This window comes from Streptomyces blastmyceticus (genome assembly GCF_039521185.1).
Lineage (GTDB): Bacteria > Actinomycetota > Actinomycetes > Streptomycetales > Streptomycetaceae > Streptomyces > Streptomyces blastmyceticus.
Genome location: NZ_BAAABW010000026.1, coordinates 42,668 through 100,338 on the forward strand (window position 1 = coordinate 42,668; position 57,671 = coordinate 100,338).

The 57,671-nt window shown below is 72.3% G+C and carries 19 protein-coding genes and 1 pseudogene (1 of these 20 cut by a window edge); 9 read left to right on the plus strand and 11 right to left on the minus strand.

Features of this window, described 5'->3' with window-relative positions:
• Positions 1-17: 17 nt before the first annotated feature.
• On the minus strand, positions 18-3,296 hold the full coding sequence (locus ABD269_RS23060; protein WP_344120581.1) for a tetratricopeptide repeat protein: 3,279 nt from the start codon (positions 3,294-3,296) through the stop codon (positions 18-20).
• A gap of 121 nt (positions 3,297-3,417) precedes the next feature.
• Positions 3,418-3,756 carry an ArsR/SmtB family transcription factor gene (locus ABD269_RS23065; protein ID WP_344120584.1) on the minus strand — a complete coding sequence of 113 codons (339 nt, stop codon included), beginning with the start codon at positions 3,754-3,756 and terminating at the stop codon, positions 3,418-3,420.
• Positions 3,757-3,864: 108 nt separating this feature from the next.
• Between ABD269_RS23065 and ABD269_RS23070 the strand changes: the two genes are divergently transcribed.
• A complete protein-coding gene (locus ABD269_RS23070) occupies positions 3,865-4,386 on the plus strand; it encodes a DUF6542 domain-containing protein (RefSeq protein ID WP_344120586.1) in 522 nt (173 codons plus the stop codon).
• Positions 4,379-5,968 carry an LCP family protein gene (locus ABD269_RS23075; RefSeq protein ID WP_344120588.1) on the plus strand — a complete coding sequence of 530 codons (1,590 nt, stop codon included), beginning with the start codon at positions 4,379-4,381 and terminating at the stop codon, positions 5,966-5,968. The genes ABD269_RS23070 and ABD269_RS23075 overlap by 8 nt, the downstream gene beginning before the upstream one ends.
• Positions 5,969-6,016: 48 nt before the next feature.
• Here the strand turns inward: ABD269_RS23075 and ABD269_RS23080 are convergent, their stop codons facing one another.
• From ABD269_RS23080 to ABD269_RS23105, 6 genes are all read right to left on the minus strand, one after another.
• Complete coding sequence (locus tag ABD269_RS23080; RefSeq protein ID WP_344120590.1) at positions 6,017-8,230, minus strand: MGH1-like glycoside hydrolase domain-containing protein; 2,214 nt, start codon at positions 8,228-8,230, stop codon at positions 6,017-6,019.
• Between the two features lie 91 nt (positions 8,231-8,321).
• Positions 8,322-9,929 carry a GMC oxidoreductase gene (locus tag ABD269_RS23085; protein WP_344122011.1) on the minus strand — a complete coding sequence of 536 codons (1,608 nt, stop codon included), beginning with the start codon at positions 9,927-9,929 and terminating at the stop codon, positions 8,322-8,324.
• A 279-nt stretch (positions 9,930-10,208) separates the two neighbouring features.
• On the minus strand, positions 10,209-12,950 hold the full coding sequence (locus ABD269_RS23090; RefSeq protein WP_344120592.1) for a helix-turn-helix transcriptional regulator: 2,742 nt from the start codon (positions 12,948-12,950) through the stop codon (positions 10,209-10,211).
• Complete coding sequence (locus tag ABD269_RS23095) at positions 12,947-15,547, minus strand: AAA family ATPase (protein WP_344120594.1); 2,601 nt, start codon at positions 15,545-15,547, stop codon at positions 12,947-12,949. The genes ABD269_RS23090 and ABD269_RS23095 overlap by 4 nt, the downstream gene beginning before the upstream one ends.
• On the minus strand, positions 15,544-18,357 hold the full coding sequence (locus tag ABD269_RS23100) for a helix-turn-helix transcriptional regulator (protein WP_344120596.1): 2,814 nt from the start codon (positions 18,355-18,357) through the stop codon (positions 15,544-15,546). The genes ABD269_RS23095 and ABD269_RS23100 overlap by 4 nt, the downstream gene beginning before the upstream one ends.
• 217 nt (positions 18,358-18,574) lie before the next feature.
• Positions 18,575-19,285 carry a LuxR C-terminal-related transcriptional regulator gene (locus ABD269_RS23105; protein ID WP_425572982.1) on the minus strand — a complete coding sequence of 237 codons (711 nt, stop codon included), beginning with the start codon at positions 19,283-19,285 and terminating at the stop codon, positions 18,575-18,577.
• A gap of 615 nt (positions 19,286-19,900) precedes the next feature.
• Here ABD269_RS23105 and ABD269_RS23110 point away from each other — a divergent pair.
• From ABD269_RS23110 to ABD269_RS23140, 7 genes and pseudogenes are all read left to right on the plus strand, one after another.
• Positions 19,901-21,277 (plus strand): glycosyltransferase, encoded by a 1,377-nt coding sequence (locus ABD269_RS23110; protein ID WP_344120598.1) that lies wholly within the window; start codon positions 19,901-19,903, stop codon positions 21,275-21,277.
• 44 nt (positions 21,278-21,321) lie between these two features.
• A complete protein-coding gene (locus ABD269_RS23115) occupies positions 21,322-22,380 on the plus strand; it encodes a DegT/DnrJ/EryC1/StrS family aminotransferase (RefSeq protein ID WP_301890880.1) in 1,059 nt (352 codons plus the stop codon).
• Positions 22,381-22,409: 29 nt separating this feature from the next.
• Positions 22,410-23,588 (plus strand): cytochrome P450, encoded by a 1,179-nt coding sequence (locus tag ABD269_RS23120; protein WP_301890881.1) that lies wholly within the window; start codon positions 22,410-22,412, stop codon positions 23,586-23,588.
• Between the two features lie 77 nt (positions 23,589-23,665).
• Positions 23,666-23,860 (plus strand): ferredoxin, encoded by a 195-nt coding sequence (locus ABD269_RS23125; RefSeq protein ID WP_301890882.1) that lies wholly within the window; start codon positions 23,666-23,668, stop codon positions 23,858-23,860.
• A gap of 126 nt (positions 23,861-23,986) precedes the next feature.
• A pseudogene (locus ABD269_RS23130) lies at positions 23,987-27,220 on the plus strand (type I polyketide synthase); the annotation flags it as partial.
• 123 nt (positions 27,221-27,343) lie between these two features.
• Positions 27,344-28,324, plus strand: coding sequence for an ATP-binding cassette domain-containing protein (locus ABD269_RS23135; RefSeq protein WP_344120604.1), 981 nt, complete (start codon positions 27,344-27,346; stop codon positions 28,322-28,324).
• Between the two features lie 43 nt (positions 28,325-28,367).
• On the plus strand, positions 28,368-29,225 hold the full coding sequence (locus tag ABD269_RS23140) for an ABC transporter permease (RefSeq protein WP_344120606.1): 858 nt from the start codon (positions 28,368-28,370) through the stop codon (positions 29,223-29,225).
• A 106-nt stretch (positions 29,226-29,331) separates the two neighbouring features.
• Here the strand turns inward: ABD269_RS23140 and ABD269_RS23145 are convergent, their stop codons facing one another.
• From ABD269_RS23145 to ABD269_RS35410, 3 genes are all read right to left on the minus strand, one after another.
• The gene (locus ABD269_RS23145; protein ID WP_344120608.1) at positions 29,332-55,722 is read right to left on the minus strand and encodes a type I polyketide synthase; all 26,391 of its coding nucleotides are present in this window, start codon (positions 55,720-55,722) and stop codon (positions 29,332-29,334) included.
• Between the two features lie 224 nt (positions 55,723-55,946).
• On the minus strand, positions 55,947-57,137 hold the full coding sequence (locus ABD269_RS23150) for a cytochrome P450 (RefSeq protein ID WP_344120610.1): 1,191 nt from the start codon (positions 57,135-57,137) through the stop codon (positions 55,947-55,949).
• 79 nt (positions 57,138-57,216) lie between these two features.
• Positions 57,217-57,671: the 3' portion of a thioesterase domain-containing protein gene (locus ABD269_RS35410; protein ID WP_425572983.1), read on the minus strand. The gene runs 394 nt beyond the window's last position; only the last 455 of its 849 coding nucleotides appear in the window; its start codon lies beyond the right edge, outside the window; it ends in the stop codon at positions 57,217-57,219.

The window sequence follows — 57,671 nt, forward strand, 5'->3', positions numbered from 1 at the left end:
CCACCCGGCGCCGTGTTTCACGCACCGTCGGGCAGTACGGCCATGACCTCACGGGACCGGCGGCCTGGCACCATGCCGAGCTGCCAGGACCGCCAGCCGCTCTCCGGCTCGATCCCCTGTTGCAGGAGCAGGGCGTACGCCCCTGTCGCCTCGTCCAGCGCCGGGTCGGCCGGCCAGTCGGTATCGCGGAGTTCCTGCTGTAGTTGCGTGAGTTCTCCCTCGGCCACTGCCGATCCGATCACCGATCCGCCCGGCGAGGTGAACGGCAGCAAGGTGCAGCGCAGGAAGCGGGCCCAGGCCTCGCCTCGCCGGTCCCCGTAGCGGGTGAAGAGCCGGATCGCTTCCTCCACCAGGTCCATTGCCGGTCCGGTGCGGTCGTTGCCCGCGTCGACGACGGCGAGTTCCACGCAGGACCATGCCTCGCCGTGCGGGGCACCCGCACGCTGGAAGTCCGTCCGGGCCTCCTGCATCAGCTGCCGGGCGTAGCCGCTGTTGCGCAGTGACCGTGTCTGGGCAGCCCGTTGATCGCGGGTGACGCGGCCCGAGTGGTGGCGGGCGCAGGCCAGTCCGTAGGTGTCGTGCATGCGGCTGAACATGGTGCGGGCCTTTTCCAGTTCGCGTACTGCCGCCGGCAGGTCGCCGAGGTCTTCCAGTGCCTGTCCCAGGTGGTACAGCGTCCACGCCTCGCCGCGGGCGTCCTCGTGCTCGCGGTGCCGGGCGGCCGCCCGCCGCAGCTGGTCGGCCGCTGCCGTCGCGTTGCCGTTCATCAAGGCGGTGCGGGCGAGCTGGGTCAGTGCCCAGGCCTGGCCGCGGGTGTCCTGGGTGCGCCGGTGCAGTTCCAGGGCCTGGCCGAGCTCCTTTTCCGCGAGCTCCGTCTGTGCCGCGCACAGCCGCACCTGGCCCCGTTGGAGGTGTGTCCAGGCCTGGCCGTGCAGGCTCTCGCTCTCGTGGTGCAGTTCCAGGGCGTCGTCGAGCAGGGCGAGGGCCTGGGTGAGCTCTCCGCGGTCCCGCTCGACGGCCGCGAGTGCGTGCAGCGTCCAGGCCCTGTCGCCATCGAGTTCGGGAGTGGCCTGGAGGTCCAGTGCCTCACGCAGCTTCGCTGTCGCTTCGGTGAGCTGTCCCTGGTGGTGAAGGGTGATGCCCAGGTCCCGCAGGGCCCGCGCCGCCCCCGTCTGGTTCTGGGCGTCGAAATACAGGTCGACGACCGAGGTCAGGGTCGCGCGGGACTTGTCCAGTTCGCCCAGCTGACGCGCCGCGACCCCGGTGCGCCACTGCACCGAACGCACCAGCAGCCCTTGGCCCATGGCCTGCGTCAGCTCGTTCAGCTCTCCCAGCCGGTGGAGGTCACCGCGCAGCAGGCAGTAGTCGCACAGGGCACCGAGCAGGTGGAGCACGGCGGCCTGGTCCGAGCCCTCGGTATGGCGCAGGGCCGCCGTGATGAAGCCCGACTCCTCGTCCAGCCAGCTCAGCGCCGCGTCGAGTGAGGCGAAACCGTGGACTCCGGCGGCGCCCTTGCTGAACATGTCGGCCCGTGTGGAGGTCTTCCCGTCCACCATCCTGATCACGATGTCCGCCAGTTCCGCGTAGCTGAGGATCAGCCGGTCCTGCGCCGCGGTGCGCTCGGCGGGCCCGTCCTCGTCGTACAGCCGCGCCTGCGCGAAGGAGCGCACCAGATCGTGCATGCGGTAGCGGTTGGCGCGAACGGGCTCGATCAGACCGGCCCGCGCCAGCGTCGCCAGCCCCTCGGCGGCCTCGTTCTTGTCCTCGTCCAGCAGCGCGGCCGCGGCCGCGGTGCCCAGTGAGGCCCGTCCGACCAGCGCCAGGCGGCGCAGGAGCCGACGGGCGCTGTCGTTCTGATCGAGGTAGCGGAGCCACAGCGCCCGGTCGGCCGGGGTGCTCTGCCCCGAGGCCGCCAGCTCGGCGCCGAGCCCCCGCATGGTGCGCGGCCCCAGCGCCGAACCGGCGACCCGGAGCGCCAGCGGCAGGCCGCCGCACAGTTCCTGCACCCGCGCCAGTGCGGGCGCGTCGTAGGAGCCCGGTCCGGGCTCCCCGGCCACGGCCCGCAGGAGTTCTTCCGCGCCGGCCGTGTCCAGAGGTCCGACGGGCAGATCGTGCACCCAGGCCACCAGGTCGGGCGGCAAGGTCAGCGGGGTACGGGTGGTGACCAGGACCAGGCTGTCGGAGCCCTGCGGGATCAGCGCGCGGACCTGCTCGGCGTCGGAGGCGTCGTTCAGCACGATGATGACCGGCAGACCGGTGACGTTCTGCTCGTAGAGCTCGGACAGCCGGCTCACGTGCTGTTCCTGCGAGGACCGTTCCCTGAAGAGCAGCTGTTCGCGCGGTGCGCCCAGCTGGTTCAGCAGGTGCATCAGCGCGTCCCTGGCGGGCATCGGCTGCTCGTCCGGGCTCTCCCCGCGCAGGTCCACCGCACCGGCGCCCCGGAACTGGTCGCGCAGATGGCGCGCGGCCCGCAGCGCGAGCGTGGACCGGCCGGACCCGGGCGGCCCGTGCAGCACCACGACCGTCGGTTTGGTCTCCGTGTTCGCCCGCGCCTGGTGCACCCACTGGGCGATGCGGTTCAGCTGTGCGTGGCGTCCGGCGAAGGGGCCCACGGCTTCGGGCAGCCGGTCGAAGGACCGCTCCAGGGCGTTGCGCCGCTGGGCCGCCGCGCTGCGGTCCACCCCGCGGATCGCCGGTCCCCGTCCCGTGGTGGCCGCCGGCTTGTCCGGCCTCGGGGTACGGACGCGGGTGGTGCCCGAGACCATCCGCTGGTGGTCCAGATACGGCCGGACGCCCCGCACGTCCACCGCCGTCAGCCACTGCAGCCGCAACTGCTCCGCTCCACCGGGCTGCCCGCGCTTGCCCGCACGCCGGTGCACGGCCGGCCAGTGACCGGCCGTCAACTTCACGACGGCCGCGGCCGATCCGGCGACCGCCACCATCGCTCCCGCCCCCACGGCCGTGGCCGCGGAGGTCCCGTATCCCAGATCCGCTCCGCAGGCCGTGACCGCCGCCACGGCGGTCACCACCATGGGAGTGCCGAGCGAGGCCCGCGAGAGGCGGGTGGCCAGGGGCCGTACCGAGGCCGCGTCCGCGTCCAGGGCCCGCACATACGCCGCGTACTCCTCCGCGGCGGCGGCCGCCAGGGCGTCCACTTCGCCGAGTGCCCGCCGCATCAGCGCCTCACCGTCCGTACGCCCTCCCGAACGGCGCGCTTCGTCCTCCACGGCCCGCCGCACCAGGTTCTCGACTTCCGTACGGTGGTCCTTCCGCAGTACGCCCGGCGAACTCTGCATACGGTTCCCTTCCCCCGAATCCCTACAATGCGCTCCAAGTGTCCCGTCTCGGAAGGCATTTGGGGAGTCGGCCTGCCCTGCCGGGGCGGGCCGGCAGCGGCACGGTTGGCGAAAGCGCCGTTCAGGCGGACAACCCGTCGGCGTCCACATCCGGAGCGGCCAGCGCCAGCATCGCCCGCGCGGACGCGCTCAGGCGGGGGTCCGTCATCTCGTAGATCTGGTGGCGGCCCTCGCTTCGGGCGCGGACCGCTCCGGCGAGCTTGAGGCGGGCGAGGTGCTGACTGACGGCCTGGGCGCGGGCGCCCACGCGGAGTGCCAGTTGCGTCACGTCGCTCTCGCCCTGGGCGAGCACCCACACGATGTGCAGGCGGAGCGGGGAGGCCAGGAGCCCGAACATCAGGGCTGCCGCGTCCAGCGCCTGCGTCGGGGCATCCGCGTCCGCACCCCCTGATGCCGCCATCGGCCCGGCACCTCCCCTTCCTCTTCCACGTTTCCGGGAATCCTGTCGAACGCCCGTGCAGCACCTTAGCCCGAATGCTTGCTACATTGCGCAACTATGCAACCCGGAATGCCTGCGACAGGCCGGCGGGCCACGGCTCCGAGCGAGGGCGTGGGCCCCTCGCGCGACCCGGCCGCGCCCCGACGCCGACTGCCCACACAGCGAGGTAGAGCGACGGGCGCGCGCGGCCGGCGGAGTACCAGGGCGCGGGCGGGCGGCCGCCGGGCGGCCGTGTCCGCCCTGGTGCTGCCGGTGCTCGGCGCCGTCGTGGACGAGCTGGCCGGCTCGTCGCTGGGCTGGGCCTTCGTGGTCACGGCCGTCATCGGATCGGCACTGGCGGCCCTGACGTGCTCGCGGGCGGGCGCGTGGTGGGTGGCGTACGCGCCGCCGCCCGTGGTGATGTCGATCACAGTCGTCTCGGAGCAGTTGGCGGGCAGGACGGGCGCCCACGGCAAGGGGCTCACGACCGGGGCGGTGCACTGGGCCGTCGACGCCTTCCCCGCCATGGCGGCGGCGGAGGCCGCCGTGCTCGCCGTGCTGGCGGTGCGATGGTTCCGGTCCAGGCGAAGCGTGAGGAAGAGCGGTGCGTGAAGAACCCGGCGCCAAAGGGCGCAGCAGTGGCGGCGGGCGCGGTGACCATGCCGCGTCCGGAGGCAGGGCGGCCCGGCGCCGCGGCGGCAGGCGGACGCCCCGGACGGTGATCGCCGGACGGGCCGTGGCCGGTCTGACCTCCGCCGCCGTGCTGGCGACCAGCGGCGTCTCCTGGGCGGCCTACCACTGGATCACGGGCGGTCTCAACACATCCGACGCCCTCGACAAGGTGAGGCGGAACGCGCCGAAGCACCTCGACAACTCGGTCAACCTCCTGCTGATAGGCCTTGACTCGCGCAAGGACATGAACGGCAACGACCTCCCGAAGGAGTTCGTGCAGGACCAGCTGCACGCGGGGTCGAGCGACATCGGGTACTACAACACCAACACCTTGATCCTGATGCACATACCCGCCGACGGCGGGAAGGTGCAGGCGCTGTCCATACCGCGGGACGACTACGTCCAGACGTACAAGGGCGACGGCTCCCCGCAGGGCCACTACAAGATCAAGGAGGCGTACTCGTACGCCTACACCGCGGCGCACGACAAGCTCTACGCGGACGGCGTCCGGGGCAACGACCTGGAGGCGCAGAGCCGGGAGGCGGGCCGGGAGGCGACGCTGGCGACCGTCCAGAACTTCCTCGGGGTGCCGATCGACCACTTCGCCGAGGTCAACCTGCTCGGCTTCTACGACATCGCCAAGGTGCTCCAGCCGATCCAGGTCTGCCTGAAGCACCCGGTGCACGACCGGTACTCCGGTGCCGACTTCCCCGCCGGCCTCCAGGAGGTGAACCCCAAGCAGGCGCTGGCCTTCGTCCGCCAGCGGCACGGGCTGGACGGCGGCGACCTGGACCGGACCCACCGTCAGCAGGCGTTCCTCTCCTCGGTCACCCACAAGCTGAAGTCCCAGGGCACCTTCGACAGCCTCGGCAAGCTGCAGGGCCTGTTCGGCGTGGTGAAGAAGGACCTGGTCATCGACAGCAAGCTGAACGTCATCGACTTCGCCCAGCAGGCCACCAACCTCACCGGCGGGAAGGTCGAGTTCAACACCCTGCCGACCGAGGGGTCCGCCATGCGCAACGGCGAGGACGTGGAGCTCGTCGACCCGGAGAAGATCCGGGCCATCGTGCGCAAGACGATGGGCGGGCAGGACGCCTCCGCGACGCCCGGCCCGGACGGCAAGAAGTCGTCCGCACCGGCGAAGCCCGCACCGGCGACCGTGGACGTCCTCAACGGCTCGGAGAAGACGGGCGCCGCCGAGGACGAACTCAAGGCCCTTGCGGCCATGGGCTATACGGCGGGCCAGGCGTCCAACACCGCGCCGCAGGAGGCGACGACCGTCGTGTACGGCGAGGGCGCGCAGACCGCCGCCCAGCAGATCGCGGCCAAGCTGGGCGTGACCGTCGCGCCGTCCGCGAGTTCCTCGGTGCCGGCCGGACACGTCCAGGTCACCCTGGGCCAGGCCTTCACCGCCCCCGCCGCGGGCCCCTCCCCCAGCCCGTCGGGCTCTTCCTCGTCGGCGCCGTCGGGCGACTTCGCGGGCGAGTCGGTGAAGGAGGGCGGCATCCCCTGCGTCAACTGAGCGGGCGTTCGGGGAACCGGCCTCCGCGCCCTGCCGGTTCCGCCCCGGTCATCGCCCGGCGATCAGCGGCAGCAGCAGCGCCGCGGACCAGCTGAAGTTGGGCGAGTTGAGGGCGGCTCCGCTCAGCGGGTCGTAGTTCTCCATGATCGGTCCGTCGCCGAGCAGACCGGCCGCCCTCCCGGTCAGCCTCGCGGACAGTGTGTCCGCGTCGCGGCCGAATCCGTAACGACGCATCCCGGCGATCGCGAAGTACGCCTGGTCGAGCCAGACGGGACCGCGCCAGTACTGCCGGGCGGCGAAGTACGGCGAGCTCCTGGAGACCGTCGGCAGGGGCATCTCGGTGGCGAACTCGGAGGGATCCAGGAGTCGTTCGCGTACGGCGGCTGCCTGGTCCCGGGTCGCGACACCGCTCCACAGGGGGACCACGCCCTCGATGCCCCTGCCGCGGTCCGTCAGCCGGGTGCCGGAGCCGAGCGCGGTGTCGTGGAACCAGCCGGTCGCCGGGTCGTACATCCTCTCCCGTACGGCCCTGCCGGTGGCGGCCGCCCTGGCCCGCCAGCCGTCGGCGGCCGTCCGCTTGCCCAACTCCGCGGCGATCCGGGCCAGATGCTCCTGGTCGAGGGCGAGATAGGAATTGAGGTCCACGGACTCCTGGGTCAGCGAGTAGCCGACCACCTGCCCCGATCCGTCCCGGTTCGGCACGACCGAGGTGCCCGACGCGGCGTCGAACCGGGGCGCGTTGTCCATGCCGCTCTCCCAGGCTGCGGCCAGCCGCTGCTCCCCGGGTGAGCCGTTGGCGGGGTCCACGGTCGCGCCGTACTCCGCGAGCCCGTTGTGGTCGTGGTCCCGGTTGCGGTACCACCACTCCTCGTACGCGGCCAGCTTCGGGTACACCTCCCGCAGGAAGTCCTTGTCCCCGCTCCGCTCGTAGACCTGCCACACCGACCAGGCGCCCAGCGGCGGCTTGCTGTTCCGCTCGTTCCAGTTGGTCCCGCCCCGCCGCGGGTCGTTGTAGAAGACGGCGTCCGGGATCATCCCCGCGTCCTGCGGGCGGGTCGTGGAGCCGGGGCGTATCTGGTGGTCGAGCACCGAGCGGATCTGCGCCTCGGCGAGCCCCGTGTCGAAGCGTGCCGTGCCGACCGCCTGCTTCCAGGTGTCCCAGGCCCAGAAGCCGCCCGCGAACCACTTGTACGAGAGGGACGGCGTGATCCCGTCGTGTGCGAGACTCCCGGCGGCGCCGCGCCAGTTGGTCACCAGCGTCTCCAGCGCCTTGACGGCGAGCCGCCGCCGGCCGGCCGGCACCCCGGCGGTCACGCCGTCGACGTACCCTCGCCAGCGGGCGTCGGCCGCCCAGACGGTCCGCGCCGGGTCGGCGAGCACCCGCCGTACCTCACCGGCCTCCCCGGTGCGCTCGGCCTGCGTGAAGGTGTAGCTCTCGGTCCAGTCCAGGAAGTGCGCCGCGCCGGGCGCGAGGGTGAAGGGCGCGGCCAGTTCCGTACGGTAGGAGTCCCCGTCCCCCGACACGGACGTACGCACCGGGTCCCGGTGGCGGACCTCGAACCGTTCGGTGCCGTCGGTGAGGAAGTCGTCCGCCGCGCGCACCTTGGCGAAGTCGACGGCGACGCCCCGGGGCGCGACGGCCAGCGAGGGCGCCTGCCTCATGGGCGCCTCGGCGGGCCGCAGCAGACTTCCGGTCCAGTCGGCGCCGAGGGTGCGCGGGACGTGGCCGGTGTTGCGCACCACGGCCCCCACCAGCGCGGTGCGGTGCGTGGCGTACCGGAGCTCAAGGGTGAGCCGGAGGCCGCCGCCGAGGTCGTAGGCCTGGGCCAGGGATCCGGGCCGGGAGGTGAAGCGCGGCGGGCCACCGCCGGCGAGGTCGAGCGCGCGGCCGTCCTCGCTCAGCCGGATGCGGCTGAAGGAGGTGCTCAGCCACCAGGGGTACTCCTGCGCGATGTAGAGGGGCCCGGTGAATCCGCCGTAGCCGCCCGGGGCGTCCGCCGCCGGCAGGGCGTAGGCGTGCCAAGCGCCCCGGTCGGCGAAGACGTTGATCGGGTTGTTGTCCTTCTCGCGTCCGGGAAGCGCCGCTGTCGGGGCGCCCCGCAGATCGAGCACGTCGTCGTAGCCGTTGCCGGTGCGGTCACGGTCGTGGTTCAGGGAGGCCGCCGTCCACCGGGGCGGGGCGGCGGCCGTCGGCCGGCCGCAGGCGGCGGCCACGGCCACGAGGAGAGCGAGGGCGAACAGGACGCACGAGCGCGGGCGCATCGGCGAATCCCCCTTCTTCCAAGGGCCGGGGCCGAGATCCGGCAAGGGTGTCCGGCAGCCTGGGACAGGCGCCGCACCCGCGGACCGTGGTTCAGGACGCGGTGACGTCCTGCTTGATGACGCGCTCGATGTTCCGCTCCGCCAGCGCGGTGATGGTCACGAAGGGGTTGACGCCGATGCTGCCGGGGATGAGCGAACCGTCCGTCACATAGAGGTTCTTGTAGCCGGAGACGCGGCCGTAGTTGTCGGTCGCCTTGCCCAGGACGCAGCCGCCGAGCGGGTGGTAGCAGAAGTCGTCGGCGAAGTTCTTGGCCTGGCCGCCGAAGAGGTCGTACCGGTAGATGGTCGTGCACGCCTTGTTGATGCGGTCGAACAGCGACTTGGCGGCGTTGACCGCGGGGGTGTTCTGGTCGCGGGTCCAGCGGAGGTTCATCGCGTCGCGGGCGGCGTCGTAGACGAAGGTGCCGCGCTCGGGGTTCTTGGTGATGGCCAGGTAGAGGCTGACCCAGGTCTCCAGGCCGGCGGGCATGGGGGCGATCTCCGCGAAGACGGGGGCGTCGCGGTTGTCCCAGTCGTCGATGCCCATGGCGGGGATCGAGGACTGGTGGGCGCCGGTGGGGTTCCAGATGTGATTGGCCCGGGCGGTCATGATGTTGCCGTTGGGGCCCCAGCCCGCGCCGACCGCGGAGCTGAGGTCGGGGAGGGCGCCGGTCTCCCGTGCGCGGAGCAGCAGTTCCGTGGTGCCGAGGCTGCCGGCGCCGAGGAAGAGATGACGGCAGCCGATCTCCTTGGTGGCCAGCAGGCGGCCGTTCACGTCCTTCTGCTCCACCGTCAGGACATAGCCGCCGCCCTTCTGCTGGCGGATGCTCTTGACCTGGTGCATCGTCTCGATGGTGACCTTGCCGGTGCCGAGGGCGGCCGCCAGGTAGGTCTTGTCGAGGCTCTGCTTCCCGTGGTTGTTGCCGTAGATGACCTCGGTGGCCAGCGCGGACTTCGGCACCTCACCGGCGGCCTCGCGCCGCATGTAGTCCCAGTCGTAGACGTTGGGGACGAAGACGGTGCCCAGACCGGCCTTGCCTGCCTGTTCCCGGGAGACGCGGGCGAACTTGTACCACTCGCTCTCCTCGAACCAGCCGTGGTCGATGTGGTTGACCCGCAGTGCGGTGTTGGCGCGCGGGAAGTAGCGGTCGTACATCTCCGCCGCGTCGACCTGCGGCAGGACCTCCTCGAAGTACGAGCGCTTCGGCGTCACGGCCATGCCGCCGTTGACGAGGGAGCCGCCACCGACGCCGCGTCCCACGTAGACGGACATCTGGTCGAAGTTCACGCGGTCCAGCACGCCCGCGTAGGGGTCGATGTTCTTGTTGATCACATCGAGCCAGAGGAAGCTGCCGAGCGGGGCCTCGGTGCGGTTCTTGAACCAGCTGGAGCGCTTGTCGGGGCTGAGCATCCCGCTGAAGACGTTGCCGTCCGGGCCGGGCTGGTTCCACAGTTGGCCCATTTCCAGCATCAGCGTGGGGATCCCCGCCTCGCCGAGGCGCAGCGCGGAGACGGCCGCGCCGTAGCCGGTGCCGACCACGACGGCGGGGACGAACGTCCCGCCGTCGCCGCCGGTGCCGGCGGCGGCCGCCCGGGGGGCGGCGGTGATCGTGCTCTGGCCGGCGAGCGCCGCGGCGCCCAGGGCCGCCAGGCCGAGCATGCGGCGACGCGACAGATGCTGGTGTGCTGACACGCTGTGTCTCCTGAACTTTCGGGGGAGAAAGGCGGATCCGAGAGGCGGTGGGACAACACGGCCGGGGAGGTGTCTCGCCATGATTCGGTCCGCAACGGACGCTATGGACACCGCGTGAAGGCTGTCAACGCGATGCGGACCGGGCCGGACTAACCCTGTGGTCACCGGGCCCGGGGGTTCGGTCGCCCGCGGTTCGCGGGGCTTCGGTTCGGTACGGTACGGAGGGAGCGGCCCGTACCGTACGGCTCAGTCGCCCTCCGGTCCGGGCAACAGCGGTGCCAGCACGGCCAGCTCGGACCGTCCGGCGACGTGGAGCTTGCGGTAGGCGCTGGTGAGGTGCTTCTCCACGGCCCGGGAGCTCACTTCGAGCCGTTCGGCGATCTCCTTGTTGGGCGTGCCGTGGGCGGCGAGCCCGGCGACCCTGCGTTCGGCCCGGGTGAGCGCCGCCACCGCCACCGGGTTCCGGGAGCCGGCCGGGTCGGCGAGGTCCCGGCACGCCTGGTCGGCGATCCACGGCACGCCGCAGGACAGGGCCCGGTCGCGGGCCCTGCGCAGCCGGACCTCGCCCTCGGCGAACCGGCCCGCGGCCAGCAGCCGCCGGCCGAGGAGCAGGTCGGTCCGCGCCGATTCCATGGTGTTCACGGACCGTTCCAGGGTGTCGGCGGATTCGCGGAGCAGCTCGATGCCCCGTTCCCCCGCCGTGATCGCGCCCCGGACCCGCTGGGCGCGGCCGATGGCGGTGGGGGTGCCCCAGGCCACGGACCGTTCGTACTCCTCGTCGGCGAGGTCGTGGGCCGCCTGGAGGCGGCCCAGCCGGTGCTGGAGCCCGGCCGCCCAGGCGCGCCAGGGGGCGAGGGCGGGGTTGCGCCAGTCGGCGCGTTCGGCCGAGCGGCCCCAGTCGAGTACGTACTCCAGGGCCGTGGCCGAGTCTCCCTTGACCGCCGCGACGGAGCCCCTGAGGAGTTGGAGGGGGGAGGGCCGGAAGTCGTGGTCGGCGGTCTCGTGCCGGTGGGCGAGCAGGCGCCGGGTCAGTCCGGCGTCCCGGCTGTGGAGGGCGACCATGACGATGGCGGTCAGGGAGGGCAGCGTGGCCCACTCGGTCACGCCGAGGGCGAGGGCCTCCTCGGTGTGGGCCCTGGCGTCCTGCAGCCGTCCCCGGGCCAGCAGGGTGAGGGCGAGCTCTACGGCGATCACCGCCTGGGGGACGGGAGTCGCGTCCCGGCGGGCGCGTTCCCGCGCGGTCGTCAGCCAGGGGCCGATGACCTCCAGCGATTCCGCGGCCGTCAGTACGGCGCACAGCAGGGGCAGCGCGGTGTGGACGTGGTCGGGGGCCGCGGGTTCGTGCTGGAGGACGCGGTTGGCCTGGACGGCGGCCTCGGCGGCCGTCATCCGCTGGGTCACGGTGGCGCCGTGCAGGAGCACGGCGGCCAGTTCGCGTTCGGCGGCGGTGCTCATCGGAGGCGTACCGCCGAGAGCCCGTAACCGCTCGGCGCAGCGGGCGATTTCGCCGGGCCCGGCCACGGCGACATGGCGCAGCCGGGCCTCCAGCCGCAGGGCGGCCTGGCGTTCGACGCCGGTGAGACCGTCCGGGTCGCCCAGTTCGGCGGCCACCTTGGCGACGGTGTCGATGACCGGCGGGGGGCAGCCGCCGAGCAGGGAGGGCGCGGTACGGGCGGCGGCGAGCGCGCGCCCCGTGGGTGTGGGGAGCAGGAGGAGCGCCTGGGAGAGGAGGCGCAGGGCGGCCTGCGGGTCGACGTCGCGCTCCGATGCGGCCAGGTCGAGCAGCAGGGCCGCCCGGTCGGCGCCGGACGACGAACTGCCGAGCAGGGCGCGGCGCAGGTAGCAGGCGGCTTGTGCGGGGGCTCCGCGCCGCCGTGCGGCGGTCGCGGCGGACCGCAGCACCTCGACGGTCCAGCCGTTGGTGACCGAGGTGACGGCGAGGAGCTGGGCGGCGGCGCGTTCGGCCGGGTGGCCGCCGGTGTACAGCAGTTGGGCGGCGCGCAGGTGGATGTCCTCGTGTTCCGCGAGTGTCATCGACTCCTCGGCGGCTTCCCGTACGGACGGGTGGACAAGGCGGGGCGCGGGGCCGTCGGTCAGCAGGCCGAGGCGGCGCAGGCAGCGGGCGGCCTCCTCGCTGCCCGCGGTGTCCAGTTCCGCGAGCCGCCCGGCCAGTTCGAGTCCGGCTTCCTCGTCGAGGACCGCCAGTGCCCGGGCGAGGCGGCGTACCGGTCCGGGCTGGGAGCGCAGGGCGACGGCGAGGCGCTCGCGCAGCGCCACGTAGCGGGGTTCCGCCCCGTCGGGGGCGTGCCCGGCCCGCGGCCCGTCCGGGGTGAGGTCGGCCAGGGCCGCGGTGAGGAACAGGGGGTTGCCGCCCGACGCCTCGTGGCGGGCGGCGACCTGCGCGGGGCGGCCCGGGCGGCCCAGGCGGTCGGCGACGAGGGCCGCGACGGCGTCCACCGACAGCGGGGCCAGCCAGAGACAGGACGTGGCGCGTTCGACGAGTGCCTGTACGGGTGGCGCGTCCGCGCCCGGCTCGCCCTCCCGCACGCTGACGACCACGGTCACGCGCAGGCCCGGCAGCCGTCCGGCGAGCCCGCCGAGCCAGCGCAGGGAGGCGGGGTCGGCCCACTGGAGGTCGTCCACGAGGATCAGCAGGGGCTTGTCCGCGCTGTACTCGACGACGTGGGAGAGGAGGTCGGCGGCCCCGTCCGGGCCGGGGTCGGGGTCGAGGGACCGGCAGCCGGGAAGCGGGTCGAGGAGCCGGCTCACGACGCCCAGGGGGAAGTCCTGTTCCTGCGCCGCGCAGCCGACGGTCAGGGCGCGCAGGCCGCGCGGACCGGCGAGCGCGGGCAGCCCCCGCAGCAGGGCGGTCTTTCCGCTGCCGATCCCGCCGGCCACGGCCAGCAGTCGGCCGTCGCCCCGGTGGGCGGACTCCATCGCAGCGGTGATCAGGTCGAGTTCGCGTTGCCGGCCGCGAAGGGGTGTCATGGTCTCGCTTTCGGTCGGTGCCCCAGCGCGGCGGCCAGTTCGGGCCGACCCTGGATGCCCAGCTTGCGGTAGGTCTTGGTCAGGTGCAGTTCGACGGCGCGCGGGGTGACGAACAGCTCGGCCGCGATGGCCCGGTTGGGCAGGCCGTCGGCGGCAAGGACGGCCACCCGCCGTTCGGCGGGGGTCAGTTCCCGCCGGGGCGCCGGCGTGGTGGCGGGCGGGCAGTCGTCGCGGGCCCGGGGGCGGGCGGTGCGGCGGTCGGACGGGGCGGTGCCGGGGGGCCGTTCGCCGTCCACCGGGGCGCCGCGGGCGCCCCAGGCGCGTACGAGGTGCTGTTCCTCGGCGAGCAGGGCGACGGCCACGGGGTCGGCGGGTGAGGCACAGGCCGAGGCGGCGGCCCAACGCCAGGGCAGGAGGGCGGGGTTGGTCACCTGCCGGGCGAGCAGCCTGCGGCCGCACTCCAGCAGCTCGGCCAGGGCCTGTTCCCGGCGGTCGCGCGCCAGGTGGGTCCGGCCGCGGGCGTAGCACAGGAGGGCGCCGGTCAGTCCGGTCCCGGTGCCGTGCGGGCCGGCCAGGGCGAGCAGCCGTTCGGCCTCGTCCGGCTCGCCCCGTTCCAGCCGCAGCAGGGCCGCGAGGGCGGTCAGTCCCGGGGTGGGGAACGGGGACCCGCGGTGGCCGGGCATGGTCTGCCGGGCCCGGTCCAGGACGTCCGAGGCGGCGTCGGGCCGTCCCCTGCCCAGTTCGGCGAGACCGCCGACGAGCAGGGCCAGGCCGGCCACCGGCCGCACGTCCGCGTACCGGGCCTCCACCACCACCGCGTCGAGGGCGGTACGGGCCTCGTCGTGGTCGCCGCTGAGCACCAGCGCGTGGCAGGCCGCCACCCGCAGGAGGAGCGGCGCGCCACGGTGGGCCTCCGGGGCGAGGGCGGTACGGGCCAGCCGGCGGGCGCGGCCGATGTCCTGGCCGCGCAGGGCGGCGCGCCAGGCCGCGGCGGCGGCTTCCGCCGGTCCGGCGGGCCACGGGGGCAGCGGCGGGACCGGGGCGCGGTCCGGCTCGTGGGCGGCTTCCGGCTCGCTCTGTTCGGCGAGCCAGTACAGGGCGCGCAGGGCGCTCGCGTCGTCGCCGTCCGGAGCGGCACGCCCGGCGGCCCAGGCGATCATCGGCTGGGCGGCGGCCATGTCGCCGTGTGCCACGAGGAGTTCGGCGGTGCGGACGGAGGCGGGTCCGGCCGTGACGCCGACGGACGCGAGCAGGGCCTGGCGCAGGTGCCGGTCGGCCGCTTCGCGGTCGGAGGGCGGGACGGCGGCCGCGAGTTCGGTCAGCAGGTCGGCGCGACGGTCGGGCGGCGCCGGTTCGAGCAGGGCGCGCCGGAGCAGCCGGGCGGCTTCGGCCGGGCGGCCGGCGGCGCGGTGGCGGGCCGCCTCGCCGCGCAGGAGCCCGGCGGCCCAGTCGGCGTCGCCGGGCCGCGCGTTCAGCAGCATGCGGGCCACCGAGCTGTCGGGGGCGGCGGTCCGGTACGCCCACTCGGCGGCGCGGCTGTGGAGTTCCTCGCGGCTTTGGACGCTCAGGCCGGCCAGGACGGCCGCGGCCGCCGCCGGGTGCCGGAAGGCGGGCCGGTCGCCGGGGACCAGCAGGCCGGTCCCGGAGAGCAGGGCCAGGGCGTGCGGGGCGCGTGCCCCGGCGAGCGCGGTGATCATGGAGTGGGTGCAGTCGGGCCCGGCGGCAGCGACGACGCGCAGGACGCCGCGGAGCTCCTCGGGCAGCTCGGCGAGGAGGTACCGGGTGCGCTGCCGGACGGACTCCGCGACGCAGTCGGCGAGTCGGTTCAGGTGATCGGCGGTCGGCTGCCAGTCGTGGCGTGCGAACCGGCTGACGACCGAGCGCAGCAGCGCGGGGTTTCCCTCGACGGCGCGTATCGCCGCCTCCCGGAACGCGGGGTCGGCCGGGGTGTGCCAGGCCCGGTCGAGGAGCCGGCCGACGGCCGGGTCCGGCAGCGGGCCGAGGGGAAGGACGTGCCGGTCGACGGTCCGGTCGCCGTCCAGCGGGCAGGGGGCGATCCGGTCGTCGGGGTCGGCGGGTGCGGCGTCGCTGCGGGCGGTGAGCAGCATCAGGCAGGTGCCCGCGAGGCGGCGGGCGAGGCTCTGCAGCCAGCGCAGCGACGCCGGGTCGGCCCACTGGACGTCGTCGACGACGAGGAGCAGCGGCTCGGTGCGGGCGGCGGCGAGGAACTCGTGGCGGAGGGCGGCCCGTTCGTCGTCCCGTACGCCCGGCCGGGACGGCGGCGCCGTGGCGTGGCCGCCGCGCGCCAGGGTGCCGCGCAGTTGCCGGGCGAGGCCGTAGGGCACATCGGCTTCCTCCGGGCACGCCTGGGCGGCGACGGCCCGGACGCCGGCCCGTCCGGCCAGGACGACCGCGCGGTCCAGCAGGGCGCTGCGGCCGATGCCGGGCGGGCCGTGCACCTCGGCGAGGGCGGGCCGGCCCTGGCCCAACCGCAGCAGCGCGGCGGTGAGCAGGGCCTCTTCCTCCTCGCGTCCGGCGAGTGGCGAGGATTCGCCGGGGCCGTCGCCGGGCGGGGTCGTGTCCGTCGTTCCGGTCATCGGCCCGCCACCAGCAGGTCGGCGGGGCCGAGGCCGCCGGGCAGCTCGGCGCGGCCGCGTACGTCGAGTTTGCGGTAGACGTTGGTCAGGTGCATCTCCACGGTGCGGGTGGTGATGAACAGCGTCTCGGCGATCTTCTTGTTGCTCGCTCCGTCCTGGGCCAGGGCGGCCACGCGGCGCTCGCTTTCGGTGAGGGAGTCGAGCGGGTTGGCGGCGAGCTGCGGCATCCGTCCGCCCGCGCTGACCAGCAGCCGGCGGGCGGTGGCGGCGAGCAGGTGGTAACCGCTGTGTGTGGCTCTTTCGATGACGAGGCGCAGATGGCGGCGGGCGCCGTCGGCGTCGCCGTGGCGCAGCAGTTCGTGGCCGAGCTGGAATTCGGCCTTGGCGAGTTCCAGGCGGGCCGGGGAGGAGTTGAGGGCGTCCACCGCGTCGTCGAGCAGCCGCAGCCGGGCGCGGCCCTCGGCGACGCAGGCGGCGGCGATCAGGCCCTGGCCGAGGGCCCGGGGGGTGCCCCAGCGCCGCACGGCCGGCTGGATCCGCTCGACGACCTCGGCGGCCTCGGCGGGCCGGCCGAGGCGGACGAGGGTGGTGACGGCGGGCAGCCACCAGGGGGCCATGACCGGGTTGCCCACGCCGGCTTCCTCCAGGCTGCGTCCGCACCGCCGCCACGCCGCCAGGGCGCCTTCCAGGTCGCCCAGTTCGCGCAGGGCCCGGCCCCGGATGTAGAGGTAGTGGTGCCAGTCGAAGATGCGGCGTTCGAGCACGGCGTCGGTGCGCACGACCTCGTCCAGTACCTGGCATGCCTCGTCGGTGAGGCCCGCGGAGAGCAGGGAACCGCTCAGGGCGAGCCGGGGCGTGGGCGCGGGGTCGCCCGGCCAGGCCTGCTCGGCGAGCGCGACCGCGGCCCGCCCGTGGTGCAGGGCGCCGCCGACGTCGCCGGTGTCGTGGAGGGTGAGGGACCGGACGGACAGCGCCCAGACCTGTGTCCATACCCCGTGGCGGGCGGGGGTGCCGGCGCAGAAGCGCTCCAGGCCGGCCAGTGCCTCGTCGGCGGCGTCCGCGTGGGCGAGGACGGTGGAGCAGCCGACGATCCACCAGCCGGAGCCGGTGGTCTCCTCGACCCGCAGGGCCGTGCGGGCGAGTGCGACCGCTTCCTCGGCCGGCCTGCCCTCCAGGCACGCCAGGGTGCTCATGGCGGCCAGCAACTGGCGCTCGGCGGGGCTGTCGCCACGCGGCGGTGTCCAGGTGCGGGCCCGTTCGCGGGCCCGGTACATGGCGGTCTTGTCGTTGACGGCGGTGACCAGGAGCGCCGAGGCGATGGTGGTGCGGAGTTCGCGGTCGGCGGGCCCGGGGTCGGCGCCCAGGTCGGCGTCGAGGCCGTCCAGGACGAGCCCGAGGGTGCGCGCGGCGTCGGCCGCATGGGGGGTCCCGACGGCCGAGAGGCCGAAGTCCATGGCGATGGTGGCCCGCTCCCGGGCGTCCGTGGCGGCGGCCAGGGCCTCGTGCAGGTGCCCCAGCGCGGCGGCCGGATCCGTCGGGGCGTAGGCCCGTGCCAGCTCCCGGTGGATGTCCTTGCGTTCGGCGGCCGTCCGCCGTGCCGCCAGAGCGCGCCGCAGGCAGCCGAGGATCTCCGCGGTGGCGGCGTCGCCGGGTGCTTCGGCGATGGCGTCGCGGAGCACGGCGAGCATCCAGGGTTCGTCGATGCGTTCCAGGAAGAGGAGTTGGCCGACGACGTCGCCGACCGGCCGGCCGGCGTCGTTGAGCAGCCGGGCGGCCCGGGCCCGCAGCGCCTGCAGGTCGTCGGCCGGTATGCCGGTGAGGACGGCCCTGCGGAGGGGGTCGCGCATGGCGGGCCCGCGCCCTGCGGTGAGGACGGCCTCGAACCGGCCCAGCACGCCCAGGGCGGCCTCCGCGCGCCGGCCGGAGACGCCCGCCAGCACGCTCAGCAGGTCGGGTTCGGCCCGGCCGAGGACGGCCAGGGCGGTGGCGACCTGCCGTACGGAGCGGGGCTGGAGGGCCAGGAAGTCCGGTATCAGCGAGGCGAGTACGCCGCCGTGGACCGTGTGCAGCCGGCGCAGGCTGCCGCGGTCGGGGCGGATCCCGGCCGTGCGCAGTCCGGCGAGCAGCCGCCCGAGCAGCAGTGGGTTGCCGCCGCAGATCTCCGCGCAGCGCCGGGCGAAGTGCGGGTCCACGGGTCCGCCCAGCGCCCGGTCGATCATCCGGCCGGTGCCGGTCTCGCTCATCGGCCCCAGCTCCAGCAGTGTGCACCGGTCCTGGGCCAGCAGTTCGGCCAGGACGGCGTCGCCGGGTCCGTCGCTCTCCGTGCGCTGGGCGAGGAGCACGAAGAAGGGGTGCGCAGTGACTCTGCGCAGGACGAAGTCCAGGCGGCGCAGGAGCTCTTCGTCGTACCCCTGGGCGTCGTCGAGGACGAGGGCCAGCGGGCCTTCGGCCAGCAGACGGAGGATGCGGGCGTGCAGTCGGCGGCACTCCGCGTACGGGTCGGGCGTCGCGGGTGACGGTCCGTCGGGTTCCGTCGGCACGGGCCCGCCGGGAAGGGCCGGCAGGTCGGGGTCCCGGCCGGGTGCGGTCCCGTCGCCCAGGGTGCGTACGGTGAAGCCGTCGGCCCGCAGGCGGGTGACGGCGGCGGCCAGCAGGCTGCTCCGGCCGATCCCGGCGGGGCCCTGGATCAGTACGGCCCGCGCGGTTCCCGCCCGGGCCGTGGCGGCCTGCCGCAGCACACAGTTCAGTTCGGCGGAGCGGCCGACGAGGTCCTGGGACGACTCATGACGTGTCTCGATGCTGGCCGCCACAGCGTTCCTTTCGCGAAGCCGGCCGCGGCCCCGTTGACGATCGGCGCGCCGGCGGCCGGCTCCCTGGGGAATCGGCCTGCATGATCCAGTCGACATGACACTAAGGAGAGGAAGTGGACAATTCCACAGGGCTTTGAGTCAGAGCGGGGAGATTTGGCCGGATTGGCGCCGTCGGGAGCGGGAGACGCCCGCACCCCGGCCTTCGTGCCGCCTCACTTCACGAGGCCTTCCGTTCCTGCTTCACGAAGTCCTCCACGACCTCGGGCGGCCAGGTGCCGACCTTGAGCACGCCCATGGAGTAGGCGCGGGAGACGAGCGCGGCGCGGTTGGGCACCTTCAACTTCCGAAGCAGACAGGTCACGTGGTATTCGACGCCGTGCGGGCTCAGATAGAGGCGTGAGGCCAGCGGGACGGTGGAAACGCCGGCGGCGATGCCCTCCAGAATGCGTGCGTCCATGGCGGACAGCACCTTCTTCCGGTTGGTGACCACAGGCGTCCCCTCGGCATCCCCGGCCGTGGGCATCATCACGAGGATCGCGTTGGTGCCGGGCAGTCCGCCGCGCACCGCGACCGCGGTGAGGGGAACGGTGAAAGCGGACCCCTCACCGGGGCGCACGGCGATGACGGGAGTGACGAAGCGCTGGCGCTTGCCTTCGAGCAGGTGGGAGAACTGGCGTAACAGCGGCATCTGGACACTCGGGTGCACGACATCGCGGATACTGCGGCCGCACAGCTCCTCCGAGGAGCCGTTGAACTGGCGGAAGAACTCCTGGTTCGCCTGCTGGATGGTCAGGGACGCGTCGAGCCCTGCCAGGCACATGCCCGCCTGGTCGGGCTGCCGGCCGCCGTCCGCGCAGCCGTCCCGGTCCGACGGATCGCCGTCCGCCTCGAACCGGGCCGAATCAATGAGTGTGGGGACTGCATTCAACAAGGGAAGATCCCCTTCATGAAACTTCATGTGCTGGTGGGATTAATCGAAGGCTAGTTAGCCACCGGTGCGGGGGGCAACGACCGCCATTGTGAAGTCGCCTAAACCTGCGGCTCGACCTGGAAAGGTTCGGTCGCGATCCGCCGCTTCGGTGGCTCCGTACGGCCGAAATCGCGCCAATCGCCGCCCTTTTACGCCACGACCGGGCCGGGTTTTCACTCTCCGCACACCTGCGGTCACTGTCCGGCGGCATGCGGGGTCTGCGGGCGGCGCGGCAATGGGCGCCGGGCCGTGGCGACATGATGAATGAAGAACACGTAACTGCCGCATTAAATTGACCGCCGGAATACGCGGACGAGCGCGCGCCACTCCTGGTTGCGGCGTTCTCGACAAAAACGCGTCAAGCGTCTTCCGGAGCGTCAGGGAACTCGGACCGACCCGTTACCGGGCGACACAGCACCCGCCGCGCGGGCCGCCGGGAAACGAGGGACCGGGCCGCGGGCGGCGGAGTCTAAGGATTTCCCGGCGACCGGCGTGAGATCAAAGGTGAGTACGGCCAGCCGACCCGCACGGGAGCGTGCTCGACGCGCCCCCGCCACCGCTGAAAGGGAACCCATGGAATCCGCCCGACGGCCGATCCTCTTCGTCAGCCTTCCGGAGAGTGGCCTGCTCAACCCGCTGCTCGTCCTGGCGGGCGAGCTCTCCCGCCAGGGAGTGGAGGACCTCTGGTTCGCCACCGACGAGCCGCGGCGCGACGATGTGAAGCGGATCGCCGAGCGTTCCCCCGTGGAGTTCGCCTCCCTGGGCGAGGTCATCTCCGAGCTCTCGGCGGTCACTTGGAGCGACGAGGTCTACCGCGAGGTCACCCAGAGCTCGCGCTTCAAGGCTCACCGCGCGGTCATCAGGCAGTCCTTCAAGCCCGGTCTGCAGGACGTGAAGTACCGCCGGCTCGCGGCCGTCGTCGACGAGGTGCAGCCGGCGCTGATGGTCATCGACTGCATCAGCGGCTTCGCGATCGACCTGGCCATCGCCCGGGGGATCCCGTACGTGCTGAGCGTGCCGTTCCTGCCGAGCAATGTGCTGACGGCCTTCACCCCCTTCGGCAAGAGCTACACGCCGAAGGGCTTCCCCGTCCCGCACACCGGGCTGCCGGGCACGATGAGCCTCGCCCAGCGCGTCAGCAACGAGCTGTTCAAGGTGCGGGGCGTCACGATGTTCTGCACGCCCAGGATGGGCAGGGTCCTGATGGCGGACCACCGGCGGCGCAAGTCGCTCGGCCTCCCGACGCTCACCCTCATGGCGCGGATCGAGCAGGCCGAGCTGGTCCTGTGCAACTCGATCGCGGAGCTGGACTACCCCTTCGACATCCCCGAGAAGATGCGGCTGGTCGGCGCGATGGTGCCGCCGCTGCCCGAGGCCCCGGACGACGTGGACCTCTCGGGGTGGCTGGAAGCCCAGTCGTCCGTCGTCTACATCGGGCTCGGCACCATCACCCGGCTGACCCGTACGGAGGTCGCCTCCATCGTGGAGGTCGCCCGCCGGCTCGAAGGCCGGCACCAGGTGCTGTGGAAGCTGTCGAAGGAGCAGCAGCAACTGCTGCCGCCCGAGGAGTCGCTGCCGGCCAACCTGCGCATCGAGAGCTGGGTTCCCTCGCAGCTCGATGTCCTGGCCCATCCGAACGTGAAGGTGTTCTTCACGCACGGCGGCGGCAACGGCTTCAACGAGGGTGTGTACTTCGGCAAGCCGCTCGTGGTGCGGCCGCTGTGGGTGGACTGCTTCGACCAGGCCGCCCGCGGCCGGGACTTCGGCATCAGCCTGACCCTGGACCGGCCGCAGACCATCCACCCCGGCGACGTCGTCGACAAGATCGAGCGGGTGCTGGGCACCCCCTCCTTCCGCGAGAACGCGGAGCGGCTCGGGGCCCTTCAGCACGCGGCGGGCGGCCGGGAGGCCGCGGCCTCCCGGATTCTCGGGCTCCCGGCCCTGGCATGAGCGCACACGAACACCCGCCACACACGAGGAGTAAGGAAGCGACGATGTCGTTCACGTACCCGGTATCGAGGCCCGCTCTGGACGGCAGAGAGCTCGAATACGTCACCGCCACCGTCGAGGACGGCTGGATATCGTCCCAGGGGCCGATGATCCAGCGCTTCGAGCGCGCCTTCGCCGACTACAACGCGGTCGCGCACGGTGTCGCCTGTTCCTCCGGGACGGCCGCCCTCACCCTGGCCCTGCGGGCCCTGGGCGTCGGCCCGGGGGACGAGGTGATCGTCCCCGAGTTCACCATGATCGCCTGCGCGTGGGCGGTCACCTACACCGGCGCGACGCCCGTGTTCGTCGACTGCGCGGACGACCTGAACATCGACGTCACCCGCATCGAGGAGAAGATCACCCCGCGGACGAAGGCGATCATGCCCGTCCACATCTACGGCCGGCGCTGCGACATGGACGCGATCATGGACATCGCGTACCAGTACAACCTGCGCGTGGTGGAGGACTGCGCCGAGGCCCACGGTGTCCGCCCGGTCGCGGACATCGCCTGTTACTCGCTCTTCGCCAACAAGATCATCACCTCGGGCGAGGGGGGCATCTGCCTCACCGACGACCCCAGGCTGGCGGGGCAGCTGGAGCATCTGCGCGCCATGGCCTTCACCAAGGAGCACAACTTCCTGCACAAGAAGGTCGCTTACAACTACCGGATGACCGCCATGCAGGCCGCCGTCGCCCTGGGCCAGGTCGAGCGGCTGGACGAGATCCTCGCGACGCGCCGCACGATCGAGAAGCGCTACGACGAGGGCCTCGCCGACGTCCCCGGCATCACGCTGATGCCGCCCCGGGACGTGCTGTGGATGTACGACCTGCGGGCCGAACGCCGTGAGGAGCTGCGGGCGTTCCTGGCCGATCAGTCCATCGAGACCCGGCTCTTCTTCAAGCCGATGAGCCGGCAGCCCATGTACCTCCACCCCGACTGGCCCTCGCTCAAGGCGAACGACTTCGCCGAGGACGGGCTGTACCTGCCCACCCACACCGGGCTGACCGCCGCCGACCAGGACTTCGTGATCGGCAGGATCCGCGCGTTCTACGGCGTCGGCTGACCGGCCCGTCCGAGAGGGGATTTCCGCACATGACGCAATCCGCACCACAGGTGGTCGACTTCCCGCTGCGCAGTCCCGACGTGCCCTTCCCGCCACCCGGTTACGCCGACTACCGCGGGCAGGAGGGGCTGGTCCCCTCGCGGCTGCCCAACGGCGAACGGGTCTGGCTGGTCACCCGGCACGAGGACGTACGCGCCGTGCTGACCAGCCCGAAGATCAGCTCCAACCCCGAGCACAAGGGCTTCCCGAACGTCGGCGAGAGCCTGGGGGTGCCCAAGCAGGCGCAGATCCCGGGCTGGTTCGTGGGGCTGGACTCCCCGGAGCACGACCGGTTCCGCAAGGCGCTCATCCCGGAGTTCACCGTCCGGCGCATCCGGGAGATGCGGCCGGCGATCGAGCGCACGGTGGAGGCGCGCCTGGACGCCATGCTGGCCGCCGGCAACTCAGCCGACCTCGTCGCCGACTTCGCGCTGCCCATCCCGTCCCTGGTGATCTCGTCGCTGCTCGGCGTGCCGCCGACCGACCGCGAGTTCTTCGAGTCCAGGACGCGCACCCTGGTCGCTCTCCGCGCCTCGACCGACCAGCAGCGGCAGGCCGCCTCCAAGGACCTGTTGCGCTACATCGGCCGGCTGGTCGAGATCAAGGGCAAGTGGCCCGGCGACGACCTCGTCAGCCGGCTGCTGGCCACCGGCTCGATCGCCCCGCACGAGCTGTCGGGCGTGCTGATGCTCCTGCTCATCGCCGGCCACGAGACGACGGCCAACAACATCGCGCTCGGCGTGCTCACGCTCCTGACGAACCCTCAGTGGATCGGGGACGACCGGGTCGTGGAGGAGACGCTGCGCTTCCACTCGGTCGCCGACCTGGTGTCCCTGCGGGTGGCGGTCGAGGACGTGGAGATCTCCGGGCAGCTCGTCAGGGCGGGCGAGGGCATCGTGCCCCTGGTGGCCGCGGCCAACCACGACGAGAACAGCTTCGAGTGCCCCCACATGTTCGACCCCTCCAGGTCCGCCCGGCACCACGTGGCCTTCGGCTACGGCGTGCACCAGTGCCTGGGGCAGAACCTGGTGCGGGTCGAGATGGAGATCGCCTACCGCAAGCTCTTCGAGCGCATCCCGGATCTCGAACTCGCCGTGCCCGCCGAGGGGCTGGCCTACAAGCACGACGGCGTGGTGCACGGTCTGCACGAACTGCCGGTCCGCTGGTAGACGACACCCGCCCCGCCCGCCGGACGCGCCGCAGGCCGCCCGGCGGGCCCGAACCCGACCGCAGGAGAGAGAAACCAATGCGTATCACCGTCGACCCCGACCGCTGCGTGGGAGCCGGCCAGTGCGTGCTGTCCGCGCCGGAGGTCTTCGACCAGGACGAGGACGGGCTGGTCACCCTCGTCGGCGCCGGGCCCGGCGCCGGCAAGGAGTCCTCGATCCGGCTCGCGGGCGCCCTGTGCCCGTCCCAGGCGATCACCCTGCACGAGGACTGACATCCGACCAGGGTGATCCGCCGACCGCGTCCCCCCACCGATGAAAGCACTTGAAAAACGGGAGTGAAGGTGTCCGTCAGCACAGATGACCACGCGATCGATCCGCCTGCCGCGCACCACGCACCGGCCACGGAAGAACCGGTGGCGATCATCGGCATGGCCTGCCGGCTGCCCGGCGGAGCCGACTCCCCCCAGGCCCTGTGGGCCCTGCTCGCCGACGGGGCCCATGCGATGTCCGGCTTCCCCGCCGACCGCGCCTGGGATCTCGACCGGCTCTTCGACGACGACCCCGACCGCCCCGGCACCACCTACGCACGCGAAGGCGGCTTCCTGCACGACGCGGGCCACTTCGATGCGGGCTTCTTCGGCATGTCCGACCAGGAGGCGACGGCGACCGACCCGCAGCAGCGGCTGCTCCTCGAAGTCGCCTGGGAGGCCTTCGAGGAGGCGGGCATCGACCCGACGGCCCTGAAGGGAACCCGCACCGGCGTGTTCACCGGCGCGATGCACCGCGACTACGCCGCCAACGCCTCCGTCGGGCAGGGCGCGCTGGAGGGCATGCTCGGCGCCGGGACCGCCGGGAGCGCGGTCTCCGGACGCATCGCGTACACCTACGGGCTGGAGGGCCCTGCGCTGACGGTGGACACCGCCTCCTCGTCCTCCCTCGTCGCCCTGCACCTGGCCTGCCGGTCCCTGCAGTCGGGCGAGTCCTCCCTGGCGCTGGCCGGCGGCGTCACCGTCATGGCGTCACCGGCGCCGTTCACACACTTCTCCCGGCTGCGCGCGCTGTCCCGGGACTCCCGCTCGAAGGCCTACGCGGACGGCGCCGACGGCTCCGTCTGGTCCGAAGGGGCGGGGCTGCTCCTGCTGGAGCGGCTCGGCGACGCCCGGCGCAACGGGCACCGCGTCCTGGCGCTCGTACGGGGCTCCGCCGTGAACCAGGACGGCGCCTCCGAGGGGCTCACCGCGCCGAACGGGTCCGCGCAGCAGCGCGTCATCCGCCAGGCCCTGGCCGACGCGCGGCTGGCGCCGCAGGACGTCGACGCCGTGGAGGGCCACGGCACCGGCACACCGCTCGGCGACCCCGTCGAGGTCCAGGCCCTGCTCGCCACGTACGGCAGGGAGCGGCCCGAGGGACGCCCGCTGTGGCTGGGGTCGGTGAAGTCGAACATCGGGCACACACAGGCCGCCGCCGGGGCCGTCGGGGTCATCAAGACGGTGCTCGCGATGCACCACGGCCTGCTGCCCGAAACCCTGCACGTGGACGCGCCGACGTCCCGGGTGGACTGGTCCGCCGGCTCGGTACGCGTACTGACCGAGGCCCGGCCCTGGCCGCGGGAGAGCGGACGGCCGCGCCGGGCCGGCGTGTCCTCCTTCGGGCTCACCGGCACCAACGCCCATGTGATCCTCGAGGAAGCGCCGGCCGAGGACGTCGCGGAGACCGGCACCGCGGAGATCCCGGAGCCGGACGGCGGGGCGACCGCGTCCTGGATCCTGTCCGCCCGCAGCCGGGCGGCGCTCCGTGCGCAGGCACAGCGGCTGGCCGAACGCGTGCAGGCCGACCTCGGGCTGACCGCGCAGGACGTCGCCTACTCGCTGGCCACCACGCGCGCCCGGCACAGGCACCGGGTCGTCATCAGCGGCTCCGGGCGTGCGGAACTGCTGTCCGCGGCGGCGGGATTCGGGAACGGCAAGCGGGCCGCCGGGGTCACCTCCGAGGACGCCCCGCCGGGCGGGCTGGCCATCGTCTTCCCCGGGCAGGGCGGCCAGCGGCCCGGCATGGGGCGCGCCGCGGCCGAGACGTTCCCCGTGTTCGAAGCCGCTCTGTACGAGGTGTGCGCCGCCATGGACCCGCTGCTGGAGCGGTCGCTCACCTCGGTGATGTGGGCGGATCCCGGCTCCGAGGAGGCGGTACTCCTCGACGACGCCACCTACGCGCAACCGGCGCTGTTCGCCGTCCAGGTCGCCCTGTACCGGCTCTTCGAATCCTGGGGCGTGACCCCGGACCGCCTGGTGGGGCACTCGGCCGGCGAGACCACCGCCGTTCATGTGGCGGGCGGACTCGACCTCAAGGACGCGTGCATCCTGGCGGCGGCCCGGGGCAGGCTGATGGACGCGCTGCCGCCCGGCGGGGCGATGGCGGCGGTCCGCATCTCGGAGAGCGAAATGGCCCCGTGGCTCGCCGAGTTGCCGGAACCCGTGTCGATCGCCTCCGTGAACGGGCCGCAATCCCTCGTGCTCTCGGGCGCCGAGGCACCCCTGGCCGCGCTCACGGACCGGCTCGACGCCGCCGGCCACAAGAGCCGGCGGGTCGCGGTGAAGGGCGCCGCCCACTCACCGCTCATGGACCCCCTGCTGGAGGAGCTCGGCGCGATCGCCCGCACCCTGTCCTATTCCGCGCCCGCCATCCCCGTCGTCTCGACCGTCACCGGCAGGCACATGACCACCGAGGACGCCCACGATCCCGACTACTGGGTGCGGCACCTGCGGGATTCCGTGCGCTTCAAGGACGCGGTCGACCGGCTCCGGGACGAACGCATCACCGGGTTCCTGGAGCTGGGCCCGCATCCGGCACTCACACCGATGATCGACGAGTGCCTGGAGTCCGCCGACCCCGGCTACGGGGCCACCATCTCGCCGAGCCTGCGCGCCGGGGAGAGCGAGCCGCACGCCCTGCTCACGGCGGTCGCCCGGATGCACGCCCATGGCCTTCCCGTCGACTGGCGCGCGGTACTGCCCGGGGCGCGGCCCGTTCCCCTGCCGACCTACGCCTTCCAGCGACGGCGGTTCTGGCTGACGTCCGCTCCCGTGGACCCGGCGGCCGTCGCCTTCGTCACCGAGGACGAACCGGGCGACGACGAGCCGTCGGAGCTCGCCGCCCGGCTGGCCGGCCTCGACGAACTCGAACAGGACGCGCTCATAAGGGAGGTGATCCTCACCGAGACCGCGGCGGTGCTCGGCGAGGAGGAGCCGTCGGCCGAGGCGGGCAGGGCGGCGTTCAAGGACATGGGCATCGGCTCGGTGAGCGCGGTCGAGCTGCGCAACCGGCTCATCGCGGCCACGGGCGTGCGGCTTCCGGCCACGCTCGTGTACGACCACCCCACGCCGGACGCCGTCGTCCGGCTCGTACGCGACAGGCTCTCGCGCACGGCCACCCCGGTGCGCGACATGGACTCCGTCGTGGCCGAGCTGGAGTCCCTGCTCACGGAGGGTGCGGAACTCTCCGCGGAGACGGTGGCGCGGCTCAAGGCGGTGACGGCGGGGCGGGACAGCGGCCCGGGCGGCTCCACCGGCGGCGCTCTCGACCTGGAATCGGCCAGCGACGACGACCTGTTCCGCCTGATGGACGCGACGAGTTGACCGACGGGCGCGGGTCCCCTCACCGGGACCCGCGCCCACTCCGTGGGCCCCCGGCATCCACGGCACACGCCGCCCGGAATTCCCCGCGCGGCGCTCGGAACACTCATCTGCGGGAGATCAGCCATGAGCGGGCTCGCTCAACCCACCGCCCGGACGGGCGAAGACATCATGATCGAGGCGAACGGCGTCAGCAAGGTCTTCGGTTCCCTGCGCGCACTGGACTCGGTGAGCGTATCCGCGCGCCGGGGCACCGTACTCGCTCTGCTCGGACACAACGGAGCGGGCAAGACCACGCTCGTCAATATCCTCACCGCCGCCCTGCCGCCCAGTTCGGGACGGGCCGCGGTGGCCGGTTTCGACGTCGCGCGCGACCCGCACGAGGTGCGCAAACGCGTCGGGCTGACAGGCCAGTTCGCCTCGGTCGACGCCCAGCTCTCGGGGCGGGACAACCTCGTCCTGCTGGCCCGGCTGCTCGGCGCGGACCGCAGGTCGGCCCGTGCCAGGGCCGATGAGCTGCTGGAGCTGTTCGGCCTCCAGGACTTCGCGGCACGCCGGCCGGGCACGTACTCCGGCGGGCTGCGCCGACGGCTCGACCTGGCCGCCTCCCTCGTCGGCCACCCGGCCGTCGTCTTCCTCGACGAGCCGACCACGGGCCTGGACCCGTCGAGCCGGCTGAACCTGTGGGAGATCGTGGAGGACCTCGTCGCCGGGGGCACCACGGTCCTGCTCACGACGCAGTACCTCGACGAGGCGGACCGGCTCGCGGACTCCATCGCCGTGCTCTCCGCCGGCGCGGTGATCGCCAGCGGCACCGCCGCCGAGCTCAAGTCCAAGGTGGGCCAGCGCACCGTGACGGTGGCCCCGGAGGACGGGTCCGACCCGGCCGTGGCCTGCGAGGCCATCCGGCGGGCGGGCCTGGAGCCGGTGGTGGACCGCGCGAACGGCACGATCGTCGTCGTCATCGAGGCCTCGAAGGACGCCGCGGTCGTGATCAGGGCCCTCGACGGGGCGGGGATCGAGATCACGGAACTGTCCTTCGGGGAACCGACCCTCGACGACGTCTACCTCACCCTGGCCGAGCGGCCCACCGGATTCACTCCCTGAATCGCTCGTGTACATCGCTCAACGCACAGATCGTGGAGACTCCATGACCACACAACAACTCGTCGGAAAACCCGACTCAGCGCCGCCGGCCCCGGAAGACACCCCGGGGCCGGCGATTGCGTGGGACGGCAGTTCGTTCCTCACCCAGGTCCGGATACTCACCGGCCGGTCGCTGCGGGCGCTGGTTACCGACCCCGGCGTGATCGTCTTCGGCCTGGCCCAGCCCGTGATCCTGCTGTTCATGCTGACCCAGGTGTTCAGCGGGATGGGCATGCCGCCGCACTTCCCCAAGGGGATCAGCTACCTCGACTTCGTGATGCCGGCGGTCCTGGTGGACAACGCGGTGCACTCCGCGATCCAGTCCGGGATCGGGGTGGTGGACGACCTCAAGAACGGCATGGTCGCCCGGCTGCGCTGCCTTCCCATCCACCCCAGTTCGCTGCTGGTCGCCCGCAGCCTGTCGAACCTGGTCCGCGCCGCGGTGCAGATCGCGATCGTCATCGTGCTGGCCGTCACCGTTCTCGGCTACTCCCCCAAGGGCGGCGCGGGGAAGCTCCTCGCCTCGGCCGGGCTGGTGCTCTTCATCACCTGGACCCTGGGGTGGGCGTTCATCGCGGCCGCCGCGTGGCTGCGGCGGGCGGAGCCCATGCAGAACCTCGCGGTCATCGCGATCTTCCCGCTGCTGTTCGCCTCGAGCGCCTACATGCCGATCGACGACCTGCCCACGTGGCTGGGCACGGTCGCCAAGGCCAACCCGCTGACGTACGCGATCGACACGACGCGCGCCCTCGCGCTCGACCTGCCCGGCGCCGGGGCCGTGTTGCCCGCCCTGCTCATCAGCATCGGTATCGCCGTCGTGGGCGGCGTGCTCGCGGCGGTGGGCTTCCGCCGCCCGCTCTGAGCCGACTGGCTTCCGTCGGCTCCGCCGACGGCGGCCCACCGTACGACAGCGGCCCATGACGAAGCGGCCCGTACCGGGAGTTCCCGGTACGGGCCGCTTCATCGTGTCAGGACAGGCCGAGCTCGTTGTCGAGGAGGTCGAAGACCTCTTCGTCGGAGGCGGACTCGAAGTCGAAGTCCCCCTCGTCCGGGGAGCCGTCGAGGCCGGCTCCCACGGCGCCGTCCCGCAGGGCGCCCCACTTCGTCCTGAGCACCTCCAGGCGGCCCGCGATCTGCTCGTGGACCTCCTCCGTCACTTCGAGCCCGCCGAAGGCCTTCTCCAGCCTGTCGAGCTCGCCCAGGAGCGCCTGCGGGCCGGAGGCCGGCTCGGGGGCGATCAGGGTGTGGAGATACTCGACGAGCTCCACGGGCGTCGGGTAGTCGAAGAGCAGGGTCGCCGGCAGCCGGACCCCGGTGAGGGCACTCAGCCGGTTGCGGAGTTCGACCGCGGTCAGGGAGTCGAAGCCGAGGTCCTGGAAGGCCCGCTCCGGGGCGATCTCCGCGGCACCGTCGTGGCCCAGTACGACCGCGACCTGACCGCGTACGGCCTCCAGCACGACCTCGTGTCCCTCCGCCACGGACAGCCCGGCCAGCCGCTGCGCGAAGCCGGCCGCGGCCTCGGCGCCCGCACCGGCCGCCGCGGTTCGCCGCCCCGGCGTCCGGATCAGACCGCGCAGGAGCGGCAGGGGCTCGCCCTGTGCCCGCAGGGCCGCGAGGTCCAGGTGGACGGGGAGCAGCACCGGCTCGGCAGTGCCGAGAGCAGTGTCGAAGAGCGCCACGCCCTCCTCGGCCGACAGCTCGGGCATCCCGGAGCGGGCGATCCGCTGGAGATCGGCCTCGGTGAGCGTGCCGGTCATGCCGCCGTCCTGGGACCAGGGGCCCCATGCCAGCGACACCGCAGGGAGTCCCTGCGTCCGGCGGTGGTGGGCCAAGGCGTCCAGGAAAGCATTGCCGGCCGCGTAGTTGGCCTGCCCCGCGCTGCCGAACGTACCCGCCACGGAAGAGAAGACGATGAACGCGTCGAGGTCCATGTCCCTGGTCGCTTCGTGGAGATTCCACGCCGCGTCCACCTTCGGACGCAACACCGCCGACAACCGCTCCGGGGTCAAGGAACCGATGACACCGTCGTCAAGAACACCGGCAGTGTGCACGACAGCGCTGACGCGACGCCGGGACACCAGATCCGCCACGGCCGCACTGTCGGTCACGTCGCAGGCTTCCACGACGGCATCCGCGCCATGCTCCGCGAGCTCGGCCACGAGCTCCTCGGCGCCCTCGGCCGCAAGGCCGCTACGGCTGACCAGCAGCAGACTCCGCACACCGTGCTCGACCACCAAGTGCCGGGCGAGAACGCGGCCCAGACCACCCGTACCACCCGTGATCAAGACCGTGCCGCTCGGGTCGCGGGCGACATCCGCGGCGCCCTGCGTCTGCACCCGGGCGAGACGGACAGCGAGCACCTGACCGTCACGGACCAGGAGCTGAGGCTCATCCGTGGCAAGCGCCCTCGGCAACACCGTCACATCGGCATCACCTTCCAGATCCACCAGAACGAAACGCCCCGGATTCTCCGACTGCGCGGAACGCACCAGACCCTGAACAGCGGCACCGGCGAGATCCGTGCCGTCCACCGCGCCACGCGTCACGAACACCAGGCGCGAGTCCGCGAACCGCTCGTCGGCCAGCCACGACTGCACCAGCTCCAACGCCCGGGCGGTAGCGGCATGGACCGAATCCACCGTTCCGGCGGGCCCGGCGGTGAGCGGCAGGAGTACGGCGTCGGGGACGCCGGCCTCGGCCAGGGCGTCCAGGTCCGCATGGGCCTGGAGCGCGAGGCCGTTCAGGATGCCCTCGGCGTCCTCACCGAGTACGGCGAGCGACTCGACGGGTTCGGCCGTGAGCTGGACGCCGGTCCAGTCGACCTTGAAGAGGGAGTCCCGGTCGCCGGTACGCAACTGGTCGGCAGAGATCGGACGCACGACCAGCGAGTCCACCGAAGCGACCGGCGACCCGGCGGAGTCGACGATCGCGACCGATATTCCACCGTCGACGGTACGGATACGAACGCGGACGTGCGAGGCGCCGGACGCGTGCAGCGAGACGCCCGTCCAGGAGAACGGAACACCCCCCTCACCGTCTCCCCCACCGAACATCGACGCGTGCAACGCGGCGTCGAAGAGTGCCGGGTGCAGGCCGTAAGCAGCGCCGTCGACGCCCTCGGGGAGCCGGACTTCGGCGTAGATCTCGTCACCGGACTTCCAGGCCGCCCGCAGGCCCTGGAATGCCGGGCCGTACAGGAACCCGGAATCCGCGAACTGCTCGTAGCAGCCCGTCACATCGAGAGCTTCGGCGTCCCGCGGGGGCCATATGGACGTATCGAAGTCCGCTGCCTGGGCGCCTGTGGTGACGGATCCGTCGGCGTGCAGTGTCCACGGCTCCTCACCCTCTCGCGAGTGCACCGCGACCGACCGGCGACCGGAATCGTCCGGCTCACCGACCCACACCTGCACCTGAACACCGGCACCCGAATCCGGCAACACCAGCGGCGCGGCAAGCGTCAGCTCTTCGAGGACATCGCAGCCGACCTCATCAGCCGCCCGCAACACCAGCTCCACCAGCGCCGTACCCGGCACCAGCACCGACCCCAGCACCACATGATCCACCAACCATGCATGCGACGACGTCGAAAGACGACCGGTGAACAACAACCCACCGGAACCCGCCAGCTCCACCGCAGCACCCAACAACGGATGCTCCGCCGAACCCAGACCCGCAAACCGCACATCACCCGCACGCACAGCCCCGCCCGACGGCCAGAACCGCTCATGCTGGAACGCGTACGTCGGCAGATCCACCTGCCGCGCGCCGGTGCCGGCGAACAACGCCGACCAGTCCACCCGCACACCCTGGACGTACAACTGCGCCAGGGATCCGAGTACCGCTGTCTCCTCGTCCCTGTTCCTGCGCAGGGCGGGGACGAGGACGGCGGTTCCCTCGGGCAGTGACTCCTGCGCCATGGCCGACAGGACACCGTCCGGGCCGAGCTCCAGGAACCGCGTCACGCCTTCCGCGCTCAGAGCCTGGACACCGTCCGCGAAGCGCACCGCCTCACGCACATGACGGACCCAGTAATCAGCCGAGGCCAACTGGCCCGGCTCGGCGAGCCGGCCCGTCAGATTGGACACCACCGGCACCGACGGCTCGCCGAACGACAGCCCCGCCACAACCGCACGGAACTCCTCCAGCATCGGATCCATCAGCGGCGAATGGAACGCATGCGAGACCCGCAACCTGCTGGTCTTCCGACCCTCGCCCTCGAAGCGGGCCCGGATCGCCTCGACGGATGCCTCGACGCCGGAAACCACCACGGACGACGGTCCGTTGACCGCGGCGATCGACACATCGTCGGTCAGGTGCGGCAGCACCTCGTCCTCGGTGGCCCGGATCGCGGCCATCGCACCACCCTCGGGCAGCGCCTGCATCAGCCGGCCACGAGCCGCCACCAGCGCGCAGGCGTCCAGCAACGAGAACACACCGGCCACGTGCGCGGCAGCGATCTCGCCGACCGAGTGCCCGGCCACGTACTCCGGCCGCACGCCCCACGACTCCACCAGCCGGAACAGGGCCACCTCGACCGCGAACAACGCCGCCTGGGCGTAAGCGGTCCGGTTCAGCAGCTCCGCGTCGTCACCCCAGACCACGTCCCGCAACGGGCGGTCCAGGTGCTCGTCCAGCCCCGCGCACACCGCGTCGAAAGCCTCCGCGAACACCGGGAACCGACCGTACAGTTCACGGCCCATCCCCAGCCGCTGCGAACCCTGACCCGAGAAGAGGAATGCCGATTTCCCCTCGGAGACCGAACCCTCGGCCACACCCGGATCGGCCTCACCCACCACAAGCGCCGACAGAGCGCGCATCACCGCATCCCGGTCCGCGCCCCACACCACCGCTCGATGCGCGAAACTCGACCGACCCGACGCCAACGAGTACGCCACGTCCGTGGCCCTCAGCCCGGGCTCGGTGTTGAGGTGCGAAAGCAGCCGTGCCGCCTGGGCCCGCAGCCCGGCCGTGGACTTGCCGGACACCACCAGGGGCAGCAGTCCGTCCGTCGCGTCCGCCGGTTCCACGGCCTCGGCCGGCTCCGGCTGCTCCAGGATCACGTGCGCGTTCGTCCCGCTGATACCGAACGAGGAGACACCCGCACGACGCGGCCCGTCACCCTCAGGCCAGACGGTCCGCTCGGTCACCAGCTCCACGGCACCGGCCGACCAGTCGACGTGTGACGACGGCGCATCAACATGCAAGGTGCGCGGAAGCTCACCATGCCGCATCGCCATGACCATCTTGATCACACCGGCGACACCCGCCGCGGCCTGCGCGTGGCCGATGTTGGACTTCACCGAGCCCAGCAGCAACGGCCGGTCCTCCGGACGGTCCTGGCCGTACGTGGCCAACAGCGCCTGCGCCTCGATCGGGTCACCCAGCGTCGTGCCCGTACCGTGCGCCTCGACCGCATCGACATCCGCCGCCGACAGACCGGCACTCGCCAGCGCCTGCCGGATCACCCGCTGCTGGGAGGGGCCGTTCGGCGCCGTGAGGCCGTTGGACGCGCCGTCCTGGTTCACGGCGGAACCACGCACCGTCGCCAGCACCCGGTGCCCGTTACGGCGGGCGTCCGACAGCCGCTCCAGCACCAGAATGCCCACGCCCTCGCCCCAGCCGACACCGTCGGCCGCATCGGCGAAGGCCTTGCACCGGCCGTCCGCCGACAGCCCCCGCTGCCGCGAGAACTCCACGAACACCGCCGGCGTCGACATCACCGTCACACCACCGGCCAGCGCCAGCGAGCACTCACCCGACCGCAGCGACTGCGCCGCCCAGTGCAGGGCCACCAGCGACGACGAGCACGCCGTGTCCACCGTGACCGCAGGCCCCTCGAAACCGAAGGTGTACGACACCCGGCCGGAGGCCACACTGCCTGCGCTGCCACTGCCCTGATACCCCTCGAACTCGGGCCCGGAGAGGAGCTGGGAGTAGTCGTTGTACATGACACCCGCGAAGACGCCCGTCTGGCTGCCCCGCAGCGACACCGGGTCGATACCGGCCCGTTCCAGCGCCTCCCAGCTCGTCTCCAGCAGCAACCGCTGCTGCGAGTCCGTCGCCAACGCCTCCCGGGGACTCATCCCGAAGAACGCCGGATCGAACTCCGCGGCCTCCGTCAGGAACCCGCCCGTGCGGGTGTAGCTCGTTCCCGTGTGCTCGGGGTCGGGGTTGTAGAGGGACTCCACGTCCCAACCGCGTTCGGCCGGGAAGTCCGAGACCGCGTCCACGCCCTCCGACACCAGCCGCCACAAGTCCTCGGGCGAGGTGACGCCACCCGGATAGCGGCAACTCATTCCGACGATCACCACCGGATCGTCGGCGACCAGCGCCGACACCCCCACCGGCACAACCACCCCCGTCTCCGCCTCCGCGCCGAACATCTCGTCCAGCAGGAAACCGACGAGCGCGTCCGCGGTCGGGTAGTCGAAGACGGCCGTCGCCGGCAACCGGAGTTCGGTCACCGCGCCGAGGCGGTTGCGGAGTTCGACCGCGGTCAGGGAGTCGAAGCCCAGGTCCTGGAAGGCCCGGGTCGGGTCGATCTCCGCGACTCCGGCATGTCCGAGAACCACTGCGATCTGCCCGCGTACGACATCGAGCAGCATCTCGCGCCGGTCCGCCGTGGACAGCCCGGTCAGGCGCTGGGCGATACCGGAGGCCGCGGTGGCGGAGCCGGCTCGGCGGGTGCGCGTACGGATCAGCCCGCGCAGCAGCGGCGAGGGCTCGCCCTCCGCGCGGAGAGCCGCGAGGTCCAGACGCACGGGGAGCACCGCAGGCTCGGCGCCGCGCAATGCGGCGTCGAACAGCATCAGCCCTTGTTCCGCGGTCAGTGGCGGCATCCCGGAGCGGGCGATCCGCTGGAGATCGGCCTCCGTGAGCGTGCCGGTCATGCCACTGTCCTGGGACCAGGGGCCCCATGCCAGCGAGACAGCCGGGAGCCCTTGCATCCGGCGGTGGTGGGCCAGGGCGTCCAGGAAGGCGTTACCGGCCGCGTAGTTCGCCTGACCCGCACTGCCGAACGTACCCGCCACGGAAGAGAAGACCACAAACTCGTCGAGATCCATGTCCCTGGTCGCTTCGTGGAGGTTCCACGCCGCGTCCACCTTCGGCCGCAGCACGGCCGCAAGCCGCTCCGCGGTCAAGGAACCAATGACACCGTCATCGAGAACACCCGCGGTGTGCACAACAGCACTGACCGGGTGCCGGGACACCAGATCCGCCACGTCCTCCTGATCCGCCACATCGCACGCCTCGACGATCACATCCGCCCCGTGCTCCGCCAGTTCGGCCACGAGCTCCTCGGCACCCTCGGCCGCAAGGCCGCTACGGCTGACCAGCAGCAGACTCCGCACACCGTGCTCGACCACCAAGTGCCGGGCCAACATCCGGCCCAGACCACCCGTACCACCGGTGACCAGAACCCTGCCGGACACGCCCCAAGCCACATCGGCCGTGTCCTGTGTCTGCACCCGGGCAAGGCGCGCTGCGAAGGCCTGGCCCTCACGGACCAACAGCTGAGGCTCGTCCACGGCAAGCACCTGCGACGGCACGGCCTCGGCGGCGCCGTCCAGGTCCACCAGGACGAAGCGCCCGGGACTCTCCGCCTGCGCTGAGCGCACCAGACCCCAGACGGCGGCACCCGCGAGATCCGTGCCGTCCACCGCGCCACGCGTCACGAACACCAGACGCGAATCCACGAACCGCTCATCGGCCAACCACGACTGCACCGACTCCAACGCCCAAGCAGCCGCAGCGTGCACCGACTCCACGGTGTCGACGGCACCGGTGGGCGGCGCAACCAGTACGGCCTCGGGAATATCGCCCTCGGCCAGGGACTCCAGCTCCGCGTAGGTTCGGAACAGCCCGGCAAGTTCGACGCTCTCGCCCGTCAGCGGAACAGGAACCCAGTCGAGGCTGAAGAGGGAGTCGCGGTCGCCGGTCTGCAACTGGTCGGCAGAGATCGGACGGACCACCAGCGAGTCCACCGAAGCCACCGGCGCACCGGCCGAGTCCACCATCGCGACCGATATCCCGCCACCGACACTGCGGATGCGGACGCGAACGTGTGAGGCACCGGACGCGTGCAGGGACACCCCGCTCCACGAGAACGGAACGCCCTCCCCGCCCCCGCCCAGCATCGCCGCATGCAGCGCGGCATCGAAAAGCGCGGGATGCAGACCGTAGCCGGCACCGTCGACACCCTCGGGGAGCCGGACCTCCGCGTAGACGTCTTCCCCTGTCTTCCAGGCCGCCCGCAGGCCCTGGAACACCGGACCATATGCGAAGCCCGCATCCACGAACTGCTCGTAGCAGCCCGCCACATCAAGGGACACAGCGCCCTTGGGCGGCCACACCGACGCATCGAACACGGCCGCTTCAGCACCATGGGTCACAGCACCGCTCGCATGCAGCGTCCACGGCCCCTCGTCCTCACGCGAGTGCACCGCAACCGACCGGCGACCGGAATCGTCCGGCTCACCGACCCACACCTGCACCTGCACACCAGCACCCGAATCCGGCAACACCAACGGCGCGGCAAGCGTCAGCTCTTCGAGGACATCACAGCCGACCTCATCAGCCGCCCGCAACACCAACTCCACCAACGCCGTACCCGGCACCAGCACCGACCCCAGCACCACATGATCAGCAAGCCACGCATGCGACGACGTCGAAAGACGGCCCGTGAACAACAACCCACCGGAACCGGCAAGCTCCACCGCAGCACCCAGCAACGGATGCTCCGCCGAACCCAGACCCGCAAACCGCACATCACCAGAACGACCCACAGATCCGACAGGCCAGAACCGCTCACGCTGGAACGCATACGTCGGCAGATCCACCCGGCGAGCACCGCTGCCGGCGAAGACGGCGGCCCAGTCGACCGGCGCACCGTGGACATGCAGCCGTGCCACAGCGGCGAGCAGCGCTGGTTCCTCGGCACGGCCCTTGCGCAGCACAGGCGCCAGTACGGCCTCATCGCCCGCGGACTCCGCAGCCAGCGCGGAGAGAGCGCCATCGGGGCCGAGCTCCAGGAAGGCGGTAACCCCCTGCTCCCGCAGCGTGCGCACACCATCGGCGAACCGTACGGCCTCACGAACGTGACGGACCCAGTACTCCGCTGAGCACAGTTCTTCCGCGCTCGCCGACTCGCCGGTGACGTTCGAGACGATCGGGATGCTCGGCACACCGAACGACAGCCCGGCCACAACCTCCCGGAAGCCGTCGAGCATCGGCTCCATCAACGGCGAGTGGAAGGCATGCGAAACCCGCAGCCTGCTGGTCTTCCTGCCCTCACCCTCGAAGTGCTCCCGGACCGCCTCGACAGCAGCCTCGGCACCGGAAACCACCACCGACGACGGACCGTTGACAGCCGCAATCGACACATCCCCGGTCAGGTGTGGCAGGACCTCCTCCTCCGTCGCCTGGACAGCCACCATCGCGCCGCCGGCGGGCAGCGCCTGCATCAGCCGCCCACGAGCCGCCACCAGAGCACACACATCCGGGAGCGAGAACACACCCGCCACATGCGCGGCAGCGATCTCGCCGACCGAGTGTCCCAGCAGCTGATCCGGGCGGACGCCCCACGACTCCACCAGCCGGAACAGTGCCACCTCCACCGCGAACAGCGCGGCCTGAGCGTAGGCAGTCCGGTTCAGCAGCTCCGCGTCGTCACCCCAGACCACGTCCCGCAAGGGACGGTCCAGGTGCTCGTCCAGCCCCGCGCACACCGCGTCGAAGGCCTCCGCGAACACCGGGAAACGGCCGTACAGTTCACGCCCCATCCCCGGCCGCTGCGAACCCTGACCCGAGAACAAGAACGCCGACCTGCCCGGACGCGCCACACCCTCCGCCACGACGTCCGCGTCACCCCGGCCCTCCGCCAGAGCAGACAGAGAACGCAGCAGATCCTCCCGGTCCGCCGCCAACACCACCGCACGGTGCTGGAACTCCGCACGGCCCGTCGCCAGCGAGTACGCGACGTCCACGAGCCGCGAGTCGGACTCACAGTGGAGATGGGACACCAGACGGGCCGCCTGGGCCCGCAGAGCCGACTCGCTCCTCCCGGACAACAGCGTGGGAACCAGCCCACCCAGGTCGACCACCTGAGGGTCGGCCTCGACAGGCTCCGGCTGCTCCAGGATCACGTGCGCGTTCGTCCCGCTGATACCGAACGAGGAGACACCCGCACGACGCGGCCCGTCACCCTCAGGCCAGACGGTCCGCTCGGTCACCAGCTCCACAGCACCGGCCGACCAGTCGACGTGTGACGACGGCGCATCAACATGCAGGGTGCGCGGGAGTTCACCGCGGTGCATGGCCATGACCATCTTGATCACGCCCGCGACACCCGAGGCCGCCTGTGTATGGCCGATGTTGGACTTGATCGAGCCCAGCAGCAGCGGCCGGTCCTCGGGCCGGTGCCGACCGTACGTGGCGAGCAGGGCCTGTGCCTCGATCGGGTCACCCAGCGTCGTACCGGTGCCGTGGGCTTCCACGACGTCGATGTCCGCCGCGGACAGCCCACCACTGGCCAGCGCCTGCCGGATCACCCGCTGCTGCGACGGACCGTTCGGCGCCGTGAGGCCGTTGGACGCACCGTCCTGGTTCACGGCGGAACCACGCACGACGGCCAGGATCCGATGCCCGTTCCGCCGCGCGTCCGACAGCCGCTCCAGCACCAGCATGCCGGCGCCTTCGGACCAGCCGACACCGTCGGCGCTGTCGGAGAACGCCTTGCAGCGCCCGTCCGGTGAGAGCCCGCCCTGCCGGGAGAACTCCACGAACGTCAGCGGGGTCGCCATCACCGTCACACCACCGACGAGGGCGAGAGAGCTCTCGCCCGACCGCAGTGACTGCGCCGCCAGGTGCAGTGCCACCAGCGACGACGAGCAGGCCGTGTCGACCGTGACCGCAGGACCTTCGAAGCCGAACGTGTACGACACCCGGCCCGAGGCCACACTGCCCGCGCTGCCACTGCCCTGATAGCCCTCGAACTCGCGCCCGGCGAGGAGCTGGGAGTAGTCGTGGTACATCACGCCGGCGAAGACGCCCGTCCGGCTGCCGCGCAGCGTCGTCGGGTCGATGCCCGCCCGCTCGATCGCCTCCCAGGTCGTCTCCAGCAGCAACCGCTGCTGGGCGTCGGTGGTGAGGGCCTCCCGGGGGCTCATCCCGAAGAAGCCGGGGTCGAACTCCCCCGCGTCATGGAGGAATCCGCCGGAGCGGGTGGCGATGGCGCCCTCGCGGTCGGGGTCGTAGGTGTCCGCGATCTCCCAGCCTCGGTCGGTCGGGAAGCCGGAGACGGCGTCCACGCCGTCGGACACCAGCTGCCAGAGGTCCTCGGGCGAGGTGACGCCACCGGGGAAGCGGCAGCTCATGCCGACGATGACGACCGGGTCGTCCGTCAGGGACGGAAGCGCTGCCACCGGGATCTGCTCTGCCGCGTCGGCGTCGAACAGCTCGTCGAGGAGGTGGCCCGCCAGGGCGTCGGCGGTCGGGTAGTCGAACACGACTGTCGCCGACAGTCGCAGGCCGGTGGCCTTGCCCAGTCCGTTGCGGAGTTCGATCGCGGTCAGGGAGTCGAAGCCGAGGTCCTGGAAGGCCCTCGACGGATCGATCGTGTCCGGGCGGGCGTGGTCCAGAACCGCCGCGACCCGGTCGCGCACCAGGTCCAGCAGTGCCGCCCGCCGCTCGTTCCCGGAGAGCCCGGCCAGGCGCCGCACGAGACCGGCCGCCGTGGCCGAACCGCCCACAGCCGTACGCCGGTTACGCGTGCGGATGAGGCTGCGCAGGAGTGCCAGGGGTTCGCCCTGTGCCCGCAGGGCGGTGAGGTCCAGGTGGACGGGGAGCAGCACGGGCTCGTCGGCGCCGAGGGCGGTGTCGAAGAGGACGAGGCCCTCCTCGACGGCCAGTGGCGGCATCCCGGAGCGGGCGATCCGCTGGAGATCGGCGTCGGTGAGTGTGCCGGTCATGCCGCCGTCCTGGGACCAGGGGCCCCATGCCAGCGAGACGGCCGGGAGCCCTTGCGTCCGGCGGTGGTGGGCCAGGGCGTCCAGGAAGGCGTTGCCCGCCGCGTAGTTGGCCTGACCCGCACTACCGAACGTACCCGCCACGGAGGAGAAGACCACGAACGCATCCAACTCCAGGCCCTTCGTGGCCTCGTGCAGATTCCACGCCGCGTCCACCTTCGGCCGCAACACGGCCGCAAGCCGCTCCGGGGTCAGGAAACCGATGACACCGTCGTCGAGAACACCCGCGGTGTGCACAACAGCACTGACCGGGTGCCGGGACACAAGATCCGCCACGTCCTCCTGGTCCGCCACATCGTACGCCTCGACGATCACGTCCGCCCCGTGCTCCGCGAGCTCGGCCACGAGCTCCTCGGCGCCCTCGGCGGCCGGACCGCTACGGCTGACCAGCAGCAGACTCCGCACACCGCGCTCGACCACCAAGTGCCGGGCGAGAAGACGACCCAGACCACCCGTACCACCAGTGACCAGAACCCTGCCGGACACGCCCCAAGCCACATCGGCCGTGTTCCGGGACTGCGCGCGCACCAGGCGAGCGGCGAGGACCTGGCCCTCGCGCACCAGCAGTTGGGGTTCGTCGGAGGCGAGCGCCTGCGACAGGACCGCCGCGTCGGCGTCGCCCTCCAGGTCCACCAGGACGAAACGCCCCGGACTCTCGGATTGCGCAGAGCGGACCAGGCCCCAGACGGCAGCACCCGCGAGATCCGTACCGTCCACCGCGCCACGCGTCACGAACACCAGACGCGAGTCCACGAACCGCTCATCGTTCATCCACGACTGCACCGACTCCAACGCCCATGCAGTGACGGCATGTACGGACTCGACGGTGCCGACTGCCTCGATGGCCGGCTCGATCAACACGGCCCCCGGGACGTCGGCCCCGGTTATGGACTCCAGATCCGCGTAGGTCCGGAACGGTCCGGCGAGTTCAACGCTCTCGCCTGTCGGCGAGACGGGGATCCAGTCGAGTGTGAAGAGGGAGTCGCGGTCGCCGGTCTGCACGTCCCCGGCAGAGATCGGACGGACCACCAGCGACTCCACCGAAGCCACCGGCGCACCGGCCGCATCTGCCACCGCGATCGACATTCCGCTGTCGAGAGCGCGGATGCGCACCCGCACCTGTGAGGCACCGGACGCGTGCAGGGACACCCCGCTCCACGAGAACGGAACACCCTCTCCACTCCCGCCCAGCATCGCCGCATGCAGCGCGGCATCGAAAAGCGCGGGATGCAGACCGTAGCCGGCACCGTCGACACCCCCGGGAAGGCCGACCTCGGCATAGACATCCTCGCCGAGCCTCCAGGCCGCCTGCAGACCCTGGAACACCGGACCATAGGCGAGGCCCGCATCCACGAACTGCTCATAGCAGCCCGCCACATCAAGGGATTCAGCGCCCTTGGGCGGCCACACCGACGTATCGAACACGGCCGCTTCAGCACCATGGGTCACAGCACCGCTCGCATGCAGGACCCACAGCCCCTCGCCCTCACGCGAGTGCACCGCAACCGACCGGCGGCCGGAATCGTCCGGCTCACCGACCCACACCTGCACCTGCACACCAGCACCCGAATCCGGCAACACCAACGGCGCGGCAAGCGTCAGTTCTTCGAGGACATCGCAGCCGACCTCATCGGCCGCCCGCAACACCAGCTCCACCAATGCCGTACCCGGCACCAGCACAGCTCCCCGCACCACGTGATCTGCAAGCCACGCATGCGACGGCGTCGAAAGCCGGCCCGTGAACAACAACCCACCGGAGCCGGCAAGCTCCACCGCAGCACCCAGCAACGGATGCCCCGCCGAACCCAGACCCGCAAACCGCACATCACCGGAACGCGCCACCCCGCCCGACGGCCAGAACCGCTCACGCTGGAACGCGTACGTCGGCAGATCCACCCGACGGGGCTCGGCCCCGGCGAACAACGCCGACCAGTCCACCCGCACACCCTGGACGTGCAACTGCGCCAGAGCTGCGAGTACCGTCCTCTCCTCCGGGCGGTCCTTGCGCAGCGCGGGGACGAGCACCGTCTCGTCCGGCAGCGACTCCCCGGCCATGGCCGACAGCGTGCCGTCCGGACCCAGCTCCAGGAACCGCGTCACACCCTCCGCCTGCAGAGCCCGTATCCCGTCGGCGAACCGCACCGCCTCACGGACATGGGCCACCCAGTAGTCGGCCGAGCACAGCTGCCCGGGCTCGGCAAGCCGGCCGGTCAGATTGGACACGACCGGCACCGACGGCACAGCGAACGACAGCCCCGCAACAACCTCCCGGAATTCGGCGAGCATCGGCTCCATCAACGGCGAGTGGAAGGCATGCGAGACGCGCAGCCTGCTGGTCTTCCTGCCTTCGCCCTCGAAGTGCTCCCGGATCGCCTCGACGGACGCCTCGGCACCGGAAACCACCACCGACGACGGGCCGTTGACCGCCGCGATCGACACATCTTCGGTCAGGTGCGGCAGAACCTCCTCCTCCGTCGCCTGGACAGCCACCATCGCACCACCGGCGGGCAGCGCCTGCATCAGCCGCCCACGAGCCGCCACCAGAGCACACGCATCCGCCAGCGAGAACACACCCGCCACATGCGCGGCAGCGACCTCACCAATGGAATGCCCCGCGACGAAGTCCGGGCGTACACCCTGCGACTCCGCGAGCCGGAACAGTGCCACCTGGACCGCGAACAACGCCGCCTGGGCATACACGGTCCGGTTCAGCAGCTCCGCGTCATCGCCCCATACGACCTCCCTCAACGGGCGGTCCAGGTGCTCGTCCAGCCCCGCACACACCGCGTCGAAAGCCTCCGCGAACACCGGGAACCGGCCGTACAGTTCACGCCCCATCCCCAGCCGCTGCGAACCCTGGCCCGAGAACAAGAACGCCGACCTGCCCGAACGTGCCACGCCCTCCGCCACGACGTCCGCGTCATCCCGGCCCTCCGCCAGAGCAGACAGAGAACGCAGCAGACCATCCCGATCCGCCGCCAACACCACCGCACGGTGCTGGAACTCCGCACGGCCCGTCGCCAGCGAGTACGCGACGTCCGCGAGCCGCGAGTCGGGCTCACGGTGGAGATGGGACAGCAGCCGGGCCGCCTGGGCCCGCAGAGCCGACTCGCTCCGCCCGGACACCAGCGTGGGAACCAGCCCACCCAGGTCGACCACCTGAGGGTCGGCCTCGACGGGCTCCAACTCCGGCTGCTCGAGGATCACGTGCGCGTTCGTACCGCTGATACCGAACGAGGAGACACCCGCACGGCGGCGCTCGGACGTCGGCCATTCGACCGGCTCGGTGAGCAGCTCGACGGCTCCGGCGCTCCAGTCGACGTGGGTCGACCGGGTGTCGATGTGCAGCGTCTTCGGCAGGACGCCGTGCCGCATCGCCATGACCATCTTGATCACACCGGCGACACCCGCCGCGGCCTGCGCGTGGCCGATGTTGGACTTCACCGAGCCCAGCAGCAACGGCCGGTCCTCCGGGCGGTCCTGGCCGTACGTGGCCAGCAGCGCCTGTGCCTCGATCGGGTCACCCAGCGTCGTGCCCGTACCATGCGCCTCGACCGCGTCGACGTCCGCCGTGGACAGCCCGCCACTGGCCAGCGCCTGCCGGATCACCCGCTGCTGGGAGGGGCCGTTCGGCGCCGTGAGGCCGTTGGACGCACCGTCCTGGTTCACGGCGGAACCACGCACGACGGCCAGGATCCGGTGTCCGTTCCGCCGCGCGTCGGAAAGGCGTTCCAGCACCAGCATGCCCACGCCCTCGCCCCAGCCGACACCGTCGGCCGCGTCGGCGAAGGCCTTGCACCGGCCGTCCGCCGACAGCCCCCGCTGCCGGGAGAACTCCACGAACGGCGTCGGTGTCGACATCACCGTCACACCACCGGCCAGCGCCAGCGAGCACTCACCCGACCTCAGCGACTGCGCCGCCCAGTGCAGGGCCACCAGCGACGACGAGCACGCCGTGTCCACCGTGACCGCAGGACCTTCGAAGCCGAATGTGTACGACACCCGGCCGGACGCGATGCTGGCCGCGCTGCCGTTGCCCCGGTAGCCCTCGAACTGGTCGCCGACCAGGAGGTCGCTGTAGTCGGCGTAGATCACGCCGGCGAAGACGCCCGTCCGGCTGCCGCGCAGCGTCGTCGGGTCGATGCCCGCCCGCTCGATCGCCTCCCAGGTCGTCTCCAGCAGCAACCGCTGCTGCGAGTCCGTCGCCAGCGCCTCCCGAGGACTCATCCCGAAGAACGCCGGATCGAAGTCCCCCGCCTCGTGCAGGAATCCGCCGGAGCGGGCGTACGAGGTGCCGAGCGCTTCGGGGTCGGGGTTGTAGAGGGACTCCACGTCCCAACCGCGTTCGGCAGGGAAGTCCGAGACCGCGTCCACGCCCTCCGACACCAGCCGCCACAGATCCTCGGGCGATTCGACGCCACCGGGATAGCGGCAGCTCATTCCGACGATCACCACCGGATCGTCGGCGACCAGCGCCGGCACCCCCGTCGGCACAGCCAGTCCCGTCTCCGCCTCCGCGCCGAACATCTCGTCCAGCAGGAACCCCACGATCGCGTCCGCGGTCGGGTAGTCGAAGACGGCGGTGGCCGAAAGTCGCAGGCCTGTCGCCTTGTTGAGCCGGTTGCGCAGTTCGACCGCTGTCAGGGAGTCGAAGCCGAGGTCCTGGAAGGCCCGGGTCGAGTCGACCGTCTCCGGGCTCGCGTGGCCCAGGACGCCCGCGATCTGGGCGCGCACCAGGTCCAGCAGCACCTCGCGCCGTTCCACCGCGCCGAGCCCGGACAGGCGTCCCACCAGGCCGGCCACCGCGGCCGAGCCGGCGACCGCCGAGCGCCGGGCGCGCGTGCGCACCAGTCCGCGCATCAGCGGCGGTACGTCTCCCCGTTCCCGCAGTACGGCCAAGTCGAGGCGCACGGGGAGGACGAGTGCCTCGTCGGTGCTCAGCGCGGCGTCGAAGAGTGCGACGCCCTCCGCGGGGGCGAGTTCGGGCATGCCCGAGCGGGCGATCCGCTGGAGGTCGACGTCCGACAGCGTGCCGGTCATGCCACCGCTCTGGGCCCAGGGGCCCCACGCGAGCGACGTGGCCGCGAGGCCCTGTGCGTGGCGGTGGTGGGCCAGGGCGTCCAGGAAGACGTTGCCCGCCGCGTAGTTGCCCTGTCCCGGAGTGCCCATCACGCCGGAAATGGACGAGAACAGTACGAACGAGGCCAGGTCGAGCCCCTCGGTCGCCTCGTGCAGATACCAGGCCGCGTCCACCTTCGGGCGCAGTACGCCCGACAGCCGCTCAGCGGTCAGCGACGTGACGATGCCGTCGTCGAGCACACCGGCCGTGTGGATCACAGCCGTCAGCGGGTGCCCGGACGGCACCCCCGCCACCAGTCCTGCGACCGCGTCCCGGTCGGCCACGTCACACGCCACGACGGTGATGTCGGCGCCGTGCTCCGCCAGTTCGGCCCGCAGTTCGGCCGCACCCGGCGCGTCCAGCCCGCTGCGGCTCGCCAGCAGCAGGTGCTTCACGTCGCGGTCCGCCACCAGGTGACGGGCCAGCTCACGGCCCAGGCCGCCCGTGCCGCCTGTGATCAGCACCGTGCCGTCCGGATCCCAGGCACGCGGCATGGTCAGGACGATCTTGCCGATGTGCCGGGCCCGGCTCATGTACCGGAACGCCTCGTCCGCCCGCCGCACGTCCCATGTCGCGACCGGCAGCGTCCGCAGTGCTCCCGTGGCGAACAGTTCCAGCAGCTCGCACAGCATCTCCTGGTTCCGCTCCAGGCTCGCTTCCGCGAGGTCGAAGGCGCGGTAGCGCACCCCGGCGGCCAGCTCCGGATCGCGGATGTCGGTCTTGCCCATCTCCAGGAACCGGCCGCCGGGAACCGTCAACCGCATGGAGGCGTCGACGAATTCACCGGCCAGGGCGTTGAGCACCACGTCCACGCCGCGGCCGCCCGTGACCTCCAGGAACCGCTGCTCGAATTCGGTGGTACGCGACGACGCGATGTGATCGTCCGCGACCCCCAGCCCGCGCAGGGTGTCCCACTTGCCCTCACTGGCCGTGGCGAACACCTCGGCACCGAGGTGCCGGGCAATCTGGATCGCCGCCATACCGACACCACCGGCACCGGCATGCACGAGGATCTTCTCACCGGGCTTCAGATCCGCGAGGTCCTTCAACGCGTAGAGGGCGGTGAGGAAGACCACCGGCACCGAAGCGGCCTTCGCGAACGACCAGTCCTCCGGAATCCTGACCAGGAGCCGCTCGTCGCACACGGCCACCGGGCCGAAGCCGCCGAGCACCTTGCCCATCACGCGGTCGCCGGGGCGCAGTCCGCTCACCCCGGGCCCGGTCTCCGTCACCACACCGGCGCCCTCGGCGCCGAGCAGGCCGGCCTCGCCCGGGTACATGCCCAGGGTGTTCAGCACATCACGGAAGTTCACACCCGCCGCCCGGACGTCGATCCGGACCTGCCCCGGCCCGAGCGGTTCCAGCACCTCCGGGCACGGCGCGAGCAGCAGACCGTCGAGGCTGCCCTTGGCTCCGGTGTCCAGCCGCCACGGCACCGCGGCGGGCGGCAGCAGCCCCGCACCACTGGCCAGGGAGGCCAGCCGCCCCACGCGGACGGTGCCCTCGCGCACCACGAATCCGTCGTCCCCGGTGGCCGTCAGACCCGGCAGGACCGGGAGCAGGGTCTCGATGTCCCCGTCCTCGGTGTCCACCAGGACGAACCGGCCCGGGTTCTCCGACTGCGCCGACCGCACCAGGCCCCACACCGCCGCGCCGGCCAGATCCCGTACGGTCTCGCCCCCGCCTGCCGAAACGGCACCACAGGTGACGAACACCAGGCGCGAGTCCGTGAACCGCTCGTCGGCCAGCCACGACTGCACCGACTCCAGCACCCGCGCGGTCACGGCGTGTACGGACTCGACCGTGCCGCCGGAGTCGGCACCCACCGGCACCAGCACCGTGTCCGGCACCTGGCCGGAACGGAACAGGGCCGCCAGGTCCGGGTAGTTGTCGGACGACGGGCCGGCGAGGGAGCCGATCGTCGCCACGGATTCCACGGCCTCGGCCGGAGGCATGCGCACGGGAGTCCACTGGAGGCGGAAGAGTGCATCGCTTCCGGCCGGGCCCGTGCCGGTGCTCAACTGGTCGGCGGCGACCGCCCGCAGATCCAGGGTCCCGATGGAGGCGACCGGCTCGCCCTCGGCGTCGGCGACGTCGAGGGACAGCGTGTTGCCGCCGTGCCGGACGACTCGGACCCGTACGGCCGAGGCACCGGAGGCGTGGAGCGAGACGCCCTCCCAGGAGAAGGGGATGACGCCCCGGTCGACGCCGTTGAAGGCGCAGACGTGCAGGGCCGCGTCGAGCAGGGCCGGGTGCAGGCCGTACGCGGACGCGTCGCCTGCGGCGGCTTCGGGCAGGGCGACCTCGGCGAACACCTCGTCGCCTCGGCGCCACGCGGTCCGCAGGCCCTGGAAGTGCGGTCCGTAGTCGAGTCCGCTCTGTGCCAGGTCCGGGTAGAGGCCGGTCAGGTCGACGGCCTCGGCGCCGGCGGGCGGCCAGGACTCGGCGTGGAAGTCGTGGCCGGGAGCGGCCGGCCGCTCCCCCGTCGCGAGCACGCCCGTGGCGTGCTGGACCCAGGGCCGGTCGCCGTCGCCCTCCGGGCGGGAGTGGACGCTCAGGGCGCGGCTGCCGGACTCGTCGGCGGAGCCGACGTGCATTTGCAGCTGTACTCCGCCGTGTTCGGGCAGCACGAGCGGGGCGCCCAGGGTCAGTTCGTCGATCCGGTCGCAGCCCATTCCGTCGGCCGCGCGGACGGCGAGTTCGACGAATGCCGTTCCCGGCAGCAGGACCGCGCCCATCACCACGTGGTCGGCCAGCCACGGGTGGGACTGGAGGGACAGTCGTGTGGTGAACAGCAGGCCGTCGCTGTCGGACAGTTCCACGGCGGCGCTCAGCAGCGGGTGCCCGGCCGCTTCGAGGCCGGCGGCGCTGATGTCGCCGATGCCGGTGAGGCCGGGGGTGGGCCAGAACCGCTGGTGCTGGAAGGCGTACGTCGGCAGGTCGGCGGCGCGCGCGTCCGTGCCGGCGAAGAGCGCGGCCCAGTCGATTTCGGCACCCTGGACGTGCAGCCGTGCCAGGGCCGCGAGGAGCGTCGTCTCCTCCGGGCGGTCCTTGCGCAGCGCGGGGACGAGCACGGTCTCGTCCGGCAGCGACTCCCCGGCCATGGCCGACAGCGTGCCGTCCGGCCCCAGCTCCAGGAACCGCGTCACACCCTCCGCCTGCAGAGCCCGTATCCCGTCGGCGAACCGCACGGCCTCACGGACATGAGTCACCCAGTACGCCGGGGTGCACAGCTGGTCCTGCGCGGCCGGGCCGCCGGTCACGTTCGAGACGACGGTGAGTTCCGGCACGCCGTAGGAGAGGTTCTCGGCGACCGCCCGGAATTCGGCGAGCATCGGCTCCATCAACGGCGAGTGGAAGGCATGCGAGACGCGCAGCCTGCTCGTCTTCCTGCCCTCGCCCCCGAAGTGCTCCCGGATCGCCTCGACGGCGGCCTCGGCACCGGAAACCACCACCGACGACGGGCCGTTGACCGCCGCGATCGACACGTCCTCTGTCAGATGCGGCAGGACCTCCTCCTCGGTGGCCCGGATCGCGGCCATCGCACCGCCGGCGGGCAGGGCCTGCATCAGCCGACCGCGAGCCGCCACCAGGGCACACGCGTCCGCCAGCGAGAACACGCCTGCCACATGCGCGGCAGTGATCTCACCGACCGAGTGCCCGGCCACGAAGTCCGGCCGCACGCCCCGCGACTCCACCAGCCGGAACAGTGCCACCTCGACCGCGAACAACGCCGCCTGAGCGTAAACGGTCCGGTTCAGCAGCTCCGCGTCGTCGCCCCACACGACCTCCCGCAACGGACGGTCCAGGTGCTCGTCCAGCCCCGCGCACACCGCGTCGAAGGCCTCCGCGAACACCGGGAACCGACCGTACAGTTCACGCCCCATCCCCAGCCGCTGCGAACCCTGGCCAGAGAAGAGCACGGCGTCCTTGCCCGTGTCCGCGGCGCCGGTGGTCAGGGCGGTGTCGGCCGTGTCCTCGGCCAGCGCGGTCAGGGCGCGTACCGCGGCGTCGCGGCTCTCGGCGTGGACGACCGCGCGGTGTGTGAAGGTCATGCGCGTCGCGAGCGTGTACGCGACGTCCACGAGCCGTGAGTCGGAGTCACTGTCGAGGTGGGACAGCAGCCGGGCCGCCTGGGCCCGCAGGGCCGACTCGCTCCGCCCGGACACCAGCAGCGGCACCGGGGTCCCGGGGGTGGAGGCCGGCGCCTCGGGCTCTGTCTCCTCCGCCTGCTCCGCTTCTTCAAGGATCACGTGCGCGTTGGTACCGCTGATCCCGAACGCGGAGACGGCGGCCCGCCTGGGCCGGTCCGTCCCGGTCCAGTCCACCGGTTCGGTGAGCAGTTCGACCGCGCCGGTGGTCCAGTCGACGTGCGGGGTGGGCTCGTCGACGTGCAGGGTCCGAGGCAGCACACCGTGCTGCATCGCCAGGACCATCTTCATCACACCGGCCGCACCGGCGGCGGCCTGGGTGTGCCCGAGGTTGGACTTCACCGTGCCCAGCCGCAGCGGGCGGTCCCCGGGGCGGTCCTGGCCATAGGTGGCGAGCAGGGCCTGGGCCTCGATCGGGTCGCCCAGGGTCGTGCCCGTACCGTGCGCCTCGACGGCGTCGACGTCGGACGCCGCCACACCGGCGTTGGCGAGGGCCTGGCGGATGACACGCTGCTGGGACGGGCCGTTGGGCGCGCTCAGGCCGTTCGAGGCGCCGTCCTGGTTGACGGCCGAGCCGCGCACGACCGCGAGCACCTGGTGGCCGTTGCGCCGGGCGTCCGACAGCCGCTCCACGAGCAGCAGTCCGACGCCTTCGCTCCATCCGGTGCCGTCGGCGGCCGCCGCGAACGGCTTGCAGCGACCGTCGGGGGCCAGCCCGCGCTGCCGGGAGAACTCCACGAACGGCGTGGGCGTCGCCATCACCGTCACACCGCCGGCCAGCGCCAGCGAGCACTCGCCCGACCGCAGCGACTGCACCGCCATGTGCAGTGCCACCAGCGACGACGAGCACGCCGTGTCCACCGTGACCGCGGGACCTTCGAAGCCGAACGTGTACGACACCCGGCCGGAGACCACGCTCATCGAGTTGCCGATGAGCGCGTGGCCGGCGACCTCGTCCTGCGCCGCGTCCAGCACCACGCGGTAGTCCTGTGTGTTGGTGCCGGCGAAGACACCGGTGCTGCTGCCCCGCAGGGACTCCGGGGCGATGCCGGCCCGTTCGAGGACCTCCCAGCCGGTCTCCAGCAGCAGCCGCTGCTGCGGGTCCATGGCCAGAGCCTCGCGCGGCGAGATGCCGAAGAAGTCCGCGTCGAAGCCCGCCACGTCGTCGAGGAAGCCGCCCCCGCGGGCGTAGGTGGTGCCCTGGTGGTCGGGGTCGGGGTGGTAGAGCCGGCCGAGGTCCCAGCCGCGGTCGTCGGGGAGGCCGGAGATGACGTCCCCGCCCTCGGCCAGCAGCCGCCAGAGGGCCTCCGGCGAGTTCACTCCGCCGGGGAAGCGGCAGGCCATGCCCACGATCGCGACCGGCTCGTCGAGGACGGCGGCCGTCCGTTCCACTACGGCTCCGGGCCCGGTCGTGCCCAGGGCCTCGGATCGCAGGTACTCGGCGACCGCGGTGGGGGTGGGGTGGTCGAACAGCAGGGTCGCGGGCAGCCGCAGACCCGTCGCGGTGGACAGGCGGTTGCGCAGCTCGACGGCCATCAACGAGTCGAAGCCCAGTACGCGGAAGGCCCGTTGGACGTCGACGGTGTCCGGTGAGGTGTGTCCGAGGGCCTTGGCGACCTCGTCGCGGACCATGCTCAGCAGGGCCTGCTCCTGCTCGGCGGCGGGCAGCGTGGCGATGCGGTCGCGCAGCAGGGAGCGGTCCTCGCGCGGGCCGTCGGCGGCGGCGAGGGCGCGGCGCGCCTCGGGCAGGTCGGCGAGGAGGGGGCTGGGTCGGACGGCGGTGAGGGCGGGGGCGTACGCCGTCCAGTCCACGTCGGCCACCGTCAGGTTCGCCGCGCCCTGGGCCAGGGCCTGGCGGAGGGCGGCGAGTGCGGGGGGCGCGGCCATGAGGACCAGCCCGTCGCGGCTCGCCCGGTCGGCCAGGTCGCGGTCCGTCGCCATGCCGAGGTCCGCCCAGGGGCCCCAGGCCACCGAGGTGGCGGGCAGCCCTTGCCCGCGCCGGTGTTCGGCGAGTGCGTCGAGGAAGGCGTTGGCCGCGGCGTAGTTGGCCTGGCCGGCCTGGCCCACGGAGCCCGAGACCGAGGAGAACATCACGAACATCTCCAGGTCGAGGTCCCGGGTGAGCTCGTGCAGGTGCAGGGCCGTGGTCGTCTTGGGGCGCAGTACGGTCTCGAAGCGTTCGGGGGTGAGCGCTTCCAGCATGCCCGCGTCCAGGACGCCGGCGGCGTGCACGACGCCGGTCAGGGGCAGGTCCGCCGGGATGTCCGCGAGGACGGCCGCCAGGGCGTCGCGGTCGGCGGTGTCGCAGGCGGCCACGGTGACCCGGACGCCCCGTGCGGTGAGTTCGGCCGCGAGCTCCTGGGCACCGGGGGCCTGCGGGCCGCGGCGGCTGGTGAGCACCAGGTGCTCCGCCCCGGCGTCGGCGAGCCAGTGCGCGACCTGTCCGCCGAGCCCGCCGGTGCCTCCGGTGACCAGGACCGTGCCGTGCGTGGTCCAGTCGGCGCCGGTGTCGCCGCCGGGCGCGATCCGTGCCAGGCGGCGGGCGAAGGTCCCGGCGGGCCGGATCGCGACCTGGTCCTCGCGCGCGGCGAGCACGCCCAGGAGCCCGGAGACGGCCCGTGCGTCCAGGGCCTCGGGGAGGTCGACGAGCCCGCCCCAGAGCTGGGGGTACTCCAGCGCGATCACGCGTCCGAGGCCCCACGCGTGCGCCTGCACGGGGTTGGTGAGCACGTCGCGGTGGTCGACGGCCACGGCGCCGCGGGTCACGCACCACAGCGGGGCCCGGATGCCGGAGGTCTCCAGTGCGCGCAGCAGGGCGGTGGTGGCGGCCAGGCCGCGCGGCACGGAGGTCAGGCGGGGGTGCGGCCGTTCGTCGAGGGCCAGCAGGGAGAGCACGCCGTCGACGGGGCCGTCGGGCCAGGTGATGGGCGCGCTCTGCTCGTCCGTTTCGGGCAGCACGAGCAGTTCGGTGCGCAGGCCCTGCTCGCGCAGGGTGTCGAGGAGCCGGGTGGTCCACGGGTCGGCGGCGGCGTGCTCGGGCAGCGCGACGAGCCAGTTCCCGGTGGGGGCGAAGCCGGTGGGGGCGGTGAGGGGGGTCCAGTGCGCCCGGTAGCTCCAGCTGTCCGCCACCGCCTGCGTCCTGCGCTGCCTGCGCCATGACGAGAGCGTGGGCAGGAGGCTGCCGAGCGAGTCGGCCTCGGTGCCGTCGATGGCCAGGACGGCCGACAGCCCTTCCAGGTCCTCGCGTTCGACGGCTTCCCAGAATCCGGCTTCGCCGGCCTCGGCGGCGGCCGGTCCTCCGTCGGCCGACCCGGACCCGTCCAGCCAGTACCACTGGCGCTGGAAGGCGTAGGTCGGCAGCTCGACGCGGGCGGCGCCGAACGTGCCGAGCCAGGCGGGCCAGTCGACGCGGGCGCCGTGCACGGAGGCGGTGGCGATGCCCTCGGCGAGGGCGTGCGCCTCGGGGCGGCCGGTGCGCAGGAGGCTGACGAGAACGGGCTGTTCGAGGGTGGTCAGGGAGTCCTGGACCATGGGGGTGAGCACGCCGCCGGGGCCGATCTCCACGAACGTGGTGACGCCCTCGGCTTCGAGGGTGCGCACGGCGGCGCAGAAGCGGACGCTCTCGCGGACCTGCCGGACCCAGTACTCGGGCGAGCACAGTTCCCCTGCGGTGGCGAGCTCGCCGGTCACCGTGGACACCACGGGGATGCGGGGGGCGTGGAACTCCAGGTCCTCGGCGACGCGCCGGAAGTCCTCCAGCATGCCGTCCATGCGCGGGGAGTGGAAGGCGTGGCTCACCCGCAGCCGCTTGGTGCGGCGCCCTTGTGCCTCCCAGTGGGCGGCGATCTGGGAGACGGCCGCCTCGTCGCCCGAGACGACCGTGGAGTCGGGGCCGTTGACGGCGGCGAGGGAGGCGTGCTCCTCGTGGCCGGCGAGGGAGGCGCGGATCTCCTCCTCGGTGGCCTGGACGGCCACCATGGCGCCGCCTTCGGGCAGCGCCTGCATGAGGGTGCCGCGGGCCGCGACCAGCCGTGCGGCGTCCTGGAGGGAGAGGACGCCGGACACGTGGGCGGCGGTGAGTTCGCCGATGGAGTGGCCGGCGACGAACTGCGGTGTCATGCCCCAGGATTCGACGAGCCGGAACAGCGCGGTCTCCAGGGCGAAGAGCGCGGCCTGGGTGCAGGCGGTCCGGTCGAGCAGGGCGGCCTCGGCCGTGCCCTCCTCGGCGAAGACGACGTCGCGGACGGGCTGTTGCAGGTGCGGGTCGAGCTCGGCGCACACCGCGTCGAAGGCCTTGGCGAACTCGGGGTGGGTGCGGTGCAGTTCGCGTCCCATGCCGAGGCGCTGGGAGCCCTGTCCGGTGAAGAGGAAGGCCAGGGGGGCCTCGGCGGCGGTGCCGGTCACCAGGCCGGCAGCGGTGCGGCCTTCGGCCAGGGCGTCCAGGCCGCCGAGGAACTCCTCGCGGTCCTCGGCGACGACGGCGGCGCGGTGTTCCATGAGGGGCCTGGTGGCCACGAGGGAGTGGGCGACATCGGCCGGTTCGAGGCCGGCGCGGGCGCGGACGTGCCGGGCGAGCCGGGCGGCCTGGGCCCGCAGGGCCTCGTCGGTGCGCGCGGTCAGGATCCAGGGCAGCGCGCCGGGCATGGCGGCCGGGGCGGGCGCCTGCCCGGCCTCGCCGTGGGGTGCCTGTTCCAGGATGACGTGGGCGTTGGTGCCGCTGATGCCGAAGGAGGAGACGGCCGCGCGGCGCACCCGGTCGGCCTCGGGCCAGGGCTCGGGCCGCGCGAGGAGCCTGGCGTTGCCCTCGCTCCAGTCGACGTGGGCGGTGGGCTCGTCCAGGTGCAGGGTCCCGGGCAGCTCTCCGTGCCGCATCGCCAGGACCATCTTGATGACGCCGGCGATGCCGGCCGCCGACTGGGTGTGCCCGATGTTGGACTTCATGGAGCCGATCAGCACGGGCCGGTCCGCGGGCCGCTGCCGGCCGTACGTGGCGAGGAGGGCCTGGGCCTCGATGGGGTCGCCGAGTGCGGTGCCGGTGCCGTGGGCCTCGACGGCGTCGACGTCGGCGGGGACGAGGCCGGCGCCGGCCAGGGCCTGGCGGATGACGCGCTGCTGGGACGGGCCGTTGGGGGCGGCCAGGCCGTTGGAGGCGCCGTCCTGGTTGACGGCCGAGCCCTTGAGCACGGCGAGCACCTCGTGGCCGTTGCGCACGGCGTCGGAGAGCCGCTCGACCAGCACCAGTCCGACGCCCTCGCTCCATCCGGTGCCGTCGGCGGCCGCCGCGAACGGCTTGCAGCGGCCGTCGGGCGCCAGCCCGCGCTGCCGGGAGAACTCCACGAACATGTGCGGGGTGGACATCACGGTCGCGCCGCCCACGAGGGCGAGGTTGCACTCGCCCCGCCGAAGTGACTGCGCCGCCAGGTGCAGGGCGACCAACGACGAGGAGCAGGCCGTGTCCACGGTCAGGGCGGGGCCTTCGAAGCCGAGGACGTAGGAGATCCGGCCGGAGGCGATGCTGATGAGGTTGCCGGTCAGCAGGTGCCCGCCGACCTCGTCCACCCGTCGGGCGCTCTCCGTGTCGTAGCCGCCGTGGCCGGTGCCGACGAACACGCCGGTGCGGCTGCCCGCGAGGGATTCCGGGTCGATGCCGGCCCGTTCGACGGCCTCCCACGCGGTCTCCAGCAGCAGCCGCTGCTGCGGGTCCATGCCGAGGGCCTCACGCGGGGAGATCCCGAAGAAGCCGGAGTCGAACTCGCCCGCGTCGTGGAGGAATCCGCCCTCGCGGGCGTAGGAGGTGCCCTGGTGTGCCGGGTCGGGGTCGTAGAGCGCGTCGAGGTCCCAGCCGCGGTTTCCGGGGAAGGCGGAGACCGCGTCGACGCCGTCCCGCAGCAGTTCCCAGAGCTCTTCCGGCGAGCGGACGCCGCCGGGGAAGCGGCAGGCCATGGAGACGATCGCGATGGGCTCGCGCTGCTTCTGCTCCGTCTCACCCAGCTGTTGGCGGGTCTCGTGGAGGTCCGCGATCGCTCGTTTGAGGTACTCGCGCAGCTTCGCCTCGTTCGACATCAGGACGCCAACTCCTCGTGGAATGCCAGTTCTGGGGCACAGAGCGTCGACACTCACGTCTGACCCGTTATCAAAGGCCATCCTGCTCAAGACTGACTGTGGGTTTCCCTAAAGCACGTTGCCCGTACGCACGGCCTCGATCGCGTGGCGGGCGCGAGGTGTGCGTACGGGCAACGTCCCGGACGGCGCGGTGGAGGCCGCCGCCGGGCACGGGGAGGTGCGGTCTACCAGGCCACGGGCAGCTCGGTGAGGCCGCCGGAGAGCCGGCCGTCCAGCAGCCGCAGCTCGTCCACCGGACGTACCAGGTGCAGGTCGGGCAGGCGGGTGAACAGCTTGGTGAAGACCGTCTTCAGCTCGATGCGCGCCAGGGGGGCGCCGATGCAGTGCCAGATGCCATGGGCCAGGGTCATGTGCGGGTTGGGGGACCTGGTGATGTCGAACCGCTCCGGTTCGGCGTAGGCCCGCTCGTCGAAGTTGGAGAGGCTGAAGTCGAACAGGACCAGGTCCCCGGACCGGATGGTCACCCCGCCGATCTCGACGTCCTCGGAGGCGTAGCGCGGCAGGACCGACCCGCCGGCCTTGGCCGCCCGCAGCACTTCCTCCACGGCGAGCGTCATCAGGTCCGGGTCGGCCAGTGCCGCCGCGCGCTGCTCGGGGTGGGCGCTCAGGAGCACCACGCCGTCGTCCATGATCGTGACGACGCTGTCCAGACCGGCGAACAGCAGGCCCACCGCCAGCGGTGCCACGCGCGCCTCGGGCAGCCCTCCCTCGCTCAGCCGGGTCATGATGTCGTCGCCGGGCGTGGCCCGCTTCTGCTCGACGAGCCCTTCGATGAACGCGAAGAGGTCGCGCTGTCCGCGCTCCACGCTCTCGCGGTCGTTGAGCAGGGCCATCTGGGACAGCAGCGTCGTCAGCTGTTCGCGGCTCTCCACGGGGATGCCGATGATGTCGCAGAGGACCGTCAGGGCGACCGGTGTGGAGACGCCGCCGTGCAGGTCGCCGGGCGACCCCTGGGCGATGAAACGGTCGAGTACGGCGTCCACGACCCCTTCCACCTGCGGCTGCATGTCGCGCACCCGCCTGGCGGAGAACATCGGCGTGAGCAGCCGGCGGTACTCGGTGTGCGTCTGGCGTCCGGCCTCGGCGTCGGTGTCGGTGATCATCAGGTCCAGGTACGCGCTCCTGACGTACCGAGGCGCGTTCGCCGGGTCGGGGTGGGAGCGGCCGATCCGCTCGTCGTGCAGCAGTTGCTTGAGCTCGGCGTGGCGGGTCACCAGCCACCCCTCGTCCCCGGCGGGGGTGCGCACCCGGCAGACCGGCCCCTGTTCCTGCAGGTCGCGCAGCAGCGGGCTCACCGTCAACAAGGCAGGCGTCTCAAGGCTGAGGGAGGGAAGTTCCTGGGGGGAAGCGGTCATGGAAGGTTTTGCCTTTCACGCATGGGTCGGAACTGATCACTCGTCGGTCGGGGGAACGACGTGCGTCGCCGCGGTGCTGTCACGCTCCGCCGAGGGAGCCGAGCCAGTCCTCCACGGTCTCCGCGGTCGGTGCGGCGTGCTCCTTGACGATGGAGAAGTGGTCGGCGTCGACCGTGCGGACGCAGGCCGACGGGATCAGCGCGGGCGTCTCCTCGCCGCCCGGGCCGTCGGACCCGGCCGCGGCGGGCTCGAGACCGGCAACCTGCCTCCCCGCCTGGAGGGTCAGCACGGGAGCGGTCGTGTGCTGCACGTCGAGTCCCTTGAGCAGGCTCATCCACCAGCCCATCGCGGACAGCCTGGAGTTGGTCATCCGCACCGGGGAGACCTCGTCGACCGTGAAGAAATGCCGTATCAAGCCGTGGTAGTCGTGCTCCTCGCTGTCTCCTTCGTTGTCGTGCCGGATGCTGAGGGTGTCCAGCAGCACCACGGCCGCGGGCCTGATGCCCCACGTGCTCTCCAGCAGGCACGCGGCCG

Bases quoted from the DNA above. Each gene is read 5' to 3' on its own strand.
- ABD269_RS23090 (WP_344120592.1), bottom strand. From the start codon at position 12,950: ATGACACCCCTTCGCGGCCGGCAACGCGAACTCGACCTGATCACCGCT.
- ABD269_RS23150 (WP_344120610.1), bottom strand. From the start codon at position 57,137: ATGACCGCTTCCCCCCAGGAACTTCCCTCCCTCAGCCTTGAGACGCCT.
- ABD269_RS23080 (WP_344120590.1), bottom strand. From the start codon at position 8,230: ATGCGCCCGCGCTCGTGCGTCCTGTTCGCCCTCGCTCTCCTCGTGGCC.
- ABD269_RS23065 (WP_344120584.1), bottom strand. From the start codon at position 3,756: ATGGCGGCATCAGGGGGTGCGGACGCGGATGCCCCGACGCAGGCGCTG.
- ABD269_RS23120 (WP_301890881.1), top strand. From the start codon at position 22,410: ATGACGCAATCCGCACCACAGGTGGTCGACTTCCCGCTGCGCAGTCCC.
- ABD269_RS23095 (WP_344120594.1), bottom strand. From the start codon at position 15,547: ATGACCGGAACGACGGACACGACCCCGCCCGGCGACGGCCCCGGCGAA.
- ABD269_RS23085 (WP_344122011.1), bottom strand. From the start codon at position 9,929: ATGCTCGGCCTGGCGGCCCTGGGCGCCGCGGCGCTCGCCGGCCAGAGC.
- ABD269_RS23140 (WP_344120606.1), top strand. From the start codon at position 28,368: ATGACCACACAACAACTCGTCGGAAAACCCGACTCAGCGCCGCCGGCC.
- ABD269_RS23145 (WP_344120608.1), bottom strand. From the start codon at position 55,722: ATGTCGAACGAGGCGAAGCTGCGCGAGTACCTCAAACGAGCGATCGCG.
- ABD269_RS23125 (WP_301890882.1), top strand. From the start codon at position 23,666: ATGCGTATCACCGTCGACCCCGACCGCTGCGTGGGAGCCGGCCAGTGC.
- ABD269_RS23060 (WP_344120581.1), bottom strand. From the start codon at position 3,296: ATGCAGAGTTCGCCGGGCGTACTGCGGAAGGACCACCGTACGGAAGTC.
- ABD269_RS23110 (WP_344120598.1), top strand. From the start codon at position 19,901: ATGGAATCCGCCCGACGGCCGATCCTCTTCGTCAGCCTTCCGGAGAGT.
- ABD269_RS23135 (WP_344120604.1), top strand. From the start codon at position 27,344: ATGAGCGGGCTCGCTCAACCCACCGCCCGGACGGGCGAAGACATCATG.
- ABD269_RS23115 (WP_301890880.1), top strand. From the start codon at position 21,322: ATGTCGTTCACGTACCCGGTATCGAGGCCCGCTCTGGACGGCAGAGAG.
- ABD269_RS23070 (WP_344120586.1), top strand. From the start codon at position 3,865: ATGCCTGCGACAGGCCGGCGGGCCACGGCTCCGAGCGAGGGCGTGGGC.